The organism is Agrococcus sp. AC640b, from assembly GCF_979255995.1.
The window spans coordinates 1-41,101 of the sequence record NZ_CEEDMM010000026.1 but is presented as its reverse complement, the minus strand read 5'-3'; the positions used below and the strand labels follow the sequence as shown (position 1 = coordinate 41,101).

The 41,101-nt window shown below is 70.4% G+C and carries 41 protein-coding genes; 26 read left to right on the top strand and 15 right to left on the bottom strand.

Translation table 11 applies throughout. The annotated features are described in order from the left end of the window. Positions 1-203 precede the first annotated feature (203 nt). On the bottom strand, positions 204-722 hold the full coding sequence (locus ACZ6H8_RS11315; RefSeq protein WP_464146932.1) for a DinB family protein: 519 nt from the start codon (positions 720-722) through the stop codon (positions 204-206). A gap of 58 nt (positions 723-780) precedes the next feature. Between ACZ6H8_RS11315 and ACZ6H8_RS11310 the strand changes: the two genes are divergently transcribed. Then, the gene (locus ACZ6H8_RS11310; protein ID WP_464146931.1) at positions 781-1,107 is read left to right on the top strand and encodes a GNAT family N-acetyltransferase; all 327 of its coding nucleotides are present in this window, start codon (positions 781-783) and stop codon (positions 1,105-1,107) included. A gap of 43 nt (positions 1,108-1,150) precedes the next feature. On the opposite strand, the gene ACZ6H8_RS11305 is transcribed toward ACZ6H8_RS11310, so the two are convergent. Then, the gene (locus ACZ6H8_RS11305; protein WP_464146930.1) at positions 1,151-1,540 is read right to left on the bottom strand and encodes a VOC family protein; all 390 of its coding nucleotides are present in this window, start codon (positions 1,538-1,540) and stop codon (positions 1,151-1,153) included. A gap of 147 nt (positions 1,541-1,687) precedes the next feature. Here ACZ6H8_RS11305 and ACZ6H8_RS11300 point away from each other — a divergent pair, with 147 nt between their 5' ends. Both ACZ6H8_RS11300 and ACZ6H8_RS11295 read left to right on the top strand, forming a co-directional pair. Continuing rightward, complete coding sequence (locus ACZ6H8_RS11300; RefSeq protein ID WP_464146929.1) at positions 1,688-1,897, top strand: hypothetical protein; 210 nt, start codon at positions 1,688-1,690, stop codon at positions 1,895-1,897. A 141-nt stretch (positions 1,898-2,038) separates the two neighbouring features. Then, the gene (locus ACZ6H8_RS11295) at positions 2,039-2,245 is read left to right on the top strand and encodes a hypothetical protein (RefSeq protein WP_464146928.1); all 207 of its coding nucleotides are present in this window, start codon (positions 2,039-2,041) and stop codon (positions 2,243-2,245) included. Positions 2,246-2,287: 42 nt separating this feature from the next. Here ACZ6H8_RS11295 and ACZ6H8_RS11290 read toward each other — a convergent pair whose 3' ends face one another. Together ACZ6H8_RS11290 and ACZ6H8_RS11285 are read right to left on the bottom strand one after the other, a co-directional pair. After that, a complete protein-coding gene (locus tag ACZ6H8_RS11290; protein WP_464146927.1) occupies positions 2,288-3,346 on the bottom strand; it encodes an FUSC family protein in 1,059 nt (352 codons plus the stop codon). A gap of 205 nt (positions 3,347-3,551) precedes the next feature. After that, on the bottom strand, positions 3,552-4,088 hold the full coding sequence (locus ACZ6H8_RS11285) for a hypothetical protein (RefSeq protein WP_464146926.1): 537 nt from the start codon (positions 4,086-4,088) through the stop codon (positions 3,552-3,554). A gap of 496 nt (positions 4,089-4,584) precedes the next feature. Between ACZ6H8_RS11285 and ACZ6H8_RS11280 the strand changes: the two genes are divergently transcribed. Beyond that, positions 4,585-6,054, top strand: coding sequence for a toll/interleukin-1 receptor domain-containing protein (locus tag ACZ6H8_RS11280; protein ID WP_464146925.1), 1,470 nt, complete (start codon positions 4,585-4,587; stop codon positions 6,052-6,054). A gap of 107 nt (positions 6,055-6,161) precedes the next feature. Beyond that, positions 6,162-6,812, top strand: a complete 651-nt coding sequence (locus ACZ6H8_RS11275) for a hypothetical protein (protein ID WP_464146924.1) — start codon at positions 6,162-6,164, stop codon at positions 6,810-6,812. A gap of 11 nt (positions 6,813-6,823) precedes the next feature. Here ACZ6H8_RS11275 and ACZ6H8_RS11270 read toward each other — a convergent pair whose 3' ends face one another. Beyond that, entirely contained in the window at positions 6,824-7,402 is a 579-nt protein-coding gene (locus tag ACZ6H8_RS11270) for a hypothetical protein (RefSeq protein ID WP_464146923.1), read from the bottom strand. Next, positions 7,399-7,794, bottom strand: coding sequence for a hypothetical protein (locus tag ACZ6H8_RS11265; protein ID WP_464146922.1), 396 nt, complete (start codon positions 7,792-7,794; stop codon positions 7,399-7,401). The genes ACZ6H8_RS11270 and ACZ6H8_RS11265 overlap by 4 nt, the downstream gene beginning before the upstream one ends. A 169-nt stretch (positions 7,795-7,963) precedes the next feature. Between ACZ6H8_RS11265 and ACZ6H8_RS11260 the strand changes: the two genes are divergently transcribed. After that, positions 7,964-8,983, top strand: a complete 1,020-nt coding sequence (locus ACZ6H8_RS11260) for a ParA family protein (protein ID WP_464146921.1) — start codon at positions 7,964-7,966, stop codon at positions 8,981-8,983. A 460-nt stretch (positions 8,984-9,443) separates the two neighbouring features. On the opposite strand, the gene nrdH (ACZ6H8_RS11255) is transcribed toward ACZ6H8_RS11260, so the two are convergent. From nrdH (ACZ6H8_RS11255) to ACZ6H8_RS11245, 3 genes are all read right to left on the bottom strand, one after another. After that, complete coding sequence (nrdH, locus tag ACZ6H8_RS11255) at positions 9,444-9,671, bottom strand: glutaredoxin-like protein NrdH (protein WP_464146934.1); 228 nt, start codon at positions 9,669-9,671, stop codon at positions 9,444-9,446. 805 nt (positions 9,672-10,476) lie between these two features. Further along, positions 10,477-13,464: a GH92 family glycosyl hydrolase gene (locus ACZ6H8_RS11250; RefSeq protein WP_464146920.1), complete on the bottom strand. Its 2,988-nt coding sequence runs from the start codon at positions 13,462-13,464 to the stop codon at positions 10,477-10,479. 80 nt (positions 13,465-13,544) lie between these two features. Beyond that, positions 13,545-14,564 (bottom strand): LacI family DNA-binding transcriptional regulator, encoded by a 1,020-nt coding sequence (locus ACZ6H8_RS11245; protein WP_464146919.1) that lies wholly within the window; start codon positions 14,562-14,564, stop codon positions 13,545-13,547. 141 nt (positions 14,565-14,705) lie between these two features. Between ACZ6H8_RS11245 and ACZ6H8_RS11240 the strand changes: the two genes are divergently transcribed. Continuing rightward, positions 14,706-15,077 carry an ArsR/SmtB family transcription factor gene (locus tag ACZ6H8_RS11240; protein WP_464146918.1) on the top strand — a complete coding sequence of 124 codons (372 nt, stop codon included), beginning with the start codon at positions 14,706-14,708 and terminating at the stop codon, positions 15,075-15,077. A gap of 43 nt (positions 15,078-15,120) precedes the next feature. Beyond that, a complete protein-coding gene (locus ACZ6H8_RS11235) occupies positions 15,121-15,588 on the top strand; it encodes an SRPBCC domain-containing protein (RefSeq protein WP_464146917.1) in 468 nt (155 codons plus the stop codon). An 80-nt stretch (positions 15,589-15,668) separates the two neighbouring features. Here ACZ6H8_RS11235 and ACZ6H8_RS11230 read toward each other — a convergent pair whose 3' ends face one another. Beyond that, positions 15,669-16,811, bottom strand: coding sequence for a GDSL-type esterase/lipase family protein (locus ACZ6H8_RS11230; protein ID WP_464146916.1), 1,143 nt, complete (start codon positions 16,809-16,811; stop codon positions 15,669-15,671). 81 nt (positions 16,812-16,892) lie between these two features. On the opposite strand from ACZ6H8_RS11230, the gene ACZ6H8_RS11225 reads away from it, so the two are divergent. Continuing rightward, on the top strand, positions 16,893-17,513 hold the full coding sequence (locus ACZ6H8_RS11225) for an SRPBCC domain-containing protein (protein WP_464146915.1): 621 nt from the start codon (positions 16,893-16,895) through the stop codon (positions 17,511-17,513). A gap of 214 nt (positions 17,514-17,727) precedes the next feature. Here the strand turns inward: ACZ6H8_RS11225 and ACZ6H8_RS11220 are convergent, their stop codons facing one another. Further along, a complete protein-coding gene (locus tag ACZ6H8_RS11220; RefSeq protein WP_464146914.1) occupies positions 17,728-19,026 on the bottom strand; it encodes an alpha-amylase family glycosyl hydrolase in 1,299 nt (432 codons plus the stop codon). Positions 19,027-19,207: 181 nt separating this feature from the next. Here ACZ6H8_RS11220 and ACZ6H8_RS11215 point away from each other — a divergent pair, with 181 nt between their 5' ends. The 7 genes from ACZ6H8_RS11215 (at position 19,208) to ACZ6H8_RS11185 (ending at position 25,569) form a co-directional block, all read left to right on the top strand. Next, positions 19,208-19,366 carry a hypothetical protein gene (locus ACZ6H8_RS11215; RefSeq protein ID WP_464146913.1) on the top strand — a complete coding sequence of 53 codons (159 nt, stop codon included), beginning with the start codon at positions 19,208-19,210 and terminating at the stop codon, positions 19,364-19,366. A 21-nt stretch (positions 19,367-19,387) separates the two neighbouring features. Beyond that, positions 19,388-19,702, top strand: coding sequence for a hypothetical protein (locus tag ACZ6H8_RS11210; protein WP_464146912.1), 315 nt, complete (start codon positions 19,388-19,390; stop codon positions 19,700-19,702). Between the two features lie 309 nt (positions 19,703-20,011). Continuing rightward, complete coding sequence (gene nrdH / locus ACZ6H8_RS11205) at positions 20,012-20,236, top strand: glutaredoxin-like protein NrdH (protein ID WP_464146911.1); 225 nt, start codon at positions 20,012-20,014, stop codon at positions 20,234-20,236. A 50-nt stretch (positions 20,237-20,286) separates the two neighbouring features. Next, a complete protein-coding gene (gene nrdI / locus ACZ6H8_RS11200; RefSeq protein ID WP_464146910.1) occupies positions 20,287-20,685 on the top strand; it encodes a class Ib ribonucleoside-diphosphate reductase assembly flavoprotein NrdI in 399 nt (132 codons plus the stop codon). 38 nt (positions 20,686-20,723) lie between these two features. Next, on the top strand, positions 20,724-22,829 hold the full coding sequence (nrdE, locus tag ACZ6H8_RS11195; protein ID WP_464146933.1) for a class 1b ribonucleoside-diphosphate reductase subunit alpha: 2,106 nt from the start codon (positions 20,724-20,726) through the stop codon (positions 22,827-22,829). Positions 22,830-22,868: 39 nt separating this feature from the next. Continuing rightward, complete coding sequence (nrdF, locus tag ACZ6H8_RS11190) at positions 22,869-23,987, top strand: class 1b ribonucleoside-diphosphate reductase subunit beta (RefSeq protein WP_464146909.1); 1,119 nt, start codon at positions 22,869-22,871, stop codon at positions 23,985-23,987. Positions 23,988-24,141: 154 nt separating this feature from the next. Continuing rightward, complete coding sequence (locus tag ACZ6H8_RS11185) at positions 24,142-25,569, top strand: APC family permease (RefSeq protein WP_464146908.1); 1,428 nt, start codon at positions 24,142-24,144, stop codon at positions 25,567-25,569. Positions 25,570-25,668: 99 nt separating this feature from the next. Here ACZ6H8_RS11185 and ACZ6H8_RS11180 read toward each other — a convergent pair whose 3' ends face one another. Continuing rightward, positions 25,669-26,322: a GntR family transcriptional regulator gene (locus ACZ6H8_RS11180; RefSeq protein ID WP_464146907.1), complete on the bottom strand. Its 654-nt coding sequence runs from the start codon at positions 26,320-26,322 to the stop codon at positions 25,669-25,671. Between the two features lie 108 nt (positions 26,323-26,430). On the opposite strand from ACZ6H8_RS11180, the gene ACZ6H8_RS11175 reads away from it, so the two are divergent. Beyond that, the gene (locus ACZ6H8_RS11175) at positions 26,431-26,838 is read left to right on the top strand and encodes a TIGR03618 family F420-dependent PPOX class oxidoreductase (protein WP_464146906.1); all 408 of its coding nucleotides are present in this window, start codon (positions 26,431-26,433) and stop codon (positions 26,836-26,838) included. Between the two features lie 6 nt (positions 26,839-26,844). On the opposite strand, the gene ACZ6H8_RS11170 is transcribed toward ACZ6H8_RS11175, so the two are convergent. Continuing rightward, entirely contained in the window at positions 26,845-27,759 is a 915-nt protein-coding gene (locus tag ACZ6H8_RS11170) for a BRCT domain-containing protein (RefSeq protein ID WP_464146905.1), read from the bottom strand. Positions 27,760-28,158: 399 nt separating this feature from the next. Between ACZ6H8_RS11170 and ACZ6H8_RS11165 the strand changes: the two genes are divergently transcribed. From ACZ6H8_RS11165 to ACZ6H8_RS11140, 6 genes are read left to right on the top strand one after another with little or no spacing between them, the layout of a single operon-like run. Further along, positions 28,159-29,034, top strand: a complete 876-nt coding sequence (locus tag ACZ6H8_RS11165; protein WP_464146904.1) for an NAD(P)-dependent oxidoreductase — start codon at positions 28,159-28,161, stop codon at positions 29,032-29,034. Next, the gene (locus tag ACZ6H8_RS11160) at positions 29,031-31,079 is read left to right on the top strand and encodes an alpha-amylase family protein (protein WP_464146903.1); all 2,049 of its coding nucleotides are present in this window, start codon (positions 29,031-29,033) and stop codon (positions 31,077-31,079) included. Before ACZ6H8_RS11165 ends, ACZ6H8_RS11160 begins: the two co-directional genes overlap by 4 nt. Beyond that, entirely contained in the window at positions 31,072-32,322 is a 1,251-nt protein-coding gene (locus tag ACZ6H8_RS11155; RefSeq protein ID WP_464146902.1) for a glycerate kinase, read from the top strand. Before ACZ6H8_RS11160 ends, ACZ6H8_RS11155 begins: the two co-directional genes overlap by 8 nt. 40 nt (positions 32,323-32,362) lie before the next feature. Beyond that, on the top strand, positions 32,363-33,688 hold the full coding sequence (locus ACZ6H8_RS11150) for an ABC transporter substrate-binding protein (protein ID WP_464146901.1): 1,326 nt from the start codon (positions 32,363-32,365) through the stop codon (positions 33,686-33,688). Then, positions 33,681-34,640 carry a carbohydrate ABC transporter permease gene (locus ACZ6H8_RS11145; protein ID WP_464146900.1) on the top strand — a complete coding sequence of 320 codons (960 nt, stop codon included), beginning with the start codon at positions 33,681-33,683 and terminating at the stop codon, positions 34,638-34,640. The genes ACZ6H8_RS11150 and ACZ6H8_RS11145 overlap by 8 nt, the downstream gene beginning before the upstream one ends. Then, positions 34,637-35,551 carry a carbohydrate ABC transporter permease gene (locus ACZ6H8_RS11140; RefSeq protein WP_464146899.1) on the top strand — a complete coding sequence of 305 codons (915 nt, stop codon included), beginning with the start codon at positions 34,637-34,639 and terminating at the stop codon, positions 35,549-35,551. Before ACZ6H8_RS11145 ends, ACZ6H8_RS11140 begins: the two co-directional genes overlap by 4 nt. A 114-nt stretch (positions 35,552-35,665) precedes the next feature. On the opposite strand, the gene ACZ6H8_RS11135 is transcribed toward ACZ6H8_RS11140, so the two are convergent. Beyond that, on the bottom strand, positions 35,666-36,493 hold the full coding sequence (locus tag ACZ6H8_RS11135) for an SDR family oxidoreductase (protein ID WP_464146898.1): 828 nt from the start codon (positions 36,491-36,493) through the stop codon (positions 35,666-35,668). Positions 36,494-36,714: 221 nt separating this feature from the next. Then, positions 36,715-38,796 (bottom strand): transketolase family protein, encoded by a 2,082-nt coding sequence (locus ACZ6H8_RS11130; RefSeq protein WP_464146897.1) that lies wholly within the window; start codon positions 38,794-38,796, stop codon positions 36,715-36,717. 87 nt (positions 38,797-38,883) lie between these two features. Between ACZ6H8_RS11130 and ACZ6H8_RS11125 the strand changes: the two genes are divergently transcribed. The 3 genes from ACZ6H8_RS11125 to ACZ6H8_RS11115 all read left to right on the top strand — a co-directional run bounded on the left by ACZ6H8_RS11125 (position 38,884) and on the right by ACZ6H8_RS11115 (position 41,090). Continuing rightward, positions 38,884-40,050 (top strand): ROK family transcriptional regulator, encoded by a 1,167-nt coding sequence (locus ACZ6H8_RS11125; protein ID WP_464146896.1) that lies wholly within the window; start codon positions 38,884-38,886, stop codon positions 40,048-40,050. Between the two features lie 272 nt (positions 40,051-40,322). After that, the gene (locus ACZ6H8_RS11120; protein ID WP_464146895.1) at positions 40,323-40,778 is read left to right on the top strand and encodes a PTS sugar transporter subunit IIA; all 456 of its coding nucleotides are present in this window, start codon (positions 40,323-40,325) and stop codon (positions 40,776-40,778) included. A gap of 36 nt (positions 40,779-40,814) precedes the next feature. Further along, positions 40,815-41,090 carry a PTS sugar transporter subunit IIB gene (locus ACZ6H8_RS11115; RefSeq protein ID WP_144720287.1) on the top strand — a complete coding sequence of 92 codons (276 nt, stop codon included), beginning with the start codon at positions 40,815-40,817 and terminating at the stop codon, positions 41,088-41,090. Positions 41,091-41,101 lie beyond the last annotated feature (11 nt).

Genomic DNA, 41,101 nt, shown 5'->3' with positions numbered 1-41,101 from the left:
CGCCCGAACCCCGAACCACCACCGACGAAGCACTCCCCCCAACCGGCCCTTGGGGTGCGAGCGAAGCGAGCCTCGAAAGGGCGCCACAGCACAGCGAGCCCCTTTCGAGGCTCGCTGCGCCGCACCTCAAGGAGCGGTGGGTGGACGCTGACACGTCCCGCTCGTGCACCTCGCAGCGCACGGGGAGAGGTGGACGCCGCGCGTCAGCGCTTCGTGACGTCCCAGGCGTGGTGCTCGAGGTCGTGCAGGGCGTACACGCCCAACGAGCGCACCGTGAAGCGCGAGCCGTTCGAGCGGCGACCCGGGCGCTCCCAGGCATCCGCAGGCACGGCCGCGTACGCCTCGGCGAGCTCCGCCGCCGCGACGTCGAGCTCGATCGCGACCCGCGGCGGACGCTGCTGGGCGTACGCGTCGTCGTCGGCCGTCGCATCCTGATCCCAGTTCGCGAACAGCGGGTCGTCGTGGTCGAGCATCGACACGAGCCGCTCGCGCATGATGCGGCACACGTCGCGCACGTGCGCGGCGTACTCGAGCTTCGACCACGTCGCGTCATCCGGTCGCTCGCGCACGTCGGCGTCGTGCAGCGCCGTGTGGATCCTGCCGACCGCGGCGCGAATCCGTGCCGGCAGCTCGGCGTCGGCGACGTCGGGCGAGAAGCCGCACTCGGTGCACGGGCGCTCGAGCACCCATGTCCAGTCCTTCAGGTCGGGCTCGATCGGCATGCTCCGATCCTGCCGCACCGGGGATGCGCCACGCGGCGTGCAGTGGCAGTGTCGAGGGATGAGCACCGTGCGCAGGGCAGCATCCGCAGACCGCTTCGAGATCGTCGACGACGCAGACGGCGTCGCTGGCCGGGCGTACTTCGTGGAGGTGGCGGGCGCCCGTGTCTTCTTCCACACGAAGGTCGACGACGCGTACGCCGGCCAGGGCCTCGGCAGGCAGCTCGTCGAGGAGGCGCTCGAGGCGACGCGCGCCGACGGCCTGCGCATCATGCCGGTGTGCCCGTACGTCGCGAAGGTCGTCGCCGCCGACCAGCGGTGGGCCGACCTCGTCGTGCCCGTCACGCAGGAGGCGCTCGCCGCCGTGGAGGAGCGCACGAGCCGCTGACAGGGAGGCTCCGCGAGCGGCACCCGTCGACGGCGGGCCTCGCTCAGATGGTGACGGAGCCGTCGTCGCCGATCGTCCAACCCGGGTTGTGCGCGACCTCCCACACGTAGCCCTCCGGGTCGGCGAACGCGCCCGACGTGCCGCCCCACTCGGCGACCTCCGCGGGCCGCACGATCGAGCCACCCGCCGCCTCGGCGGCGATCAGCAGCGTCGCGACCTCCTCGGGCGTGCGCACGTTGTGCGCGATCTCGATGCCGGGTGCGCCGTGCCCGCCGAGCGCCGTCCAGAGCCCGAACGCCATGCCGCCGGCCTGGAAGAAGCACACCTCGTCGTCTGGCTGCTGCGCACCCGCCCACCCGAGGGCCTCGTAGAACGCGCGTTCGCGGGCCAGGTCGTGGACGCCGAGGGTGATGAGACTGATGCGCTGCTCCATGCGCTCGACCGTATCCCCAGCCTGCGACGCGCCTCACCCCGTGGTCTCGTCGCGGATCATCCCCGAGGATGACGGCTGCGACCCCTCCGGACGACGCGGTGCACCCCCTCCTGCCGCGAGGCTCGAACACGAGCCGAAGGAGACACCGTGGACATCGTGGAGCGAGCGCAGGACCTGCTGAACCTGGGGGTCGTCGTCTATGCCGCCATCGCACTCATGCTGCTGGCGATGCTGGCGCTGCTGAGCATCGGCGTCGCCGCGATCGAGCGCCGCGGCACGCGTGTCGAGCGTCGTCGCACGAGCCGCCGCCCCGCGTCGTACGGGGCGACGAGGCGTCGCGTGCTCGGCGCCCGCTGACCCTCGCGCACCCCCGCCTCGCCTGTGCGCGAGACGCGTCCGAGCATCCGCGTGACGAATCCGGCATCCATGACGTCTCCTAGGTGAACGCACCATCCAGGAGAGAGGCTCGCCGGCCGCACGATGCGACCGGCACGAGGCATGAGCACCGACCATCACGACACCGACGACCGCTCGCGCGATCCCGAGGACGCGGAGCGCGCAGCGGCGCACGGCGACGACTCGCGGGCCGAGGCGCTCGAGCGCATCTGGGACGACCTCGAGGAGCTCGCGCGCCGCGTCGACGACGCGGCGGACGCGACCGGTGGCGGCGCGTGCGATGGGCGGCCGAGCGACGCCTCCGCATGAGCCTCGATCCGCAGCCGCACCGCGACCGCGAACGCGGCAGGCTCACTCGGCCGTGAGCTCCTCATGCACGCGGCGCAGATCCTCCAGCATCGAGCCGATGACGACCCAGTGCTCCGGGTGCGGCGACACGACCACGAGGGGGGCCGTCAGCAGCGGCCCCGTGTCGGAGGTCGCGGCTGGGTCGCCGCCTGCACCGAGCACGTAGCGGATGCGCAGGTCGTGCGCCGCGCGTCGCAGCTCGGCGGCGATCTGCCCCATGACGGGCTCGCGGTGCAGCGAGTCGTCGTAGTGATCGCGCATCGTGCGCGTCATGCCCGCCACGCGCGTCACGAGCACGCCGAGCGACACGAGCCCCTCGTCGTAGCCGTGCAGCTCGCCGCGGTGCCGACCCCCGCGCCAGTTGAGCGCGAGCGAGTCCTCCGCGGTCGCGACGGCGACCTGCGCGCGGGCGAGCATGGGCCGCAGCAGCCGCACCTCGACGAGGTTGCCCTCGAGCGTCGAACGACCGACGGGCGCCGATGCGGCAGCCTCGAGCCGTTCGAGGCTGCGTGCGATCTCCTCGGCGAGCTCCTTGACCTCGCGCCTGGCGGGCTCGAGCAGCACGGGCGGCACGATGAGCAGGTTCACGACGAACGCGATCGCAGCGCCCAGCACCGTCTCGGCGATGCGGTCGATCGCGTAGATGGGCGAGGCGGCGCCGAGCGCGAGCACGAGCATCGCGCTGATCGGGATCTGGTTCGACGTCTGCTGCGACAGCCGCAGGGCCCACGCGAGCAGGATCGACACGACGACGGCGACGAGGATGATCCACGCCGCCGAGCCGAACAGCAGCGAGATGCCCGTCGCGAGCACGACGCCCACGATGACGCCGATCGAGCGCTCGAGGGCGCGCCCGAGCGACTGGTTCACGCTGGGCTGCACGACGATGAGCGCCGCGATGACGGCGAAGATCGGCGGCTCCTCCGCGATGAGCACGTCGGCGGCGAACCATGCGGTGATCGCAGCGACGCTCGTCTTCACGACCTGCAGGAACGGCACGCGTCCCGTCGCACGGATGCGCTGCACCCACGCGGTGGTGCTGCGCAGTCGCCTGCCCGCCATGCGTCCCCTCCGAATCGCCTAGGGCAACCGTGCCACATGCCGAGCGGGGGCCCGCCGCTGTCGCCTGGCTGCGTCGAGGCGCGATGGGCTCGGATGCGGACGCTGGCTCAGCCTCAGCGCAGCGAGGTCGATCGGGCAGAAGTAAGATTATCGGCGTACGGATCTCGGTGCGGAGCTCGCGTCGCCGCGGCTGTTTCCGGCCACGTCAGACGTCGCCGCGGAGAACGAGCGCCGGCAGCACCACAGCAACGTGGCGGCCTATGGCCTGGGTAGCGCGGGCAACTGCCGGAGCGAGCCGCTCTAGGAGAACCCAGACGGCGATCGCGGTGACGCACACGAACAGAGCGCTTCCGAGCGCGATGACGAGAGAGCTCTGACGCAGAAGCTCCCTGCTCATCATGAGCAGCAAGAGCATGAGGAGCACACCGCCGACGACTGTGAAGACCGCTCCCACGTCTCCCCGCCAGCTGTCACCGTCGCGCAGTCCGAAGCCAGCGCCTACGAAGACCATTGCGAAGCGAGCATGGAGCGCGAGGTTCCGCAGAGAAGGATTGGCGTAGTACAACCACGCCCCGGCACCTATCAGCCCGAGAACGAGCAGGACCCACGAAACCACCGATTCGATGGGCTGCTTCCCTGCAACGTCTTCCAGCACGAGCGCGATGCCGAACCCGACCATCGCCCACGCGACGACATCAATGGTTTCAAGCAGCGGGTGAGCAAGTCTTGGGCTTGCGCTCATCATGCCCTGCGCGCGCCGAGGCGCGGCCTCAACGCGATCCAATGCCAGCCGCGTCGTTGCATGATCGCATCGCGTTGCTCCCGGTCACGGCCTTCGTCGTCGCGACGATGCTAGCCGCTTCGCGCCGGTAGCGGATGTGTCCCGTGATTGCAGGGATGAGAGTGTGGCCGGTGAGGATGAGCGCGCCGAGCACCGCGCCCATGAACCGTCGGCAGGATGAGGTCGTCGCCACCGTCCGCCGCGACAAGGATCGGCCGCGAGCTCGGCACGACTGATGCGGGCTCGGCATCGTAGGGCTCGGCGGGATCTGGCCTCACGATCGCTGTCTCCCAGACCCGCTGTCCACAGACAGAACGTCGATTGTCAGCTTTTGCGCCTTGAGCTTAAGGTCGTCCCCGTTAGGCAGCTCTAGCCGCGAGTCAGCGCGGCGCGCTTCGCGGAGATCGCGCGGCGACCCAACAGCTGCCCTGTCTATGGGTGCTGCGATACTCCCGGCATGAGCGATCAGCGCCACGTGTTCCTGTCGTACATGCACGAGGACACCGAGGCGGTCGATCAGCTGGAGCGCGCGCTCGAGGCCGCAGGCTTGGCAGTCTGGCGCGATGTCAGGCGGCTTTTCCCCGGCGAGGACTGGCAGCAGAAGATCCGCGAGGCGATCCAGCGCAATACGCTCGCGTTCGTTGCCTGCTTCTCATCGGCATTGAGTAAGCGTGAGACTTCGCACATGTTTGTCGAGCTGACGATCGCGATGGAGGAGTACCGCAAGCGACCGCCCGGTGCGGAGTGGCTCTTCACGGCTCGATTCGACGATGTGGCGATCCCGGAGTACGACCTCGGCTACGGTCGCATGCTCGGCGGCCACATCCAACGATCGGACTTGTTCGGCGATCGAGGGACGGAGAATCTCGTCCGCCTGACAACTGCGCTCGGGCGTCTCATGCATCCTCAACCGACCGCAGGCGCCGACGCCTTCGCCGCATCGCGCGCCGCTGCTGGCGACGACCGCAAGCGATCCGACACTCTCAAGCGGCTCCTGCGGGACCCAACGGCCGACATCGCGCTCGAAGACTTCATGAGCACCCTCGCGAGGCCGATCCGTGCTGCACTTGGAAATGCTGAGCGGTTTCCGCCGAGCGTGCCGGAAAGCGACACTGAGGCGGCGTACCGGGCCTGGTCAGGCCAGGTACGCGACTATGAGGAGTTGCTCGAGCCCGCCCTCGAACCGCTGCGACTCGTGGGCATGTACGGCTCGCACACCCACTCCGAAGCCTGGCGCCAGTTCATGCGCTCCCTCTCATCCGAGGTGGGGCCGGCGGGCGGCATGCGACTCTTTGTCGAACTGCGCGGCTACCCGGCTCTGTTGGCCATGCACGTCGTCGCCGTCGGGTGCATGGCTCGAAGCAACCACGTGCCTTTGCTTGGCATCGCTGTCAGGCCAAGAGTGCGCGTCGACTACAACAACACCACGGTGCCCGTCGTCTCGTACGTGAACGCCCGGTCAATCTGCGATGTCGGCGACGGAGTGCTGCCCAGCGCGCTGCATCACGAGGACACCGGTGGAGAGGTCGGCGAGGAGCACTTCCGAAAGCGGCCGACGAAGTACTTCACGCCGATGTCTGATCACGTCCAGCATGTCCTGCGCGATCTCTTCATCGACGACTTCCCAACGCAAGATGAGTACGACGAGGCCTTCGATCGCGCCTGCGTGCTCCTCGACGCTCTCGCGATCGATTCTCAGGATGACGATCTCTCCGGTCATCACTCCGCCGGTTATGGCTCGTACGTATGGCGCCACCGCCGTTCCGAGCGCGCAGCAGACGCCGCACTCTTGAAGGAAGCCTCCGATCAAGGTGCAGCATGGAAGCCGCTCGCCGATGGGCTGTTCGGCGGCGATGAGGCTCGTGCCTCGGCGGCGCTGAACAAGGTGCGTGAGATGGCCGAGTACATTCGACCACGCCTCTATTAGGTACTTGACCGCGAACTCACGTGCGGCAGTATGTCGCCGTGAGACAGACCACCGACGTGCGCCACGAGGGCCCAGCAGTTCGATTTCGGGCACACACATACCCGTCCATGACCGCCGGCGACTTCGCGGCAATCAATGACGCAGCCGTCCGCCTTGCGTCCGGCGCCACACTGCTCGTTGCACCCGATGACGCCGCGCGGACTTTTGACATCCTCGAGTCCTACGACTGGTGCCTTCCGACCAGACTCCGGCGGGTTTCTTACGAGAATCCCTGGGAATACGTCCCCGAGCTGTTGGCATGGGCTGGCGCCCTGAAGCTTGGCGGTCCCGGCGTGGCTGCCATCGCTGGCGCGGTGAAAGATCTCGTCCAGGTGCCGTCGATGAACGCCGAGCGGTGGGCCAACGTCAACCTCAAAAACGCTCAGGCCGAAGACCTCGAGCTCCGGAACGCCGCTGGCAGAATCGCGCAAGCTCAGGCGAAGGAGCGAGCGGGCTCCTCGTCGACGTCGAAGGTCACCTCCACGATCTCGCAGGGTCCGCGTCGCACGCCAAGTGGCCTTCGCCGCGAGGCCGAACGCCTTGCAACCCCTCTGCGCGACGACGACTTCGATCACGTGGAGCACGTGGTGACGGCGGCGGGCCCCGCTGTTCGTGGCGCGAAGCGGCACGAAGTCGTTCGACGCCTGGCGACCGCGCTCTCCGTCCTTCGCCATGGCACCGCAGGCGGCGAGATCGAGGTTGACGACGACGCCCGCTGAGCGGAGCGTCGTCAATCGTCGGTCTCGACTGGCTCTTCCTTCACGATCTCCCAAAGCATCACGGGATCCTGGATAGGCCCACTCGGCGGATCAAGCGGGGGCGGTGACTCTTCGAGGCTCATGCCGCTGCGCCGTACGTGCGGCTTCCCCTCGAAGGTCATCACCCCTGCCGCATGGCCGATGAAGAGCACCGAATCGATGATCCATTGCGCGCGCCCGTAGGCGCGCAGCAACTCGCGTGTCGTAAATTCGCTCGCGCCGGTGCTGCGGTGCGTCCAGATCCTGCCGCCAACCACCCCCAGCAAGTCAGCGTGGCCCAGGGCATCTCGTATCTCCTTGAGCTCGCGTCCGACCATCACAATCGCGTCGGCGCGAAGCCGTTCGTCATGGTCCGCCGCGAGGCTGATCAAGGCGTCAAACCGATCGGAATCGGACATTCGACCCAGCCTGCGATTGAGGAATCTGCCTACCTCTGGCGAGAGGCCACTGACGTAGCGCTCGAACACATGCCGCATCGACGACTGCACTTCGCCGAACATCGCCATGAAACGAAGAGCAGCTTCCGCCGGATGCGGCTCCGACACAGTCATCCCGTACCCTCCCTGCGCTCACGCTGCGGCGCACCGCCGCGCTGCGCACGCCCATGGCCCCGCGGTGCACCGTCGCGCACTGCGTCGGCGGCAGGCCTGCCTTGTCCGAGACCGGCCGTGAGTCGCGCGTCGCGTGCGCCGTCCGGGACGCCCTTGGCCTCCATCGCGGCGGCGTAGTCGCGTCGACGTGCCGCAGAGTCCCACTCCTCGCGGGCGGCGCCCTGTTGGCGGCTACGGTCGTCGCGGCCCTCGGCGAGCTCGCCGTCACCACGGGCGGCCGCGGCGTCGGATGCTCGGTCGGCATCGTTCGCTGCTGCGATGTGCTGCGCGGCGTCGACCTGGTCAACGCCGGCGCGATCCGGCCACCGCTGCTCAACGTCGAAGTTGGTCATCCGGTCATCCCCCGATTGCTCGTGCCGGCGACGGCATCTCGCCCGTTTGCGAAGGCCCGGAACGCCTGCCCAGTTCGCCCCATCGGCAATCCATGGTTGCTCGGATGGCGTGATGGTACGATAGAAGCGTACAAACCGTCCGCTCGAAGAAGCTAGATTGGAACCCTGGATGATCGTTTACGGTTTTTGGAACAACAAGGGCGGCACCGGCAAGACGAGCCTGTGCTTCCAGAGCCTGACGTTCTACGCCAACCAGAACCCCGACAAGAAGATCCTTGTCATCGACATGTGCCCCCAGGCAAACCTCTCGGAGCTGCTCTACGGAGGGCTCACCAACTCAGGCAGTGACGTCCTACTGGCGCGCCAGGCAGAAGCAACGCGCCGCACCATCGGCGGGTACTTTGAGACGCGCCTGCCGTCTCCTTACACGGTGCCCGCGATCACTCCCGATGCGTACATCTCGCATCCGGCCGACTACAACACTGCGGTTCCCGACAACATCGACCTCGTCGCCGGCGACCCCCTGCTCGAGCTGCAGAGCAACGCGATGTCGACGCTGGCGAACACGAACATTCCAGGGACGAACGCTTGGCTCGCAGTGGTCGACTGGCTCCGCGACCTTCTCAAGACCGTCGAGGACAAGTACGACACGGTTTTCGTCGACTCGAACCCTTCGTTCTCGGTCTACACGCAGGTCGCGCTCTCGACCGTCGATCGTCTCGTTCTGCCCGTGATGGCCGACGACTCGTCGCGTCGTGCTATCCAGAACGCGTTCTCGCTCGTCTACGGACTGAAGCTCCCTTCGGAGATCTACGCGACGTATGCGTTCGCGACGCGTCTTCGTGCGGCAGGACGCGACCTGCCCAAGGTCCACGCGATCGCGAAGAACCGTCTCACGCAGTACATGGGTCCGGCTTCGGCCTACTCGGCCGTCCTCCACTCCATCGACACCGATGTGAGCACGCTAATGGTCGCGAATCCGGGGATGTTCAGCTCCACCTCGGTAGAGGACGTGGTTGTGAATATCCGCGACTTCCAGACTGCGGGAGTGGTCGCGCATGCTCGCGGCTGCCCCCTGTACGCGCAGCGTTCGGGTCGGATGCAGATCATGGGCAAGCGCGTCCAGGTGAAGAGCGAGTATCTGTCTCTCTGCGTGGATGCTGTGCAGGATCTAGTCGACACGCTCTAGCGGAACCAGGAGGGGGCTGGCGCCGTGCGCCAGCCCCGCACCTGCCTCCGCGTCAGAACGGCTGCTCGTCTTCGACGACCTGACCACCGCTGCCTCGGGTGATGTCGAGCGTCTGCCCGACGCCGGCGTAGCCGAAGAGGTCGGCGGAGACGCTGCGGTTGATGCCGCCCTTCTCGGTTGCCCCACGGGGTCGCGGAGTCGGCCGGCGAACACGACCTTGACGCTGCCGGATGCCTGCGCGATCGCGACGAGGTTCTCGGCCTCTTGCCGCGCACGAGCACGTCGTAGCCGGTGGCGGGGCCGTCCTGCCATTGCTCCTGCTCGTCCTGGTAGCGGTCGGCGACGACGACGCGGGCGTACGTGTATGCGCGGCCCTGGTCGTTGTGCTGCAGCTCGGGCGTCCCTGCGAGGTTGCCGGTGCCGGTGATGCACCTGTCCATGATCTGTCTCCTTCGTTTCGTTATCGGGTGAGCTGGTCGATGAGGTCGGGGCGGAAGCCGCTCCATGCGGTGTCGTCGCACTCGACCACGGGCGCCTGAAAGAACCCGAGCGCCTTCACGTGCTCGAGCGCGGCGTCGTCGGTCCTGACGTCGACCTCGCTGTACGCGACCCCTGCGGTGTCGAGCGCTCGCTTGGTGGCGGTGCACTGGACGCATCCGGGCTTGCCGTAGACGGTGATGGTGACCAGGTCGGCTCCCCCCTACCTCTCGTTCTTTCGCCCTCTCCGGGGCACCTGCAGGTGCATGCGAGCGGGAGCGCCGTGAGTGCCCGACGCGCCCCGATCCCGAAGGGATCGTTGGCTGAACGGCGGGAACGGGAGGCGCGGAGCGAGTGATGCTCGGCAGCCCCGGAGAAAAGACGGTCAGTCAGGTGAGGCGGCGCAGCCGCACGATCCGGCCAGCCTCCGTGCTGGCTCTCGCGGCGGCTCGCGCCGCGCCGGACGAGCATCACGGGTGGCGAATCGGCTCAGATGGGGAGTGCGACCGCTGCTGTCGCCGCTCTGGCAGTCAAGCGCGCGCACATGGTCACAGCGGCGTACCTGTCGCACTTGGGCAACGAGCGTGACTATGTGCACGTCTGGGACGCCGAGCATCGGGTGAGTCGCGAACTGCCAGTGCGCAGCGCGACGGTCGTCGGCTACGCCTACCGGGCGGCCGTGGTCACGCACGACTTGGAAGCCGAGTACGGGGTCATCGAGAACCGCGGCATTCCTGCGCTGCGCAACCTCATCAAGGGAGGGCAGCTAGACGCAGACAGCGAGGCGGCCGTCGTCGCATTCCTGGACATGCACCTCCAGCGTGGCAACTACGCAGACCAAGCCGCGGCTCGTTTGTCGGTCGGCGTAGGCAACGTCGCCGGCCGTTCGCCCGCCTTCGAATCGCCTAGGCCGCCCGTGCCACATGCGGCACGGGCGGCCCGTCGCGGGATCGTCGCAGGTCGCGCAGGGACCGCAACGGGGCGCGGAGGTCGCCCTCCGCGCCCCGATGCGTGGATCAGCCCGCGTCGACCGCCCGGCGAGCCGCACGTGCCCGCATCGCAAGCCCCGCGCCGACCAGCAGCGCCAGCAGGCCCATGGCGATCGCCCACGGCGCGACGTCGGCACCCGTCACCGGGAGCCCTCCCCCGCCTCCGCCTGCACCCGGAGGCGTCGAGGGCTGGCCGGAGCCGTCGGTGGGCGGCACGGACGGCGACGACGGCGACGGCTCCACGGCCGCGGCGACGACCGTCACCGACACGGGCACCGAGACCGGCTCGAGCACCTCGGGCGCGAAGCGCGGGCTCTCGGTCGCGGACGACACGGTGAGCGTGCCCTCGACGACGCCGGGCTCCGGCAGGGTCACCGTCGCGGTGAGCACCCACGCCTCGCCGTCGCGCTGCACCGTCACCGGCACCTGCGCCCCGTCGAGCTCGAGGGTCGCTGCGAGCTCGACGTCGTCGACGCTCGTCGCCACGGCAGCAGCCGCCTCGCCCGGCGTCGCCTGCGATGCCTCGGCGAGGGTGACCGTGCCGACCTCGATCGTCGTCGCGACGCCCTCGGTCACCTCGGCATCCTGCGCCACGACGTCCGCCTCGGCGCGCAGCGGGTCGGCGACGCTCGGCAGCCAGTCGGCGCGTGCCGTGCCCCACGTCGTGGCCTCGGCATCCTGCGTGAGCGCGAACGCGATCTCCCCGCCGGCGCGCAGCTGCTCGAGGTCGATCCATGTCTCGCTGCGATCCTCGCCGCCCACCGAGACGCTCGCGATGTGGCTCGGGGTCGACTCGGTGGCGCCGGGTGCGCTGAGCGTCACCGTCTCGCCGGAGTCGCCGAGCGTCACGACCGCCTCCTGCACGCGCGGCGCGTTGAGCGCGAGCATGCCGGAGCCCGGCACGACCGGCTGGATGCCGATCGACGCCATGACGTACCAGGCGCCCAGCGTGCCGAGGTCGTCGTTGCCGACGCCGCCGTCCGGCGTGTTCGGGAACAGGTTGAGGTTCGCCGCGAGCACGTCGTCGACGTGGGCAGGCTCGCCGGCGGAGGCGTACAGCCACGGGTTCATGATCGTCGGCTCGTTGCCGGGGTTGTAGCCGATGCTCGTGTAGTAGCTGCTGCCGCCCGGATCCCACGACGACGGCCGCTGGCCGGGGGCCGCCTGCAGGGCGTCCATGTCGAAGTAGAAGTCGAGCCGGTCGAGGAACGCGTCGGTGCCGCCCATCGCATCCTGCAGGCCTGCGAAGTCCTGGTTCGCCATCCACTGGTACTGCCACGGCACGCCCTCGTGGAAGCCCGTCTGCTGCACGGGTGCGATCTCGGCCGTCGACACGAACTCGCCCTCGGGCGTCACGGCGTTCACGAGGCCCTGGAAGCCGCCGCTCAGCTGCACGTCGGGGTTCCACAGGCGCTGCCAGCTCTGGCCGCGCTCGAGGAAGGTCGCCGCGGTCTCGTCGTCGCCCATGCGCTGCGCGGCAGCGCCGATCGCCGCATCCGACACCGCGAACTCCATCGTCGACGAGCCGCCGTGGCGGTACTCCTCGAACTGCTGGCCGAGGCCGGGCTCGTCCTCGGGGTAGTAGGGGATGTGGCCGTTGGCGATGTAGAACTCGGCGCTCTGACGGCCGACGGAGTCGACGCCCTCCGGCGGTGCCGTCGTGGCGTTCTCGATCAGGTAGCCCCACAGCTCGTCGTGGATGTCGTCGGGCACGGTGCCGAGCGTGAAGTTCTCGGCGAGCCAGGCCGACACGGGGTCGCCGGCCATGATGTTCGTCTCGACGCCGCCGAGCGACCACCTGGGCAGCCATCCGCCCTCGACGCGGTGCTGGTACATCGAGCGCACGATGTCCTCTGCGATCTCGGGGGCGATGATGCCGTGCAGCGTCGCCTGCGTGCGGTACGTGTCCCACAGCGAGAACGTCTGGTGGTAGGTCCAGCCGTCGGCGACGTGCACGGCGCCGTCCATGCCGCGGTAGCGGCCGTCGACGTCGCTGCCGATCGTCGGCGACAGCAGCGCCTTGTAGAGCTGCGTGGCGAAGATGCGCTGCAGGTCGTCGGATGCCGTGATGGCGACGCGGCCGAGCATCGCGTTCCATGCGGCGTTCGCCTCGGCGCGCACGGCGTCGAAGTCGAGGCCGCCTGCGAGCTCTGCGATGCGGTTGGCGCGCGCGCCGTCGACGTCGACGAACGAGACGCCGATGCTCACCTCGACGGTCTGGTCGTCGGTCGTGTCGAAGACGGCGACGGCGCCGTGGCTGCCGCCCGCGCTCTCGCTCGACTCCACGCCGCCCGCGTAGGTGGCGTCGGCACCCCAGGCGCCGTGCTCGACTGGGGCGCGGTCGAAGGAGGCGCTGAAGAAGTAGCGCTGCTCGTCGGTGCCGCCGCAGAAGCCGCCGTTGTCGATCCAGCCTTCGAGCGTCTGGTCGTCGACCCACGTGAGCGAGCTGGCACCCGCGTCGCGCAGCGTCTGCCCGAGGTTGAACGACAGGTTCGCCGTCTCGGTCGCGGGGAACGTGTAGCGGTGCACGGCGGTGCGCTCGGTCGCCGTGAGCTCTGCGGTGACGTCGCCCTCGAGGTCGACGGCGTAGTAGCCGGCCTCTGCGGTCTCGTCGCCCGTGATCGCGAGGAACTCGCGGTCGGTGCGCGGCACGTCGGTGGTCGTGGGGGTCACGAGCAGCTCGCCGGCCGCGGGGCAGCCTGCGCTGTTCACGTGGCGCTGGCTGAAGCCCCACACGCGCCGGTCGTCGTACGCGTACGACGTCGATGCGTAGCTGTTCGTGTTGTCGGGGCTCGGCTGCACCATGCCGAACGGCATCGTGGCGCCTGGGTAGGCGTTGCCCTCGTCCTCGGTGCCGACGAACGGGTTGACGAGCGCTGCGCGGTCGACGTCGTCGGCAGCGGCGGCGCTCGTCGCCGGCAGTGCGGCCGGCAGGGCCGCGAGGCCGAGGGTGGCGGCGAGCGCGGCGCCGATCAGGCGGGCACGGCCGCGAGAGCGGGTCACGGGATGGGGCATCGGGTCCTCCTCGACACGAGCGCGCGTGGAATCGATTCCACTTGAGACGACGCTAAAGCACGCCATCAGGGGACGTCAAGTCACCGCGAGCGATCGAGCAGCACGGGCTCCAGCAGCACGACCCGCGCCGGACCCTCGTGGCCGTCGAGGCGCTCGACGAGCATCCGCGCCGCGAGCTCGCCGATGGCTGCGGGGTCCTGCGCGACGACCGTGAGCGGCGGGTCGAGCAGGTCGGCCAGCTCGAGGTCGTCGAACCCGACGGTGTCGAGCCGCGTCCCCAGCGCGCGGAACGCCCGCAGCGTCGCGACCGAGGTGCGGTTGTTGCCGCACAGCACCGCGGTCGGCGGGGCCTCCCCCGCGCTCAGGGCGAGCAGGCGAGCAGCGATCACCTGGGCGTCGGGGGCCTCCTGGGTCACGATCGCGGCGTCGGCGGGCAGCCCAGCGGCGGCGATCGCATCGTGCACGCCCAGCAGGCGCTCGCCCGAGGTGTGGTTGCGGGCGTCGTCGAGCAGCACGGCGATCCGCCGGTGACCCCGTGCGACGAGGTGCTCGATCGCCATGCACGCGCCGAGTCGATTGTCGGTGCGCACGCTGTCTGCCTCGAACGTCAGCGCCGGGCGGTCGACGAGCACGACGTGCACCCCGGCGCGCTGCAGCGCGGCGAGCCGCGACTCGTCGGCATCGATGGGCATCGTCACGACGAGCCCCTCGACGCGGCGAGCGGCGAGACCGTCGACGATCCTGCGCACCTGCGCCGCCGATCCCCCGGAGGAGGCCGCGAGCAGGGTGAGCCCGTGGCGCTCGAGCGTCGACTCGATCGACCGGTGCAGCTGCGAGTAGAACGGGTCGGCGACGTCTTCGACGAGCAGGCCCACCGACGCCGACGCCCCACGCCGCAGCTCGCGCGCGGCCGTGTCGCGCACGTAGTCGAGCTCGTCGATCGCGGCGAGCACGCGCGCCCGGCTGTCGGCGCTCACCTTGCCCTCGTCGTTGAGCACGCGCGAGACCGTGCCGACCCCGACGCCCGCGACGCGTGCGACGTCCTTGACGGTCGGACGCCGCGCCGTCGACGGGTCGGCCGTTCCCGTCGGAGGCTGCATCGCGCGAGCGTAGCACCGGGTCTCGACCGCTCCGCAGGTCCGGACCGCGGCTCGCTCACCCCGTCTTCAACCGATCGGTTGACAACGCGAGCGGTCCCGTGGCACGCTTTATGCAACCGAATGGTTGAGGAAAGGGAGCGCATGGACGAGCAGCTCGACAGGGCGTTCGCGGCACTCGCGGACGGCACCAGACGCGCCCTCGTGGCACGGCTGACGCTCGGCGACGCGACCGTCGGCGAGCTCGCCGCCCCCTTCCCCGTCAGCCTCCAGGCGATCTCGAAGCACCTCGCGGTGCTCGAGGCCGCCGGCCTCGTGACGAAGGGTCGCGACGGCACCAGGAGGCTCGTGCACCTCGAGGCGCATGCGCTCGGATCCATGACGTCGTGGATCGAGCACCACCAGCGGCAGGCCGAGGGGCGCTTCCAGCGACTCGACGCCGTGCTCGACGAGCTGCGCGCGGCCGACGCCGACGCGGCCACCGCATCCGACACCACCACCGACACCGGGGCGTGAGCCGACCGACGGCCGCCCCACACCACCCGACAGGAGATCCATCATGGACGCCACCATCACCGCCGACCCCACCGTGCCCGTCATCCGCATGACCCGCGACTTCGCAGCGACGCCAGCGCAGCTGCTGCGCGCCCACACCGACCCCGAGCTCTACGCGCGCTGGAACGGGCCGGAGGGCACCGAGGTGCGCATCGACCGATGGGATGCCGTCTCCGGCGGCGCGTGGGCCATGACCCACGTGCACGAGGGCCAGGAGTACGGCTTCCGCGGCACGTTCCACGAGGTGGGCGACGAGGGCATCGTGCAGACGTTCGAGTTCCTCGGCGCACCCGGCGTCGCGCTCGAGACGCTGCGCTTCGAAGACCTCGGCGACGGCCGCACGCGCCTGCACGCGCGGTCGCTCGTCGACTCGTTCGAGGGTCGCGACGCGTGGCTCGCGAGCGGCATGGAGGTGGGCGTGAACGACGGCTACGCCGCGCTCGACGCCCTCATCGCGGAGGGTGCGGTCTGACCGACCGTCGCGATGCGGTCTGAGCGGGCCGTCGAGTGGAATGCACCCTCGACGGCCCGCTCAGACCGCATCCGCGTCGCTCACCCGCGCAGCCACGCGTCGGCGAACCGCTCGCCCATGCGCTCGTGCGCCTCCGGCCCTGGGTGCAGGGCGTCGGCGAGCGGCCACCGGTCGTGGTCGCCCGGCCCGTAGAGCGTCTCGCCGTCGAGGTACGCGATGTTCGGGTCGCCTGCGGCGCGCTGCGCGACGATCGCGGCGAGCTCCGCGCGCACGACCTGCAGCGTGAGCGCACCCGCGGCGACCTGGGCGGGGTCGCCCGTCGCGACGAACCGCACCTGCGGCGTGCCGAGGCTCGCGGGGTCGAAGGCGCCGGGCCCGGGCGTCGTCTCGTGGATGGGGCAGTGGATGGGCGACACGACGAGCAGCGGCGTCTCGGGGTGCCCGTCGCGGATCGTGTCGAGGAACGCGTGCACCGCGGGCACGAAGGCGCGGCGGCGCATGGCGTCGGCGTTGACGACGTTGATGCCGAGCTTCACGCTGATGCGGTCGGCGGGCAGGTCGCGCATGACGCGCGCCGTGGAGCCGTCGACCATGGCGCTGCCGCCGAACCCGAGGTTCGTGAGGTCGACGCCAGCGGCGCGTGCCGCGATCGCCGGCCACGTGCCCGTGGGGTGCAACGCGTTGGAGCCGTGGCTGATCGACGAGCCGTGGTGCAGCCAGCGGAGTCGACCGCCGGGCTCGACCGGGCCGACGGGTGCGTCCGATGCGAGGGAGACGAGGTCGGTGCGCTCGTTCCACGGCAGCCACAGCTCGACCGTCTTCGCACCCGAGGGCAGGTCGAAGCGCACGCTGCCCGCCTCGCCAGGCACGAGCTCCTGCGTGCCGCGGGCGACGTCGACGCGCAGCTCGTCGCCGCCCGTCACGGCACCGTGGGCGACGACGCGGCCGTCGACGACGAGGTCGCACGTCGCTGCGGGCCTGCCCGCCGCGCCGACGTAGACGATGCGCACCGGATGCGCCACGAGCTCGACCCACGTGGCCTCGGTGCAGAACGCGAGCCGCACGCCTGCAGGCTGCGACTGGGCGCCGAGCAGCTGGGGGTCGGGCAGCTGCTCGCGCGCCCATCCAGGCAGGCGGTGCACGACGAGACCGCGTGCCGTGCGCTCGAGCTCGACGGCACCGTGGACGAGGTCGGCGGCGATGTCGGTCACGTGGGAGGCCATGCGTCCAGGCTACGAGCGGCCGGGGGTTCCGCCCGTGCGCGCACTGCCGTAGACAGGGTGCATGCCATCGGGAGCAGCAGCATGACCATCGCCGCGCAGATCCACGAGGTGCTCCGCACCGTCGATCTCGCAGCATCCGGGCCCGTCGTCGCGCTCGAGCAGACGTTCCGGGCGACGGCAGCCGACGTGTGGGATGCCATCACCGATCCCGCACGCCTGGCCACGTGGTTCGAGCCCGTCGAGGGCGACCTCGTCGTCGGCGGCCGCTACCTGCTCGTCGACAGCGGCACCGAGGGCACGATCGAGCGCTGCGAGGCGCCGACGTCGCTCGCGATCACGTGGGAGTACGCGGGCGACGTGAGTCGCGTGACGGCGACGATCGCCGAGGTGGATGGCGGTGCGAGGCTCGCGATCGCGCACGAGGGTGCGCACGACGAGCACTGGGCCGAGTACGGTCCGGCCGCGGGCGGGCTCGGGTGGGACGTGAGCCTGCTCGGGCTCGCGCTGCACCTGGATGGCGACCCGCGCGCGACGCCCGAGGCGATGGAGGAGCTCTTCGAGGGCCAGGAGGGTCGCGCGTTCGCCGAGGCGTCGGCCGCCGCATGGCGCCAGGCCCACGTGGAGGCGGGTGCCGATCCGGTCGAGGCGCAGCGCGCCGCCGACGCGGCGATCGCGGTGTCGTTCGACGAGGACGACGACTGACCGCGGCTGCGAGCCCCGGCGACCCCCGCACGTCGTCGGCCTCCGCACGTCGTCGGTGCTGCGTTACGCAGGCGATCGTGGGGGGCCGAGGGAAGATACCCCTCGAGCACCCCTGATCGCCTGCGAAACGCACCCACCGTGCGAGGCGAGGCGCGCGGGCGGAGGCGAGGCGCGCGGGCGGAGGCGGGCCGCGCGAGCGCTGGCGCTGCAGGCGTCAGCCGCCGAGCACCGCCCAGCCGCGCGCGGCGAGCACGACCTCGTCGCCCTCGAGCGTCGCACCCTCGCCCGCGAGGATCTCGGTCGCGTCCGCGGCGGGCAGCCGCGTCGGCTCGTCGCCGATGCTCAGCGCCGTGACGATGCTCGCATCGGCCGTCGCGGTGCGCAGCACGATCGAGTCGTTCGCGACCACCACGACGTCGGTGTGCGCCCGCGTGAGCCACGCGTGCCGCCTGCGGATCGCGATCAGCTGGTGCGTGGCGTCGAGGATGCGGGCCGCAGCCGGGTCGAGGTCGCTGCGAGCCGGGGGCACCTCGGGCATCTCGGGGCGCACGGCGTCGTCGCCGCCGACGCGCTCCTCCTTCACGCCGAGCATGCCCAGCTCGTCGCCCGCGTAGATCGCCGGCGTGCCCGCGACGGTGCAGAGGATCGCGAGCGCGTGCGGCACGAGGTCCGCGCCGATCGCCGACGCGATGCGCGTGACGTCGTGGTTGCCGAGGAACGTGTACGGCACGAACGTCGCCAGCAGCGCGTCGTGGCGGCCGATGGCGTGCTCGAGCTCGAACAGGTTGCCGTCGGCGATGCCGTGCCAGATGCCCTGCCACAGCTCGTACTGCGTCACGGCATCCATCGTCGACTCGGCCACGATCTCGGGGTAGTCGCCGTGGATGACCTCGCCGACGAACCACGCGTGCGGATGCCGCTCGCGCACGGCCGGCAGCACGCGCGCCCAGAAGGCGCTCGGCACGCTGTACGCGGCGTCGAGCCGCCAGCCGTCGATGCCGCGGCGCAGCCAGTGGTCCATGACGTCGACGACGAGGTCGACGACGTCGTCGGAGTCGTGGTCGAGCTCGACGAGGGCGTCGTGCCCCTCGAAGACCTGGGGCCCGCCGTCGTCGCCGAGGCGGACGAGCCGCGACCCCTCCTCGCCCGACAGCGCCGCCTGGAACGCGGGATGCTCGCGACCGACGTGGTTGAAGACCCCGTCGAGCAGCACGCGGATGCCGCGTTCGTGCGCGGCCGCCACGAGGTGGTCGAGGTCGGCGTCGTCGCCGAGGCGCGCATCGACGCGCAGGAAGTCGGTCGTGTCGTAGCCGTGGGTGGTGCTCGCGAAGATCGGACCGAGCGCGATGCCGTTGAGCCCGAGCTCGACCACGTGGTCGAGCCACCCCTCGATGCGTGCGAGGCGGTGCGGCGGATGCTCGGCCTCGGCCTCGCGGATCGGCGCGCCTGTGAAGCCCAACGGGTACACGTGCCACCACATCGCCGTGCTCGCCCATGCCTGCTCGTCTGCCATGCCCCCAGTCTCCCGGTCCGCCGCGTCGGCGTCCCACTCCGCACGCATGGGCTTGCGCTCGGCCGGCGCCGATGCGATCGGTTCGCGTCTCGCGCAACCCACTGGCGCGTGGCGCGCCAGGCGCGAAGCCTGGAGGGGATGGCGGGCATCCGTCGTCGACGAGAGCACACCAGGGAGCACCATGAGCCACCACGACGACCACAGCTCGACGAACCCCGACGAGGGCGAGCAGCAGCGCGTCGACGACCTGCCCTCTGGCACGGGCGATGCGACGAGCGGCGACGACGACCCGCACGAGGACACGGCATCGGGCGGTGCGCCCGAGCAGCCCGACGCCTGACCGGGTGGCAGGGTCGTTGGCATGACGGATGACGACACGGGCGCCGGCCGCCTCCCCGGCATGGGGCAGCGGCCGGTGCGCGAGCCGCGCGAGCGGCACCTCTCCCCGCGGTTGTGGGTCCTCGGCGGCACGGTGCTCGCGATCGGCGCCGTCGTCGCGCTCGCCATCATGGCCGCGACGAGCATGGCCCTGCCCGCGACGACCGCCGTGCTGCTCGTCGCGATCCCCGTGGGCGTCGGGGTGACGCTGCGGGGTCTCGCGCTGCAGCGGCGCGCATCGGGCGCGCGCGGTGGCTCCACCGCCGACCCGAGAGGCGGCGGCGACACCGTTCGCTGATGCGTGTCGGTGGCTCGCGGCACCGTGGAGGCGACCGGGAGGCCGTGATGCGGAGTGCGAATGACACGCGTGTAAGCCCTCCCCGGCGTGTCGCGAAAGTCCTGTCCACAGGTGTGGAGAACGCCCTCCACAGGCAACTTCCGCGCCAGCGCTGGGCAGGAATCCGCGCCGGTGGACAGACGTTGCATCAGATGTGGAGAAACGCCGCATCTAGTGCCGCGCCAATGTCGGTGGCCCTACATATAGTGGGCAGTCCCGGCTTCGGCTGAGCACCCCGAACACCCCCGCAGTGCAGAGAGCAGGATCGAAATGGCTGTCACCGTCTATTCAAAGCCCGCATGCGTGCAGTGCACCGCCACGAAGCGTGCGCTCGACGCGCAGGGCGTCGACTACGAGATCTTCGACGTCTCGGTCGACGACAAGGCGCTGCAGACCGTCAAGGACCTCGGCTACATGCAGGCCCCCGTGGTCATCGCAGGCTCCGACCACTGGTCGGGCTTCCGCCCCGACAAGATCCAGGCCCTCTCCGCCTGATCGACCCGAGCCGCGAACCAGGTCGACGCATGCTCCTCGAAGCCCCTCCGATGGCTCCCGAGATCGTCTACTTCTCGTCGGTCTCGGGCAACACGGCGCGCTTCGTGACGAAGCTGGGTCGCCCAGCGGTGCGCATCCCCCTCCACGCGAGCCAGCCTGCGCTGCAGGTCGAGCGGCCGTACGTGCTCGTGACGCCGACGTACGGCGAGCACGGCAGGGGCTCGGTGCCCAAGCAGGTCATCCGCTTCCTGAACGACGAGGGCAACCGCGCCCTCCTCCGCGGCGTCGTCGCCGGCGGCAACACGAACTTCGGGTCCGACTTCTGCATCGCAGGCGACATCATCGCCGCGAAGTGCGACGTGCCCTACCTGCATCGATTCGAGGTCTTCGGGACTCCCGACGACGTCAGCATCCTCAACCAGAGATTGGACGACCTGTGGCAACTGTGACCACCGAGCAGTCCGCGGCGGGCACCCACGCGCCGCAGATGGACTACCACTCGCTCAACGCGATGCTCAACCTCTACGGCCCGAACGGCGAGATCCAGTTCGAGAAGGACCGCGAGGCTGCGAACCAGTACTTCCTGCAGCACGTCAACCAGAACACGGTCTTCTTCCACTCGCTGAAGGAGAAGCTCGACTACCTCGTCGAGAACGAGTACTACGAGGGCGAGGTGCTCGAGCAGTACTCGTTCGAGTTCATCAAGTCGCTCATGAAGCGCGCCTACGGCTACAAGTTCCGCTTCCCCACGTTCCTCGGCGCGTTCAAGTACTACACGTCGTACACGCTGAAGACGTTCGACGGGAACCGCTACCTCGAGCGGTACGAGGACCGCATCGTCAACGTCGCCCTGGCCCTCGCGGCCGGCGACGAGCGTCTGGCGGAGGCCCTGGTCGACGAGATCGTCAACGGCCGCTTCCAGCCGGCGACGCCGACGTTCCTGAACGCGGGCAAGAAGCAGCGCGGCGAGCTCGTCTCGTGCTTCCTCCTGCGCATCGAGGACAACATGGAGTCGATCGGTCGCTCGATCAACTCCGCGCTGCAGCTGTCGAAGCGCGGCGGTGGCGTGGCGTTCAACCTCACGAACATCCGCGAGTACGGCGCCCCGATCAAGCAGATCCAGAACCAGTCGTCGGGGATCATCCCCGTGATGAAGCTCTTCGAGGACAGCTTCTCGTACGCGAACCAGCTCGGCGCCCGTCAGGGTGCCGGAGCGGTGTACCTGCAGGCGCACCACCCCGACATCATGCGGTTCCTCGACACGAAGCGCGAGAACGCCGACGAGAAGATCCGCATCAAGACGCTCTCGCTGGGCGTCGTGGTGCCCGACATCACGTTCGAGCTGGCGAAGAAGGACGAGGACATGTACCTGTTCTCGCCCTACGACGTCGAGCGCGTGTACGGCAAGCCGTTCGCCGACATCTCCGTGACCGAGAAGTACCACGAGATGGTCGACGACGCCCGCATCACGAAGAAGAAGATCCGCGCCCGCGACTTCTTCCAGACGCTCGCCGAGATCCAGTTCGAGTCGGGCTACCCGTACATCATGTTCGAGGACACGGTGAACCGGGCGAACCCCATCGACGGCCGCATCAACATGTCGAACCTGTGCAGCGAGATCCTGCAGGTGAACACGCCCAGCGACTACGTCGAGGACCTCGGCTACCAGTCGATCGGCAAGGACATCTCCTGCAACCTCGGCTCGCTGAACATCGCCCTCGCGATGGACTCGCCCGACTTCGGTCGCACGATCGAGACCTCGATCCGCGCCCTCACGGCGGTGTCCGACCAGTCGAACATCGACTCGGTGCCGTCGATCGCCCGCGGCAACGACATGAGCCACGCCATCGGCCTCGGCCAGATGAACCTGCACGGCTACCTCGGCCGCGAGCGCATCTTCTACGGCTCCGACGAGGGCGTCGACTTCACGAACATCTACTTCTACACGGTGCTGTTCCACTGCCTGCGGGCGTCGAACCTCATCGCGCAGGAGAAGGGCGTGACGTTCGACGGCTTCGAGCGCTCCACGTACGCGTCGGGCGAGTTCTTCGACAAGTACACCGACCAGGCGTGGACGCCTGCGACGCAGCGCGTCGCGCAGCTGTTCGCCGACGCCGAGGTGCACATCCCCACGCAGGACGACTGGCGCGAGCTGAAGGCGCTCATCCAGCAGCACGGCATCTACAACCAGAACCTGCAGGCCGTGCCGCCGACGGGCTCGATCTCGTACATCAACAACTCGACGTCGTCGATCCACCCGATCGCCGCGAAGATCGAGATCCGCAAGGAAGGCAAGATCGGCCGCGTCTACTACCCGGCGCCGTTCATGACGAACGACAACCTGGAGTACTTCCAGGACGCGTACGAGATCGGACCCGAGAAGATCATCGACACGTATGCCGCGGCGACGCAGCACGTCGACCAGGGCCTGTCGCTCACGCTGTTCTTCAAGGACACCGCGACGACGCGCGACATCAACAAGGCCCAGATCTACGCATGGCGCAAGGGCATCAAGACCGTCTACTACATCCGTCTCCGCCAGCTCGCGCTCGAGGGCACGGAAGTGGAGGGTTGCGTCTCCTGCATGCTCTGAGCATGTGAGACACGCGACCGAGAGATCGAGGATCAGGACATGACCGACACCCAGCAGAGCACCGGCGCAGCCGGCGCGTTCGACGAGCTCGTCGACGCTCCCATCGAGGAGACGCGCGAGCAGATCGCCGCGGAGCGGGAGGCGACGAGCGAGACGCTCGCAGCCGGCCAGCAGACCGAGGCCCAGAAGCGCCAGCACAAGCACAACCACCTCGTGCAGGCGATCAACTGGAACCGCATCGAAGACGACAAGGACCTCGAGGTCTGGAACCGTCTCGTGAACAACTTCTGGCTGCCCGAGAAGGTGCCGCTGTCGAACGACATCCAGTCGTGGGGCACGCTGACGCCGGCCGAGCAGCAGCTGACGATGCGCGTCTTCACGGGCCTCACGCTGCTCGACACCATCCAGGGCACCGTGGGCGCCGTGTCGCTCATCCCCGATGCGATCACGCCGCACGAGGAGGCCGTCTACACGAACATCGCGTTCATGGAGTCGGTGCACGCGAAGTCGTACTCGTCGATCTTCTCGACCCTCGCGTCGACGAAGGAGATCGACGACGCGTTCCGCTGGTCGACGGAGAACCCGTACCTGCAGCGCAAGGCCGAGATCATCGTCGACTACTACGAGGGCGATGACCCGCTGAAGCGCAAGATCGCGTCGACGCTGCTCGAGTCGTTCCTGTTCTACTCGGGCTTCTACCTGCCGATGTACTGGTCGAGCCACGCGAAGCTCACGAACACGGCCGACATGATCCGCCTCATCATCCGCGACGAGGCCGTGCACGGGTACTACATCGGCTACAAGTTCCAGCAGGGCTTCGCGAAGCTCTCCGAGGAGCGCCAGGCCGAGATCAAGGACTACACGTACACGCTGCTCTACGAGCTGTACGAGAACGAGTCGAAGTACACCGCCGAGCTGTACGACTCCGTGGGCCTCACGGAGGACGTGAAGAAGTTCCTGCACTACAACGCGAACAAGGCGCTCATGAACCTCGGGTTCGAGCCCCTGTTCCCGTCGTCGGTGACGGACGTGAACCCGGCGATCCTCTCGGCCCTGTCGCCGAACGCCGACGAGAACCACGACTTCTTCTCGGGCTCCGGCTCCTCCTACGTCATCGGCAAGGCCGTGGCGACGGAGGACGAGGACTGGGACTTCTGATCCCTCGTTGACCCGGTCGGACCTCCCGCCGACCGAACGAAGCGCCCCGGCCCTGCATCTGCGGGCCGGGGCGCTTCGTCGTGCTCGGAGCGGAGCGGTCCGTTCCGGGCGGTGATCGCTGGACCGATGTACCCCTCGTGGCGCATCATGGACCATGACCGTCGACGCTGACGCCACCGCCTCCACCGACCAGCCCGAGCTCAAGCGGGTCATGGGGCCGAAGCTGCTGCTGCTGTTCGTCGTCGGCGACATCCTCGGCACCGGCATCTACGCGCTCACCGGGCAGGTGGCGGCCGAGGTCGGCGGGGCGGCGTGGGTGCCGTTCCTCATCGCGTTCGCCGTCGCGACGATCACGGCGTGCTCGTACCTCGAGCTCGTCACGAAGTACCCGCAGGCCGCGGGCGCCGCGCTCTACGCGCACAAGGCGTTCGGCATCCACTTCGTCACGTTCCTCGTGCTGTTCACCGTGATGTGCTCGGGCATCACGTCGGCGTCGAGCGCATCGAGCGCGTTCGCCGCGAACTTCACCATCGGGTTCGGCCTCGAGGGCGTCTCGCCGCTGCCGATCGCGCTCGGCTTCATGATCCTGCTCGCGCTCGTGAACCTGCGCGGTGTCGCCGAGAGCGTCGGCCTCAACGTCGTGCTCACGATGATCGAGCTGTCGGGCCTGCTGCTCGTCATCTGCATCTCGATGTTCGCCGTCTTCGGCGGCACCGCCGACTTCTCGCGCGCGATCCTGTTCGAGACGCCCGAGGACAAGAGCGTGCTGCTCGCCGTGAGCACCGCGACGTCGCTCGCGTTCTTCGCGATGGTCGGCTTCGAGGACAGCGTCAACATGGCGGAGGAGGTGAAGGAGCCGAACCGCATCTTCCCGCGCGTCATGCTCACGGGCCTCGGCATCACCGCCGTCGTCTACGTGGTCGTGTCGATCCTGGCCGTCGCGATCGTGCCCGTCGGCGAGCTCGCAGGCAACGCCGCCCCGTTCGTCACGGTGGTGGAGACCGCCGCCCCCGGCTTCCCGATCAACGCGCTCATCCCGTTCATCTCGATGTTCGCCGTCGCCAACACGGCGCTCATCAACATGATGATGGCCAGCCGCCTGCTGTACGGCATGAGCCGCCAAGGGGTGCTGCCGCCCATCCTCAAGGGCGTGCTGCCCGGCCGCCGCACCCCGTGGGTCGCGATCCTCGTCACGACGGTCATCGCGCTCGGCCTCATCGCGTGGGTGTCGGTGAACACCGAAGACCCCATCGTCGTGCTGCTCGGCGGCACCACCTCGCTGCTGCTGCTCGCCGTGTTCGGCGTCGTCAACGTCGCCGTGCTCGTGCTGCGCCGCGACCCCGTCGACCACCAGCACTTCACGACGCCCACGTTCCTGCCGGTCATCGGCGTCATCGCCTGCATCTACCTCGTGCTGCCGTGGACCTCCGGCCGCGACCTCGCGCAGTACGGCATCGCCGGCGTGCTGCTCGTGATTGGCATCCTGCTGTGGGCGGTGACGTTCATCGACCGACGCGTGCGCGGGTACGCGCGCTCGGCGACGGTGCCGGATCAGACGCAGCAGCTGGACCAGATCACCTAACGCCTCGGGGTGCGCCGGCCGCCCCGAGGTGCGCTTCTCCAACTGAGGTGCGCTGCGAGCTCCACCTCAGCTGGAGAAGCGCACCTCGCAACGACAGGGTCAGCCGAACAGGTGCCCCAGCAGCTTGTGCTCGGCGTTCGCGAGGTGGTCGGCGGTCGCGGCGGTGATCGCGGCAAGGTTGCCCGAGCGGATCGCGGCGGCGATCGCGTCGTGCTCGCCCGCGATGGTCGCGGCCGTGAGCAGCTGGTTCGTCTGCACGCGCGCCATGCACAGCTGCGCCTCCGCGAGCAGCAGCTCGTGGGCGCGGGCCGTTCGGGTGCTGCCGGTGAGGCGCACGAGCTCGCGATGGAAGGCGACGTCGGCGTCGACGACCGCGAGCGCATCCCCCGCCTCCGCCGCTGCACGCAACGCCGAGTTCTGCGCCTCGGCCGAGGCGATGTCCGTGCCCGCAGCGCCCAGCAGATGATGCGCGTGCGTCTCGATGGCGATGCGGGTGTCGTACAGATCCTCGATCTCGTCGTGCGAGAGCTCCGGCACCGTCGGGCCGGCACGGCGGGATGCCCGCACGAGCAGGCCGCCGGCGATGAGCCGCTCGATCGCCGCCTTCGCCGTCGGGCGCGCGACGCCGAACGCCGCCGAGACGCTCAGCTCGGTGAGGGCGGCACCCGGCTGCTCGTCGCCGCGCAGGATGCGCGACTTCAGCTCGTCGTGGAGGGCGTCGACGACCGACGTCGTGCGCAGCGCACCGCTCATGACGCCTCCCTCACGGGCGGCGAGCGCCGACTCCGTGCCGCCAGTCTAGGAAGATCGGCGGCCTGCAAGGCCCCCGGGCGCTCGCGACGCGCGGCTAGCGTGGGAGGCATGACGACGACGCTCAGCCCCGATGCCCTCGAGTTCCTGCGCAAGCCGAACCCCGCGGTCATGGCGACGCTCGCGAAGGACGGCCGCCCCGTCGCCGTCGCCACCTGGTACCTGCTCGAGGACGACGGCCGCATCCTCGTGAACCTCGACGCCGAGCGCGTGCGCCTGGGCCACCTGCGCCGCGACCCGCGCTTCGCGCTCGACGTCATCGACGAGGCGAACTGGTACACCCACCTGTCGCTGCAGCTCGTCGTCGAGGACATCGCCGACGACCCCGACATGACGGGCATCGACTCGCTCTCGAACCACTACGGCGGCCGCCCCTACCCCGACCGCGAGCGCCCCCGCGTCGACGTGCGGGCCCGCATCGTCGGCGCGCACGGATGGGGTGCGCAGCAGGCCGAGTAGCTGCGCCTAGGCTGCTGGATCGAGGTTGATGAGCTCGATGAACGTCGGTTCGTCGATGACCTCCACTCGCTGCCCCTTGGTCCGCAGCTCGATCGCACGCTCGACCTTCGCGCTGAGCGCCGCTCCCACCTTCAAGGTCGACGGGTCGAAGCGCCCCATCACGACCAACGTCGTCTTCTTCGTGACGCTGCCGGAGACGGTCGCCCCGAAATCGGCGACGATCTGCTGCGCATCCTTGCGACCGAACCCCTCGAGGTCACCCGAGAAGCAGACCGTCTCGCCGAACAACGGGTGGGCAGGATCCGCCGTCTCATTGCGGATCGGCAGGGGCGCCGCCGGCTTGTAGACGTAGGTGCGCGACTTGTCCTTTCGCGCGCCCGGGATCGGCCAGAGCGCATCGAGATCTTCGATCCGGTGATCGACAGCGATTCGAGCGACGATCCGGGCGCACATCGCGGCGTCGTCCGCCGCCCTGTGATGCTCGAAGTCGCCGAGACCGAAGAGCTTGACGATCGAGGGCAGACGGTGGTCCTCCAACCCGTGCGCGTCGAGCGGGTATCGACGCTGGACGAGCGACAGCGCGTTGCGCCAGCGGTAGTCCGGGCGTTCGATGGCATGGAACGTGTTCGCCGCGTTGTAGACGCCGCGATCGAAGCCGCTGTACGCGATCAGATCGTCAGCCGCCACGAAACGATCGAGCATCGCCAGGCTCTCGTTCCAGGACGGCGCCCCCGCGACATCGCGGTGGTCGATGCCGTGGATGTGCGTGTTCGTGAAGAACGGACCCCCCGGCGGCTCGATGAACCACTCAGCCTGCTCGACTACACGGCCTGCGCGGACGCGTGCGACGCCGACCGCACACGCCGAACCTCGGGAGAAGTTCGCCGTCTCGAAGTCGACGGCGACGAAATCAATGGGCATCGATGCTCCAATCCGAGGATGCCTCACCGTAACGACTTGATGTTGCTGAAAGCCTGAGAGGCCAGCGCGTTTCGGGGTACCCAGCTCGCCCACAGGTACGCAGCTCGACCCGCGAGGTACGCACCTCGACCCGAGGTACCGCAATTGACGCACCTGCCGGCGAGGTGCGTACCTCGCAACGCTCCGGTGCAGGATGCGACCTCGCAACGACCTCTAGCGCGGCGGATGACCGTCATGTATACATGACAGTCAAGACGACATCAGCGGCGCCGCTGGTCGTGCATCGCGAAGCGTGAGCCCCGGGATGCGCACGGCAGGCGCCGGACGCGAAGGAGCATCCATGGGTCTCGCCGACAGGCGCACCGTCCACCGCCAGCGCACGACGGCGGGGGTGGCCCAGTGACCTCCATCGCCTTCGTCGGCCTCGGCGTCATGGGCACGCCCATGGCGAGCAACCTGCAGCGGGCGGGCTTCGACGTCGTCGCCTTCACCCGCTCCGAGGGCAGCCGCGCCAAGGCCCGCGAGGCCGGGCTCACCGTGGTCGACAGCATCGACGACCTGCCGAAGAGCCCCGACGCCGTCGTCACCGTGCTGCCCGACGCCCCCGACGTGCGCGCCGTGCTCGACGCCTACGCCCCGCTGATCGAGGGCACGACGACGGTCATCGACATGTCGACGATCGCGCCCAGCGCCGCCCGCGAGCACGCTGAGCTGCTCGGCGAGGCGGGCCACCGCACGCTCGACGCCCCCGTCTCCGGCGGCGAGGCCGGCGCGATCGAGGGTGCGCTGTCGATCATGGTCGGCGGCGACGCCGACGACGTCGAGCGCGTGCGCCCCATCCTCGAGGCGATGGGCACGACCATCGTGCACGTCGGGCCCGCAGGCGCCGGCCAGGTCGTGAAGGCCGCGAACCAGCTCATCGTCGCCGGCAACATCCAGATGCTCGCCGAGGCGCTCGTGCTCATCGAGGCGCAGGGCATCGAGACGGGTCCCGCGCTCGACGTGCTCGGCGGCGGCCTCGCAGGCTCGACCGTGCTGCAGCGCAAGAAGCAGGCGATGCTCGACCGCTCGTACGCGCCCGGCTTCCGGCTCGAGCTGCATCAGAAGGACCTCGGCATCGTCGAGGACACCGCCCGCGACTCCGGCGTGCCGCTGCCGGCAGGCAGCCTCGTCACCGGGCTCGTGCGCGAGCTCGTCGCCCGCGGCGACGGCGGCCTCGACCACTCCGCCCTCTACCGACTCCAGGCCGAGCTGGCCGGAAGGACCGACGCATGACCCTCGCGATCGCGACCGACCAGAAGACCGACCAGCTCTGGTGGCAGCAGTCGTTCCGCATGCTGCAGACCAACCTGCGCGAGATCGACGGCGGCATGGACGTCGAGCGTTGCCTCGACGACATCGAGGCGCACGGGGCGAACGCGTGGCTCGTCAACGGCGGCGGCATCCTCTCCTTCTACCCGTCCGACCTCGAGTTCCAGACGCGCAACCCGTACCTCGCGGAGCGGCCCAGCGGCGACCTGCTGGGCGACGCGTACGCCGCCGCCCGCGCCCGCGGCATCCGCATCCTCGCCCGCATGGACTTCTCGAAGGTCTCGGCGAACGTCGCCGCCCGCCACCCCGACTGGCAGTTCATCGACGCAGACGGCAAGCGCCAGGAGTACCAGGGCCAGGTGAGCGTGTGCCCCTCGGGCCCGTACTACCAGGAGAAGGTCTTCGAGATCCTCACCGAGCTCAGCGAGCGCTACCCCGTCGACGGCTTCTTCTTCAACTGGATGTCGTTCAACGAGATGGACTACTCGTACCGCAACCGCGGCGCGTGCCAGTGCGGCGCATGCCAGGACGGCTTCGCAGCGTTCGCGCCGGGGATGGCGCACCCCGACAGCGCCGAGCACCCCTCGTACGCCGAGTGGCTCGGCTACACGACCGCGACGCTCGACGACCTCACCGCCCGCTACCGCGCGCACATTCGGAGCCTGCTGCCCGAGGCGGCGCTCATCCTCGGCGAGAAGGCAGACGTCTTCTTCCACGAGGCGAACTCGAAGGTCGGCCGCGACTACTGGCCGTTCCAGTGCGAGTCGACCGTCAGCACCTCGAAGTCGCGACGGCCCGACGTGCCGGTGCTCGTGAACTCCGCCGTCTTCGTCGACATGCCCTACCGCTACGCGCCCATCCAGGACGAGCAGTACGCCATGTACTTCGTGCAAGCCATCGCGCGGGGCGCGAACCCGTCGACGTACACGATGGGTCCGCCCGCCGACGCCCCGTTCGCCGACCTGCCGGCCGGCGGCGCCGTGACGCGCTTCCACCGCGACCACCACGACTCCTACGTCGACCTGCGGCCCGCGGCACCCGTGCTCGTGGTGGGCAGCGACGGCGGCGGTCGCCGATCGGTGTTCGCCGAGCACGCCGACCTCGAGCTGCGCGGCGTCTACGAGGCGCTGCAGCGCGAGCACGTGGCGTTCGACGTCGGCGGCGCGAAGGACCTCGCGCTGCACGCGGCCGCCGACCGCGAGCAGCCGTACTCGGTCATCGTGCTCGCCGACGTCGGCACGTTGCCCGACGCGGCCGTCGCGGCGCTGGATGCCTGGGTCGAGCGCGGCGGGCGCCTCATCGCGACCGGTGGCAGCGGCATCGACGGCACGAGCATCCAGCTCGCCACCTCCCCTGCGACGCGACGCACGGCGGTGCACACGGATGCCGAGACGCTGAAGAACACGTACGTCGCCGACGCGACGCCCGGCGTGGGAGACGGCTACGACCGCATCTCGTCGGTGTTCGGGGCGTACCACTACCTCGACCTGGGCGACGCGGCCGAGACGCGCCACACCCTGCTCGCACAGGTGCCCTTCGGACCGCCGGAGCAGTGCCACGGCACGCGTCCGACGCAGTACCCGGGCATCGCGATCCGCCGCTCGGGCGCTGGTGCGCACACGGTGCTGCCGTGGCTGCCGGGCTCGACGTACCGACACCTCGGCACCCCCGAGTCGGGCCGCATCCTCGCCCGCCTCGTGCGCGAGCAGCTCGGTGACGGCCGCGTCGTCGAGGCCGACCTGCCCGAGCAGCTCGAGATCACGGTGCAGCGCGGCCCGCGCGGCCTGCTCGTGCATGTGCTGAACTTCTCGGGCGTGCAGCGCAACTCCATCGGGCCGGCGATGCCTGCGCGCGGCGGCTCGCTGTGGGTCGCAGCCGGTGCGGATGCGACGGCGACGGCGCTCGTCGACGGCGAGACGCTCGCGGTCGAGGCGGAGGCGGGCGGCATCCGCATCGCCCTGCCCGAGGTCGGCCTGTACGAGGTCGTCGAGGTCCGCACCGATGGCTGATCGCGCCGTGCGGGTGCTCGTGGCACCCGACAAGTTCAAGGGCACGCTGACGGCCGCCGAGGCCGTCGACGCCATCGCCCTCGGCGTGCGCGACGCCCTGCCCGGTGCCGACATCCGATCGCTGCCCTTCGCCGACGGCGGCGAGGGCACGGTGGATGCGGCGATCGCAGCCGGCGCCGAGGCGCGCGTCGACCGCGTCACCGGCCCCCTCGGCGAGCCCGTCGACGCCCGCTGGGCACTGCTGGGCGACACGGCGATCGTCGAGATGGCGCAGGCGAGCGGGCTGCCGCTCGTCACCCCCTCGCCGCAGGTGGCGCTCGACGCCCACACCGAGGGCACCGGCGAGCTCATCGCCCGCGCCATCGCCGCCGGAGCGCGGCGCATCGTGCTCGGCGTCGGTGGCTCCGCCTCCACCGACGCGGGCATCGGCGCCCTGCACGCCCTCGGCGTCGAGCTGCTCGACGAGCGCGGCGCCCAGGTGCGCGGCGGCGGCGGCGAGCTGCACCGCATCCGCTCGATCGATGCAGCCCACGCCCGCGCGCGCCTCGCGGGCGTCGAGATCCTGCTGTGCTCCGACGTCGCGAACCCGTTCGTCGGCGAGCACGGTGCCGCCCACGTGTTCGGCCCGCAGAAGGGCGCCGACGCGGCGACCGTCCGGCTGCTGGACGACGGTCTGCGCGCGTTCGGCGCCGTCGTGGAGGCGGCGACGGGCGTCGACCTCGTCGGCTCCGACTGGGGCGGCTCGGGCGGCGGCGTCGCGGGCGGCCTGCAGGCGATCCTCGGCGCGCAGGCGGGCGACGGCGTCGAGATCCTCGCCGACGTGCTCGGCCTCGACGCCGCGATCGACGGCTGCGACCTCGTCGTCGTCGGCGAGGGATCCCTCGACGCGCAGTCGCTGCTGGGGAAGACGCCCGTGGGCGTCGCGCGCCATGCACGCGCCCTCGGCGTGCGCACGGTCGCCGTCGCCGGACGCGTCGACGTCACCACCGACGAGCTCGCCGCCGTCGGCATCGCGGACGTCGCATCCGCCGTCGACCTCGCACCGACGGTCGACGACGCCATCGTCGATGCCGCCCGCTGGGTGCGCGAGGCAGCGCGCGCCGTCGTCGAGCGCAGCGCCGACGTCAGCGCCGGCATCGGCACCGGCACCTCCGCCACCGCGACCGCCAGCACCGACGCAGTGCGCACGCTCGCCGCGCGCCCACCCACCGACGCACCCCGCGCCGACGCCGTCACCGGCTGACGCGCCCCATCCTCGCCACGACGTCAAAGGAGACGCCACGATGCGCAGACCCCCCTCCCCGCTCGCCCGCACGGGACCCTCCGGTCCCGGCCTGACCAGGCGGCAGATGCTGCAGGCCCTCGGCCTCGCGGGCATCGGCGCGGCCGTGCTGCCGACGCTCGCCGCTTGCGCGCCCGGTCGCACGGCCGACGGCGTCGTGCAGTTCGCCACCGGCAACGACCCCGTCTGGATCGAGTACCTGCGCCGCGCGGGCGCCGACTTCGAGGCCGAGAACCCCGGCACCCGCATCGACTTCAGCTTCATCCCCGAGAGCGCCCTCGACCCGTGGCTCGTCGCACGCACCGCCGCAGGGCAGGCGCCCGACATCGTCGAGCTCGGCGTCTCCGCCGTCAGCCGCTACTCGCGCAACGGCACCGCCGTCGACATCGCGTCGTACGTCGAGCCCGACACGGCCGCGCAGTACCTGCCGGCGGTCGCAGCCCTCATCTCCCGCGACGGCGGCGTCTTCGGCATCCCCAAGATCACGCTGTGCATGACGACCTACTACCACCGCGACGTCGTCGACCAGATCGGCGCCCGCATCCCCACCTCGACCGACGACGGGTGGACGCCCGAGGAGTTCCGCGACATGTGCGTGGAGGCGCAGCGCATCACCGGCGCGTACGGCACCTCGTGGGGCTACGTGAACGCGAACTCCGGCAACCGCTGGCTGCCGACCGTGTACTCGCGCGGCGGCGCGCTGTTCGGCACCGACGGCGAGCCGTCGATGCAGACCGACGAGGCCTACGCCGCCCTCGAGTGGACGCAGGGCATGTACGCCGACCGGCTCATCTCGCCCAGCAACACCGTGAAGGCATCCCAGCCCGACACCGCCGCGACCCTCTTCGCCACCCGGCAGACGGGCTTCATGGTGCACGAGGGGCAGGCGAACGTGCTGCGTCAGACGCTCGACGACGACGAGTGGGGGATGACGTACATGATGACCGACCAGACGACGGCGACGAACCTCTCGGGCGCCGTGAACATCGTGACGTCGTCGTCGCCGCAGCCCGAGCTCGCCGCCCGCTTCCTGCAGTTCGCGGCCCAGCCGGAGTACTCGCTCGGCGCGATCCGCGACTCCGGCACCCTCTCGCCCTTCGCGGGCATCCGCGCCGCCGACGTCGGCTACGAGTACAAGCCCGAGGACATGACCGTCATCGAGCAGCAGCTCGCGGGCGTGCCCGAGGCCGTCGGCGTCGACATGGCGACCCGCGACTACCAGACCGTGCGCGAGGTGCTCGGCGACTCCCTCGACCTGCTGATGATCGGGTCGCAGGGCGTCGACGAGACCGCGCAGATGATCGACAGGGGGATCGCGAATGCCTGAGACCGCCGTGGCCGCGGCGCAGACCGCCGCCGAGACCGCCACCCGACCGCCGACACCCACGACGAGGCGACGCCGCGGTGCGGCACGCTTCAGGACCGGCGCCGTGCCGTACGCCTTCCTCCTGCCGAGCGCCATCGTCTTCGCACTGTTCGGCATCCTGCCCATCGGCGCCGCGATCGTCTTCTCGACGCTGTCGGGATCCGTGACGATCTCCCCGGAGTTCGTCGGCGGCGGCAACTACGCCCGCCTCGTCTCCGACCCGCTGTTCTGGGAGGCGCTGCGCAACACCGCCGTCTTCACGATCGGCACCGTGCCCGTCGCGATGCTCGGCGGCCTCGGCCTCGCCGTGCTGCTCAACCGACCGTTGCCCGGCCGCGGCGTCTTCCGCACTTTGCTGTTCGCACCGATGGTCGCCTCCGGCGTCGGCGTCGCCGTCATCATGGCGTGGATCTTCAACACCGACTACGGCGTCGTGAACAACGGCGTCGCCGCAGCCGGCCTCGAGCGCGTGCCGTGGCTCACGTCGACGACGTGGGCGATGCCGACCGTGATCCTCGCGGTGCTGTGGAGCCGCATCGGCTTCTGCATGGTGCTGTACCTGGCCGCGCTGCAGTCGGTGCCGTCGTCGCTCATGGAGGCGGCGTCGCTCGACGGCGCCTCGGCATGGCAGCGCTTCCGCCTCATCACGTGGCCGCTGCTCGCGCCGACGACCCTCTTCCTGCTCATCGTGAACGTCGTGTTCTCGCTGCAGGTGTTCGACCTGCTGTTCGTGCTCACGGGCGGCGGACCCGGCTTCGCGACGACCGTGCTCATCCAGTTCGTCTACCGATCCGCATTCGCACAGGGCGACATGGGATACGCGAGCGCCGCCGGCGTGCTGCTCGCCGTGATCCTCGTCGTCTTCACCCTCATCCGGCTGCGCGCCGGCAGGAAGAGCGAGGACGACGCATGACCGCCACCATGGACACCCGTTCGGTCACGGTGCCGAAGGGGGCCTCAACGCGACCGCCGAAGGGCGCTCGCCGCACGCCGCAGGACCGGCGGCGCCGAGCATCGAAGGGCCTCATCGTCACGCTGCTCGTGCTCATCACGGGCACGATGCTCTTCCCCTTCTACTGGATGCTCGTGTCCGCGCTCACGCCCGAGGGGCAGGCGAACTCGACGACGTTCCGGCTCTGGCCCGAGTCGCCGACGCTCGACAACTTCGTCGCCGCCTTCACGACCCAGCCGCTGTGGACGTGGATCGGCAACTCGATGCTCATCTCCGTCATCGGGGCGACGCTGTCGGTCGTCGTGTCGCTGCTCGCCGGCTACGCGTTCGCGAAGTTCCGGTTCCGCGGCCGGCAGCTCATCTTCATGAGCTACCTGCTCACGATCATGATCCCCATCCAGGTCACTCTCGTGCCCGCGTTCCTCGTCGTCGTGAACCTCGGGCTCGTGAACACCATCTGGGGCGTCATCCTGCCGGGGCTCGCGGAGGCGACGGGCATCTTCATCGCCCGCCAGTTCATGCTGTCGATCCCCGACGAGCTGCTCGAGGCGGCGAGGCTGGACGGGGCGAGCGAGCTGCGCATCTTCCTCACGGTCGTGCTGCCGCTGTCGGGACCGCTCATCGGCGTGCTCGCGATCCTCACGTTCCTCGCCCGCTGGAACGAGTTCCTGTGGCCGTTCGTCGTGCTGCAGGGCGAGAGCGTGCAGACGCTGCCGATCGGGCTCGCGTCGTTGCAGGGCGGCGACCAGTTCGCGACGCCGTGGGGCATGGTGCTGGCCGTCTGCACCGTCGCGGTGCTGCCGGTGCTCGTCGTGTTCCTCGTCTTCCAGCGCCAGTTCGTGCAGGGCATCGCGTCGACGGGGCTGAAGTAGCGGCTTCACCCACCGCTCGCCTCCCCCGCCCGTTGCGAGGTGCGGGTGCTGCGTTCGGGTGCGGTTGCAACCGCACCTCAGCGCAGCACCCGCACCTCGCAACCGCTGGCGGCGCTACTTCCCCTGCAGGTCCGGCGGCGCGTCGCCACCCACCGCAGGCAGCTGGCCGATGATGTCGTCGCCGCGCAGCAACGCCTCCGCACCGCCGTCGACGTAGATCGTCTGGCCCGTCATGTGCGAGTTGCCTGCGCTCACGAGGAACGCGAGCACCTCCGCGATCGCCTCGGGCGGGGCGAAGCCGTTCAGCGGCATGGGGATCTGCGCCGCGAGCGCCTCCCGGTCGCCTGCGATGAGGTCGCGCGTCATCGGCGTCTCGACGACGCCCGGACCGACCGCGTTGAGCGCGATGCCTGCACCGCCCCACTCCGGCGCCGGACCGACCATGCGGATCCACCGGGAGACGCCGCGCTTCGACGACGAGTAGTTCTGGAACCCGCGCTCGGGCCCCTCTGCCTCGAGCGCGCCGCCGATCGCGAGCGCCCGCGCCTCGTCGCCGGCGAGCATCGCCTCGACGAGCTCGTCGGAGACCGGCTGCAGCGACGAGAAGGACGACGTGATCGCCACGCGCGGAGCGGCGGATGCCGCGAGCGTCGAGCGCACGTGCTCGAGGAAGCCGACGACGCCGAAGAAGTTGACCGCCGTGGTGAGGGCGGTGGGCGCCGAGATGCCGGCGCATGCCACGACGGCGTCCACACGCCCCTCGGCTGCGGCGATCGCGGCCTCGGCGCCTGCACGCCGGCCGTCGGGCGTCGAGAGGTCGGCCTCGACGGTCGCGCCACGCAGGTCGACGCCGACGACGGTGTCGCCGCGCTCCTGCAGGATGGCGGCGGTGGCGGCGCCGATGCCGGAGCCCGCTCCCGTCACGATGATGGTCCTGGACATGGGTCGGCCTCCTCGCCGTCGCCGGATGGGTCGTCAGCCACGGTGCCGCACCGAGCATTCCTCGTCGATGGGGTGGCCAGAGTCGCCCCCGGCCGATACACGCCGCCGCCCGTTACGAGGTGCGGTTCTCCAATCGAGGTGCGGCTCGCGGCGCACCTCGGCAGGACTCGCGCACCTCGGAACGGGGAAGCGCACCTCGGAACGGGGGCGGCAGGGGCGGGTCAGCCCGCCAGCACCTCGCGCGCAGCGGCGAGCACCGCATCCGCGGTCATGCCTCGGCGCGCCATCACCTGGTCACCCGCGCCCGACTCGCCGAAGGCGTCGATCGACACGACGCGGCCGTCGAGGCCCACCCACCGCCACCATGCGTCGCCTCGGCCCGCCTCGATCGCGACGCGCGCGCGCAGCGACGGCGGCAGCACCGCATCGCGCCACGACGCGGGCGCCGCCTCGAACCACTCCACGCACGGCATCGACACCACGCGCACCGCCACGCCCTCGTCGGCGAGCGTGCGCGCGGCGGCGAGCGCCAGCTGCACCTCCGAGCCCGTCGCGATCAGCGCGAGCGCATCGCCGTCGCCGTGCTGCCACGCGACGTAGCCGCCGTGCGCGACCGACGAGTCCAGGTCGGCACGCTCGGGCAGCCCCGGCACGCCCTGCCGCGACAGCACGAGCGCCGTCGGGCCCTCGGGCGTCGCCAGCATGCGCCGCCACGCCGCGAGCACCTCGGCACCGTCGGCGGGCCGCACGACGTCGAGCCCCGGGATGGTGCGCAGCGCCGCGACCTGCTCCACCGGCTGGTGCGTCGGCCCGTCCTCGCCGACCGCGACCGAGTCGTGCGTGTACACGTGGATCGCCGGCAGCCCCATGAGCGCCTGCAGGCGGATCGCCGGGCGCTGGTAGTCGCTGAACGCGAGGTACGTCGATGCGTACGGCCGCCACAGCCCGTGCAGCGCGATGCCGGAGAGGATGGCCGCCATCGCATGCTCGCGGATGCCGAAGTGCACGAAGTCGCCGCCGGGGTCGGCCGCCGACATCGCGGAGCCCGGCACGGCGACGCTCGTCGACCCCGACAGGTCGGCAGAGCCGCCGAAGAGCCCACCCCACGCCTGCAGCGCCTGGATGACCTTCCCGTTCGTCGCACGCGTCGCGACCGACGCGCCCTCCCGAGGCACCTCGACGGCGTCGAGCGCGGCGAGCCCGGCCTCGAGCGCGAGGTCGCCTGCGAAGCCGTCGTTGCGCTCCCACCCGGCGACGCCCGAGCAGCGGCGCATCATGACGCGGCCGGGTGCATCCTGCATCCACGTCTCGTACCGCTCGCGCCACTGGGCGTGCAGGCGCTCGCCGCGCTCGAGCGCGCGCCGCGTCACCGCGAGCACGTCGGGCGTCACGAGGTCGTCGAGCGACGCGTCGGCCGCGAAGCCCAGCGCCGTCTGCACGGCCGCGACCTCGTCGGCGCCGAAGCCGCCCGAGTGGGCGGCGGGCGTGCCGCCGATGCGGGTCGACGGGGCGCCGATCACCGAGCGCACGGCGACGAGCGTCGGCCTGCCCGTGCGACGCCTGGCGTCCTCGAGCGTGCGCTCGAGCAGCGCGAGGTCGCGGAAGTCGTCGACCTCGAGCACCCGCCACCCGTAGGCGGCGTAGCGGGCGCGCACGTCCTCCGCGAAGGCGTCGTCGGTGCCGCCGTCGATCGTGATGCGGTTGTCGTCCCAGATGAGCACGAGATTCTCGAGCCCCAGCGTGCCCGCGAGGCTCGACGCCTCGCCCGAGACGCCCTCCTGCAGGCAGCCGTCGCCCGCGAGCACGAACACCGTCGGGTCGAACACGCCCGTGCCCGCGCCGTGCAGCGCCTCGTCGCGGCGCGCGGCGAGCGCGATGCCGACCGCGGATGCGACGCCCTGCCCCAGCGGCCCCGTCGACATCTCGACGCCCGGCGTGTGCCGCAGCTCCGGATGCCCCGGCGTGCGCGCGTCGAGCTGCCTGGACGCGGCGACGTCGGCGAGCGTCAGGTCGTAGCCGGTGAGGTGCAGCTGCGTGTACAGCAGCAGGCTCGCGTGGCCCGCAGACAGCACGAAGCGGTCGCGGCCCTCCCACGCGGGATCGGCCGGGTCGTGGCGCAGGATGCGCTGGAACAGCACGTGCGCGAGCGGCGCCATCGCCATCGCGGTGCCCGCATGGCCGTGGCCCTTCGCCTGCACGACGTGCGCGGGGATCGCGATCGCGGCCGCGACGGCCCGCCGCTCGGCCTCGTGGCGGGCTCCCAGCACGGGGTCGGGCAGGATCGTGGTGACGTCGTCGGCCATGTCCGCTACTTTGGCATAGAAGTAGTCGAAAGTCGACGCGACGCATCGGCCGTCGAGGGCCGCAGCGATGCCGAGAGGAGGCACGAGATGCCCAAGCACCTGTCCACGGGCTCCGGCGTCGTGCTCGACCTCATCCGCTCCGGCGAGGCCACGACGCGCAGCGAGCTCGTCGACCGCCTCGGCTGGTCGCGCGTCACCATCGGCCGCCGCCTCGACGAGCTGCTCGAACCCGGCATCGTCGTGCGCTCCGGCCAGCAGGACTCCCGTGGCGGCCGCCCCGCCGAGGAGTTCGCCGTCAACGCCGACTCGGGCGTGCTGCTCGCGATGGACATCGGCTCGAGCCACACGAAGGTCGGCGTCACCGACCTCGTCTCGACCGTGCTCAGCGAGGACGAGGCCGACATCGGCCTGTTCGACGGCCCCGACGACATCTTCGACTGGGCCATGCAGGTGTTCGAGCACCTGCTGGCCGCGCACGGCCGCTCGACGGCCGACGTGCGCGGCATCGGCATCGGCGTGCCAGGCGCCGTCGACTCCCGCACCGGCATCCTCGGCAGCCCGCAGCTCGACCCGCGATGGGACGACGTCGAGATCTCCAGGTACCTCGGCTCGCTCATGCCCGACGTCGTCGTCGCCGTCGACCGCGACGTCAACATCCTCGCCGTCGGCGAGTCGCGCCTGGCATGGCCCGAGTACCGCGACCTCGTCGTCGTGAAGGCCGGCATCGGCGTCGGATGCGCCTTCGTGCTCGACGGCGACATCCTGCGCGGCTCCCGCGGCGGCGCCGGCCAGCTGAGCGCCCCGTTGCGCGAACGCCTCAGCGAGCCGCTGCGCCGCCTCGAGACGGTCGCCTCGGGCGGCACGGTGCGCGACGACCTCGCCCGCGGCGGCGCCCGCATCCGCACCTCCTCCGACATCGTCGCGCTCGTGGATGCGGGCGACGAGGATGCGATCGCCGCGCTCGAGGAGATCGGCGAGGTCATCGGCTACGCGATCGCCGACGTCGTCGGCCTGCTGAACCCCTCCGCCGTCGTCATCGGCGGCAACCTCGCAGGGGCCGGCGAACGCTTCATCGGCTCGATCCGGCGCGCGATCTTCGGTGCGAGCCACGTGTTCTCTCGGCAGGGTCTCGTGGTGGAGCGCTCGCGCCTGGGCTCGAAGGCCGGCGTGCGTGGCGCGTCGCTGCTCGCGCAGGATGCGCTGTTCGACGCCGACCGCATCAGCCGCATCACGCGTCGCCGCGCGGGCGGCTGACGCCGCTTCGACGCCTGCCGGGTGGCGCCGCGGTGCCGCCTCCAACGCCCGGATCGGTCGCAGTTGCACGGTGACTGGTCACCGTTGCACCGAAACTGCGACCAGTCACGTGCAACTGCGACCAGTCATCCAGAAACTGCGACCAGTCACGTCCGCGTGCGGAGCGGGAGACGGCGCGCTTTCGACCAATAGTGTGCAGAAGTCGCCGTTTCGGGGTAGTGTCGGCGACGCCCGAGAAGGATGACCATCCCTCGACGACGAAGGAGCGCGACGTGGACCTGGCCGACCAGCTGCCCGAGGAGGCGATCGCCACCGGCGTCGCCGCCGCCGACTGGCGCGCAGCCATCCGAGCAGCGGGCGACCGACTCGTCGCCGCAGGCGTCACGACCGACGCGTACACCGACGAGATGATCGCCGCCGTCGACGAGCACGGCCCCTACATCGTCATCGCACCCGGCTTCGCGCTCGCCCACTCGCGCCCGAGCCCCGCCGTGCAGCGCACCGGCATCTCGTGGGTGTCGCTCGCCGAGCCCGTCGCGTTCGGCTCGAAGGCCAACGACCCCGTGCGGCTCGTCGTCGGCCTCGCCGCCACCGACCACGACGGCCACCTCGAGGTCATGGCCGCGCTCGCCGGCATCCTCTCCGACGACGACGCCCTCGAGGCGCTGCTCGCCGCCGACTCCCCCGCCACCGTGCGGTCGCTGCTCGCCGAGCACGCGACCGTCTGACGCATCCGAACGACCGAAGAACGAGAGAGGCACACCATGAAGATCGTCGCAGTCTGCGGCATGGGCATCGGCACCTCGGTGCTGCTCAAGATGAACGCGGAGAAGGCGCTGCGCGCGCTCGGCGTCGACGACGCCGACGTCGAGGCCGCCGACATCGGCACCGCTCGCGGCGCCGCGCGCACGGCCGACGTCGTGCTCACCTCCGACGAGCTCGCACCCGAGATCGGCGACGTCCCCGCGACCGTCATCGTGATCGACAACTTCACAAGCGTCGCCGAGATCACCGAGAAGCTCACGCCGCACATCGGCTGAGCGCCCTCCCC

What these genes read in the sequence shown, in the direction of transcription:
- ACZ6H8_RS11315 (WP_464146932.1), bottom strand. Translation starts at nt 722, where the DNA reads ATGCCGATCGAGCCCGACCTGAAGGACTGGACATGGGTGCTCGAGCGC.
- ACZ6H8_RS11310 (WP_464146931.1), top strand. Translation starts at nt 781, where the DNA reads ATGAGCACCGTGCGCAGGGCAGCATCCGCAGACCGCTTCGAGATCGTC.
- ACZ6H8_RS11305 (WP_464146930.1), bottom strand. Translation starts at nt 1,540, where the DNA reads ATGGAGCAGCGCATCAGTCTCATCACCCTCGGCGTCCACGACCTGGCC.
- ACZ6H8_RS11295 (WP_464146928.1), top strand. Translation starts at nt 2,039, where the DNA reads ATGAGCACCGACCATCACGACACCGACGACCGCTCGCGCGATCCCGAG.
- ACZ6H8_RS11290 (WP_464146927.1), bottom strand. Translation starts at nt 3,346, where the DNA reads ATGGCGGGCAGGCGACTGCGCAGCACCACCGCGTGGGTGCAGCGCATC.
- ACZ6H8_RS11285 (WP_464146926.1), bottom strand. Translation starts at nt 4,088, where the DNA reads ATGAGCGCAAGCCCAAGACTTGCTCACCCGCTGCTTGAAACCATTGAT.
- ACZ6H8_RS11280 (WP_464146925.1), top strand. Translation starts at nt 4,585, where the DNA reads ATGAGCGATCAGCGCCACGTGTTCCTGTCGTACATGCACGAGGACACC.
- ACZ6H8_RS11275 (WP_464146924.1), top strand. Translation starts at nt 6,162, where the DNA reads ATGACCGCCGGCGACTTCGCGGCAATCAATGACGCAGCCGTCCGCCTT.
- ACZ6H8_RS11270 (WP_464146923.1), bottom strand. Translation starts at nt 7,402, where the DNA reads ATGACTGTGTCGGAGCCGCATCCGGCGGAAGCTGCTCTTCGTTTCATG.
- ACZ6H8_RS11265 (WP_464146922.1), bottom strand. Translation starts at nt 7,794, where the DNA reads ATGACCAACTTCGACGTTGAGCAGCGGTGGCCGGATCGCGCCGGCGTT.
- ACZ6H8_RS11260 (WP_464146921.1), top strand. Translation starts at nt 7,964, where the DNA reads ATGATCGTTTACGGTTTTTGGAACAACAAGGGCGGCACCGGCAAGACG.
- ACZ6H8_RS11250 (WP_464146920.1), bottom strand. Translation starts at nt 13,464, where the DNA reads ATGCCCCATCCCGTGACCCGCTCTCGCGGCCGTGCCCGCCTGATCGGC.
- ACZ6H8_RS11245 (WP_464146919.1), bottom strand. Translation starts at nt 14,564, where the DNA reads ATGCAGCCTCCGACGGGAACGGCCGACCCGTCGACGGCGCGGCGTCCG.
- ACZ6H8_RS11240 (WP_464146918.1), top strand. Translation starts at nt 14,706, where the DNA reads ATGGACGAGCAGCTCGACAGGGCGTTCGCGGCACTCGCGGACGGCACC.
- ACZ6H8_RS11235 (WP_464146917.1), top strand. Translation starts at nt 15,121, where the DNA reads ATGGACGCCACCATCACCGCCGACCCCACCGTGCCCGTCATCCGCATG.
- ACZ6H8_RS11230 (WP_464146916.1), bottom strand. Translation starts at nt 16,811, where the DNA reads ATGGCCTCCCACGTGACCGACATCGCCGCCGACCTCGTCCACGGTGCC.
- ACZ6H8_RS11225 (WP_464146915.1), top strand. Translation starts at nt 16,893, where the DNA reads ATGACCATCGCCGCGCAGATCCACGAGGTGCTCCGCACCGTCGATCTC.
- ACZ6H8_RS11220 (WP_464146914.1), bottom strand. Translation starts at nt 19,026, where the DNA reads ATGGCAGACGAGCAGGCATGGGCGAGCACGGCGATGTGGTGGCACGTG.
- ACZ6H8_RS11215 (WP_464146913.1), top strand. Translation starts at nt 19,208, where the DNA reads ATGAGCCACCACGACGACCACAGCTCGACGAACCCCGACGAGGGCGAG.
- ACZ6H8_RS11210 (WP_464146912.1), top strand. Translation starts at nt 19,388, where the DNA reads ATGACGGATGACGACACGGGCGCCGGCCGCCTCCCCGGCATGGGGCAG.
- nrdH (WP_464146911.1), top strand. Translation starts at nt 20,012, where the DNA reads ATGGCTGTCACCGTCTATTCAAAGCCCGCATGCGTGCAGTGCACCGCC.
- nrdI (WP_464146910.1), top strand. Translation starts at nt 20,287, where the DNA reads ATGGCTCCCGAGATCGTCTACTTCTCGTCGGTCTCGGGCAACACGGCG.
- nrdE (WP_464146933.1), top strand. Translation starts at nt 20,724, where the DNA reads ATGGACTACCACTCGCTCAACGCGATGCTCAACCTCTACGGCCCGAAC.
- nrdF (WP_464146909.1), top strand. Translation starts at nt 22,869, where the DNA reads ATGACCGACACCCAGCAGAGCACCGGCGCAGCCGGCGCGTTCGACGAG.
- ACZ6H8_RS11185 (WP_464146908.1), top strand. Translation starts at nt 24,142, where the DNA reads ATGACCGTCGACGCTGACGCCACCGCCTCCACCGACCAGCCCGAGCTC.
- ACZ6H8_RS11180 (WP_464146907.1), bottom strand. Translation starts at nt 26,322, where the DNA reads ATGAGCGGTGCGCTGCGCACGACGTCGGTCGTCGACGCCCTCCACGAC.
- ACZ6H8_RS11175 (WP_464146906.1), top strand. Translation starts at nt 26,431, where the DNA reads ATGACGACGACGCTCAGCCCCGATGCCCTCGAGTTCCTGCGCAAGCCG.
- ACZ6H8_RS11170 (WP_464146905.1), bottom strand. Translation starts at nt 27,759, where the DNA reads ATGCCCATTGATTTCGTCGCCGTCGACTTCGAGACGGCGAACTTCTCC.
- ACZ6H8_RS11160 (WP_464146903.1), top strand. Translation starts at nt 29,031, where the DNA reads ATGACCCTCGCGATCGCGACCGACCAGAAGACCGACCAGCTCTGGTGG.
- ACZ6H8_RS11155 (WP_464146902.1), top strand. Translation starts at nt 31,072, where the DNA reads ATGGCTGATCGCGCCGTGCGGGTGCTCGTGGCACCCGACAAGTTCAAG.
- ACZ6H8_RS11150 (WP_464146901.1), top strand. Translation starts at nt 32,363, where the DNA reads ATGCGCAGACCCCCCTCCCCGCTCGCCCGCACGGGACCCTCCGGTCCC.
- ACZ6H8_RS11145 (WP_464146900.1), top strand. Translation starts at nt 33,681, where the DNA reads ATGCCTGAGACCGCCGTGGCCGCGGCGCAGACCGCCGCCGAGACCGCC.
- ACZ6H8_RS11140 (WP_464146899.1), top strand. Translation starts at nt 34,637, where the DNA reads ATGACCGCCACCATGGACACCCGTTCGGTCACGGTGCCGAAGGGGGCC.
- ACZ6H8_RS11135 (WP_464146898.1), bottom strand. Translation starts at nt 36,493, where the DNA reads ATGTCCAGGACCATCATCGTGACGGGAGCGGGCTCCGGCATCGGCGCC.
- ACZ6H8_RS11130 (WP_464146897.1), bottom strand. Translation starts at nt 38,796, where the DNA reads ATGGCCGACGACGTCACCACGATCCTGCCCGACCCCGTGCTGGGAGCC.
- ACZ6H8_RS11125 (WP_464146896.1), top strand. Translation starts at nt 38,884, where the DNA reads ATGCCCAAGCACCTGTCCACGGGCTCCGGCGTCGTGCTCGACCTCATC.
- ACZ6H8_RS11115 (WP_144720287.1), top strand. Translation starts at nt 40,815, where the DNA reads ATGAAGATCGTCGCAGTCTGCGGCATGGGCATCGGCACCTCGGTGCTG.